A 56,227-nucleotide genomic window follows, 5' to 3' on the forward strand; every position below is an offset into this window, starting at 1 on the left:
GACCGACTTCTCCAGGGCCGGGAAATACTCATCCAGGACCCGGTTCACCTCTCGTCGGAGTCCGCGCTGCTTGAGATGTCCTGAAGCAGCGCGAATGCTTTTCCCGCGATGTCCAACGCGGTTTTGGTCTTGCCCAGCTCGCCGGAGAGTTTCTCATTGCGGGACTCCAGCCTTGCGGTGTCGGCCTTGAGCTTCTTGTTCTCGGCCCGCAGCCGCGCCAGTTCCTCCGATTCGGCGTCCTTTTTCGGCTTGCCGGTGGAGGTGGCCAGGGTTCCGTTCTCGGCCTGCTTTCTCCAGTGCTCGATGTGGGAGTGATACAGCCGTTCCTTGCGCAGCAGGGCACCTCGCTCGGGGCTCCCTTCAGGCAGCGCGTCGAAGGCCGCGAGGATCCGCGCCTTGTATGCCTTGGTGAACGTCCGCCGCTTGGGTCGGGCCGGCTGCTCATCGGTCATCCGACCATCTTGCCCCGTCATGGCGGCCTGGTCGGCGAGGGTCATCGTCACTGTCTCAATCGTCCCGTCTCGCCCTGCTTCGCATCAAAAGGACTCATATATCCCATGTATCACAGCAGTCTGACAGAGAGGGGGAAGTCTGGTCGGCGAGGTCTACAGCCGCGCGACTGAACGGAGGCTCCGCGATGGATGACGGTGGTTCCAGCTTGCCCGGCGAGCTGCGTTGCCAGGGAACCCAGTGAAACGGCGTCAGCCGGCAGTGCCGGGGCGCGGCCGGCATCCGGCCGTGGTCATCGCGGTCGGGTTCGGCTCGGCAGTGCTGATCGGGACACTGCTGCTCGGCACCCCGCTCGCTACGACGGAGGGAGACACCTCCCACTGGCTCACCGCGCTGTTCACCGCCACCTCCGCCGTCTGCGTGACCGGCCTGGTCGTGGTCGACGCCGAGACGCACTGGTCGGTGTTCGGTGAGGTGGTGATCCTCATGCTCATCCAGGCAGGTGGGCTGGGCATCATGACGCTCGCCACGCTGATCATGGTCATCATCGCCGGCCGGATCGGCCTGCGGGCCAGGTTGTCCGCCCAGTTGGAGACCAAGTCGGTGGTGGCGGCCGACCTGCGTCACGTGCTGCGCAAGGTGGTGACGTTCAGCCTGATCTGCGAGGCGGCCATCGCCGCCGTCCTCGCCGTACGCTTCGTCACCGGGTACGGTGAGCCGCTGAGCCGGGCCCTCTACCTCGGCGTCTTCCACGGGGTATCAGCGTTCAACAACGCCGGCTTCGCGCTCTGGCCAGACAATCTGATGCGTTTCGTCACCGATCCGTGGATCTGCCTCACCATCGCCCTGGCAGTCATCGTCGGCGGCCTTGGTTATCCCGTCGTCTTCGAGCTGCTGCGCACCTGGCGCCACCCGCGCCGCTGGTCGATACTGACCCGCATCACCGTCGGCGTGAGCGCCTTACTCCTCGGCGCCGGCACCCTCGCGTTCCTGATGACCGAGTGGCGCAATCCGGCCACGATGGGGCCCCTGGACGACTCCCACAAGCTGCTGGCCGCCTTCTTCGCAGCCGTCATGCCGCGCTCCGGCGGCTTCAACACCGTCGACATCAGCCAGATGTACCCCTCCTCCTGGCTGGTCACCGACGTGCTGATGTTCATCGGCGGCGGTAGCGCGGGAACCGCGGGCGGCATCAAGGTCACCACGTTCGGCTTCCTGCTCTTCATCATCTGGTCCGAGATGCGGGGCGAGCACCAGGTCAACATCGGCCATCGGCGGCTGCCCTCGGCCAGCCAGCGTCAGGCGCTGTCCATCAGCCTGCTCGGAGTCATCCTGGTGGCGATCTCCACCTGGCTGCTGCTCATCATCACCTCACACAGCCTCGACCAGGTGCTGTTCGAGGTGATCTCAGCCTTCGCCACCAACGGCCTGTCCACCGGCATCACCGCCGACACCTCACTGGCCGGGCACGTGCTCTTGAGCGTGCTGATGTTCATCGGCCGCATCGGCCCGCTCACCCTGGGCTCGGCGCTCGCCCTGAAACAACGCACCCGCCGTTACGAACTGCCCGAGGAGAAGGTGATCCTCGGCTGACGAGGCCGCAGCCCTGGTGGGCTGAGCTGAACCGCTCCGGGGTCGGTGGAGACTCTGGTGTGCCCGGGGTTTGGTGGGTTCGCCGGTTGGGGCTGGTGCTGAGCGTCATAGAGGGCCGTGGTCAAGGCCGGCCCGTCTGGCGGAGCGTCAGTAACGCTGTTACTGTCGCTCGTGGAGCGCCGGGAAGTCTGGTCGGCAATGTCATATCGGACCAGCCTCATGGAGGCGCCTCATGGCGGACCTTCCTGCCGTCCTCATCAGCGGCTTGACCAAACACTTCGGCAAGGTCCGTGCCCTGGACGGGTTCGATCTCACCGTGCAGGCCGGCGAGGTGCACGGCTTTCTCGGCCCGAACGGCTCGGGCAAGACCACCACGCTACGGATCCTGCTCGGCCTGCTGCGGGCCGACTCCGGTCGCGCCGAACTGCTCGGCGGCGACCCGTGGCGGGACGCGGTCGAGCTGCACCGGCGGCTGGCGTACGTGCCCGGCGACGTCGTGCTGTGGCCTGCCCTGTCCGGCGGCGAGGCCATCGACCTGCTCGGCCGGTTACGCGGCGGGCTCGATCGGCGGCGCAAGGCGGCGCTGCTGGAGCGCTTCGACCTCGACCCCAGCAGGAAGGGCCGCGCCTACTCCAAGGGCAACCGCCAGAAGGTGGCGTTGATCGCCGCGCTGGCCTCGGACGTCGAGCTGCTGCTGCTCGACGAACCCACTTCAGGCCTGGACCCGCTGATGGAGGCCGCGTTCCGTGAGGTCATCGGCGAAGAACGCGCCCGCGGGCGGACCGTGCTGCTGTCCAGCCATGTCCTGTCCGAGGTCGAGGCGCTCTGCGACCAGGTCACGATCATCCGAGACGGGCGGACGGCGGAGACCGGCACCCTGGCCGAGCTACGCCATCTCACCCGTACCACGATCAGCGCCGAACTGGAACGCGGCCCTGACGGCCTGACCGGCCTGGCGGGTGTGCACGATCTGGTCGTCGACGGCCCGTGCGTGCGCTTCCAGGTCGACGGCGAGCACCTCCAGACAGTGCTGCGCGTGCTCACCGACTCGGGCGTGCGCACGCTGACCTGCCAACCGGCCACCTTGGAGGAGCTGTTCCTGCGGCACTACCAGGTCGCGGCATGACCGGCACGCTGACGTTGCTGCGGCTGGCGCTGCGCCGCGACCGCATCCTGCTGCCCGCCTGGATCACCGTGATCGTCGGCGTCATCGCCGCCAGCGCCGCGGCCATCGCCGAGCTGTACCCGCACGCGGGCCAGCGCATCGCGCTGGGCGTCACGATCGGCGCGGCGCCCGCGCTGCAAGCGCTCACCGGGCCGGTCTTCGACGCGGCCTCGGTCGGGGGGCTGACCGCGTGGCGAGCCACCACGATGACCTCGGTGCTGGCCGCCTTGATGAGCATGTTGACGGTGACCCGGCACACGCGGGCCGAAGAGGAGACCGGCCGGGCCGAGCTGATCGGCGCATGCGCGGTCGGCCGCCAGGCGGTGCCTGCCGCGGCGGTGCTCCTGGCCGCGGGCGCGAACATGCTCATGGCGTTGCTGATCACGGTGAGCCTGGCCGGGCAGGGGCTCCCCCTGCCCGGTGCGCTCGCCTTCGGCCTGGCGGTGGGCGGCACGGGCTGGGTGTTCACCGGGGTCGCGGTCCTCACCGCCCAGCTCACGGCGCATGCCAGGACCGCCAACGCCATCGCCGCCGCCGTCCTTGGCGTGGCCTTCCTCCTGCGCGCCCTCGGCGACGCTGCGAAGGTGGAAACGCTCGCGTGGATGTCTCCCCTGGGCTGGGCGCAGCGGGTGCGGGCGTTCGCCGACGAGCGATGGTGGCTGATCACTCTGTTCGCCGTCGCCGGCGCGGCGCTGGTAGCCGGGGCGGCGCTGCTGGCCAGGCGGCGAGACCTCGGCTCGGGACTCGTGCCCGCGCGCCCGGGCGTTCCGGATGCCGCACCGTATCTGAGAAGCCCGATGGCCCTGGCGTGGCGGCTGCAGCGCGGCAGCCTGCTCGGCTGGAGCGTCGGCTTCGCCGTCGTGGGCCTGCTGTTCGGCGCGCTGGCCCACAGCGTCGGCGACATCGCCGGTGACAATCCGCAGCTGGCCGCCATCTTGGCGGCGATGGGCGGCGCGGGAGCGCTGACCGACACGTTCCTGTCCGCCGAAATGGGCCTGCTCGGCTTGGTCGCGGGAGCTTATGCCGTTCAGGCCACGCTGCGGTTGCGGGACGAGGAGTCGGCGCTCCGGGCCGAACCCGTCCTGGCCACGGCCGTGGCCCGCCGGCGTTGGAGTCTCAGCCATCTGGGCGCGGCGCTCGGTGGCAGCGCCGTGGTCCTCGCGGCGGGCGGGTTGACCGCCGGGATCGCACACGGTTTCAGGATCGACGAGCCGGTCGGGCAGGGCGTCCGCATGCTCGGCGCGGCGCTGGTCCAGGTGCCGGCCACGTGGACGCTGGCGGGGATCGCGATGCTGCTGTTCGGGCTGCTGCCCCGGCTGACCGTGCTCGCGTGGGCGGCGCTGGTGGCCTTCGCCCTGCTCGGCCAGCTCGGCGAGCTGCTCCAGCTGGACGACTGGGTGCGAAACCTGTCCCCCTTCGCCCACGTGCCGCGGGCGCTGGGCCAGCCGGTGGATGCCGGACCGCTGCTTTGGCTCGGCTTCGTCACAGCCGTGCTCCTGCTGGCGGGGACGGCGACCTTTCAGCGGCGTGACGTGCAGGGCGGCTGATGGGCTTGAGTTCTCTCCTTGGGATGCCTGGCGAAGGTGCGGCGGAGCGAAGCGGCGGGGATCGAGCACGTGGGCCCGCGAGCGTAGTCGACCTGGACGAGCGTGAGATCCGCGTTCGCTTCGTGTTCATGGACGCCCGGGTCTGAGGCCTCCGAGATCCACGCGGCCGGGGTCGCGCAAGTCAGCGTCGTCATGGCTGGAGCGCGAGGCGGCGCGAGTCACCGGCAGCCTGGGGCGTAGCAGGGGGGCGCGGGCCTGCTGGAGATGAGCGCCTTCGGAATCGGCACGAAGACGGGCGCTTCGGCGGACCTGGTCGGATTCACTGCGGTGGCGTTCGGTCTCAGGCTTCCCGCGTTGGTCCTCACGCTGTGCGCTCGCCGCCCTGATCACCCATCGAGCACGGCCGTGGCCCCGGCCGCCGTGGCGAGCATGGCCGCCATCAGCTACCGCCGGGATTACCCTCGGCGGCCGGCACGCGCCTCGGCCGCAGCCAGTCAGCCCTGTTGGTCCTGCCTGCTCCTGCCTGTTCGAGTGCCACAGGGGCGGTACATCCGCCATGGGCAAGGGCGAGCAGCCCGGTGCAGGCGGTTGCTGATACGTTGTCGGCAGGTGTGCCGGGAAGTCTGGTCGGCGAGTTGCTGTCGTCGTTCCCGAGCGAGGCTTCCTGATGCGTGCGCGCGACCTGGTCACCGATTTTCCGACCGTTACCCTGGACACATCCATTGCGGCGGCGGCACGTCTACTGGCCCAGCAGCGGTTGCCCGGGCTGATCGTGGTCGACGAGCAGGGGATGCCTTTGAGCGTCCTGCCCGGCACGCAGGTGCTGCGCCTGGCGGTGCCGGACTACTGCCAGGAAGATCCTGCGCTGGCGCGGGTGGTGGACGAGGAGCACGCCGACCGGTTCCTGCGGTCGTTGGCCGACCGGACGGTGCGCGAGGCGCTGCCGCCACGGCCCCGGGAGCTTCCCATCACCGATCCCGATGCCACGCTGCTCGAGATGGCTGCGTTGATGGCCCGAACGCGCAGCCCGCTGGTGGACGGCGGGCGGCTCATCGGCGCCGTGACGCTGCAGGCGCTGCTGGACCGGGCGGTGTCCGCGTGACGGTCACTGCCTGGGTGGCGGTGGCGGTCTTCCTCGGCGCCTACGCGCTGATCGCCAGCGAGAAGATCCACCGCGTCGCGGCGGCGCTCGGCGGGGCCGGGATCATGCTGCTCATCCACGCCACCGACGCCGAAGCCGCGTTCTTCTCCGAAGAGACCGGCATCGACTGGAACGTCATCTTCCTGCTGCTGGGCATGATGGTCATCGTCGGGGTGCTGAAACAGACCGGCGTCTTCGAATATCTGGCGATCTGGGCGGCCAAGCGTGCCAGGGGCCGGCCGTATCGGCTGATGGTGCTGCTGGTGGTGATCACCGCGCTGGCCTCGGCGCTGCTGGACAATGTCACCACGGTGCTGCTGATCGCGCCGGTGACGTTCCTGGTGTGCGAGCGGCTGGCGCTGCCGGCGGCGCCGTTCCTCATCGCCGAAGCGATGGCCTCGAACATCGGCGGCGCCGCCACCCTGGTCGGTGACCCGCCGAACATCATCATCGCCAGCCGGGGCGGGCTGAGCTTCAACGACTTCCTCGCCCACATGGCGCCGATGGTCGTCGTGCTGATGATCGTATTTGTCGGCATGTGCCGTTTCCTGTTCCGCAAGTCCTTCGTCTACGACCCGGAACGGGCGGCGGAGGTCATGGCACTGAACGAACGGGAAGCCATCGCCGACCGGCGGCTGCTGTGGCAGTCGATGGTCGTGCTGGCGTTGGTCATGGCGGCGTTCGTGCTGCATCCGGTGCTGCACTACGAGCCGTCGGTGGTCGCCGTGCTGGGCGCCGGGGTGCTGGTGGCCGCGACCAGGGTCACCGCGGAGGAGTCGATCCGCGAGGTCGAGTGGCCGACGCTGGTGTTCTTCGCCGGGCTGTTCGTCATGGTCGGCTCCCTGGTGGAGACGGGGGTGATCCCGCAGATCTCCAAGGCGGCGGCCGAGGCCACCCAGGGGCAGCTGGGGTTCGCCACGATGCTGCTGCTGTGGGCGTCGGGCGGGCTGTCGGCGATCGTGGACAACATCCCGTACGTGGCCACCATGAGCCCCATCGTCGCCGACCTCGTCCAGGCCAACGGCGGCAACGAGCACGCCCAGGTGCTCTGGTGGGCCCTGGCCTTCGGCGCCGACCTCGGCGGCAACGCCACCGCCGTCGGAGCCGCGGCCAACGTGGTCGTCCTGGGCATCGCCGCCCGCAACGGCACCCCGATCAGCTTCTGGCAGTTCACCCGGTACGGCCTCGTCGTGACCGTGGTGACGATCGCGTTGTGCACGCCGTACCTGTGGCTGCGCTACCTGTGAGGCCGTGTTCCCCTGGACTCCGGCACTCGGTCCCGGTCGATGCCGGCGCTGGTTCTACCGCCCAGCTCGCCACCGAAGGAGCGTGAGATCGTTGACTGACATCGAGCAGCACGACGCGGTCGTGGTCATCGGACTGGGCCGCTTCGGCAGCGCGCTCGCCCTGGAGTTGACCCGGCGCGGCACCGAGGTACTCGCCATCGATCATCGGCCCAAGCTCGTGCAGAGCTATACCGGGCAGATCACCCAGGTCGCCGTCGCCGACTCCACCGACCTGGACGCGTTACGACAGCTCGGGGTTCCCGACTTCCGCCGCGCGGTGTGCGCCATCGGCAGCGACATCCAGGCCAGCATCCTCACCGCCTCGCTCCTGGTGGAGCTTGAGATCGACGACATCTGGGCGAAGGCCGTCAGCAAGCAGCACGGTGAGATCCTGCGCCGTATCGGCGTCCGGCATGTCGTATTCCCCGAACATGACATGGGCGAGCGTGTTGCTCGGCTGGTCAGCGGCCGGTTGCTCGATTACATGGAGGTCGACGAGAACTTCGCGATGGCCAAGATCCGTCCTCCCCGGGACTTCGTCGGCATCGCGCTCGGCGACTCCCGTCTGCGCAGCAAATACGGCCTCACGGTCGTGGCGGTCAAACGTACGGACGAGGGTTTCACCTATGCCACCGCGGACACCGAGCTGACCTACGACGACATGATCATCATCTCCGGCCAGCCCGACCGCATCGAACGCTTCGCCGAACTACCCTGACCTCTCGATTCTGCTGCTTGCCGATCAGACCGGCCGAGCGGTGATGCCGGTGGACAGGCCGACCGTGCCGAACGCCGAGACGACCTCGAACAGCGCCCGGTCCAGGATGTGCGGGGTCAGGACCATCAGCAGGTCGGTGGCCAGCCAGCTGGTGGGGTACATGCCGGCGATGTCGATGCTGTTGAAGCCCGCCGTCCGCGGCATGACGGCGGTGAAAAACGCGGCCAGCAGCTTGCCCGCTTCGTTCTTGCCTCCTCTTACGACTTCTTGATGGCGAGGCATTGAGGTTCTGCTGCAGTCGCTGGACGCCTCAGCAGTCTGCAGCTAAATTGTTTACGAGACCGTACCGTAAACAATGTGGGGTGCACCGTGGAACCCGACGTTCTCATCGCTGGGGCTGGGCCGGTGGGACTGTCCTTGGCGTGCGCGCTGCTCCAGCATGGCGTCTCCGTACGGGTGATCGACCGGGCTCCAGGCCCGGCCACCACGTCCCGGGCCAACTTCGTGCACGCGCGCGGCTCGGAGGTGCTCGACCGGCTGGACGCGCTCACCGGCCTGCCCGAGGAATCGGTTCGGGCGATGACCATCACCACCTACGCCGGCGACCGCCCGATGATGCGCATCCGGTTCGGCGACCCCGGCCTGCACACTGCCGCTCCCCCGATGGTCATCTCCCAGGCCCGCGTCGAGACGCGGCTGCGCGACCGGCTGGCCGAGCTGGGTGGGCGGCCGGAATGGGGCTCCGCCCTGGTGAGCGTCGACCAGAACGCCGACGGTGTCACCGCGGTGCTGGGCGACGGCCGCACCGTGCGGACGCGCTGGCTGGTCGGCTGTGACGGGACCGGCAGCACCGTACGCAAGCTCGCCGGCATCGGCTTTCCCGGCGTCAAGGTCAGCGAACGCTTTCTGCTGGTTGACGCCACCCTGGACACCACGCTCGACCGCTCCGGCACCAGCGGCTGGGTGCACCCGGAAGGCATGCTGGGCGCCATGCCCATGCCTGGCGACCAGTGGCGGCTGCTCGCCTACGACCCCGCCTTCCGCCACGACAAGCCCACCGAGGAACAGATCGTCGAGCGGATGCGCCGTATCCTGCCCGAACGTACCAGCGGGATCGGCGGCCGGCTGCTGGAGGCGTCCTGGGCGTCGTTGTTCAGCGTGCACCGCCGGCTGGCCGACACCTACCGTCAGGGCCGGATCCTGCTGGCCGGGGACGCCGCGCACGCGCACGCCCCGTTCGGCGGGCAGGGCATGCTCACCGGCATCGGCGACGCGGAGAACCTCGCCTGGAAGCTGGCCCTCGTCATCGGCGGGCTGGCGGGCGAGCGGCTCCTGGACACCTACGAGGCCGAGCGCCGCCCGCTGGCCACGCAGGTCCTGCGCGGCAGCACCGCCGCCACCAGGATGAACATCGCCTCCGGGCCCGTCGGCCGGTTCCTGCGCGACCGCGTCATGGTGCCGGTGTTCAACCTGCCCGTGCTGCAGCGCTGGGCCACCTACACCACCTCCCAGCTGTGGGTCAGCTACCGGCGGGGCCCGCTCGGCGGGCGCGGTGGCCGGCCGCGGCCCGGCGACCGCATCCCCGACCTTGCCTGCGAGCGCCCCGACGGCACTCGCACCCGGCTGCATGCCGAGCTGCGCGGCCGCTGGGTAGCCGTAGGCGACCGTGACCTGTTCGAGGCCGCCCGCCGGCGGCTCGGCGAGCACGTCGTCCACCTCCGCCCGGTGGAGGTGCTGCCCGCTGTGCTCGTACGCCCGGACGCCCACCTGGCCTGCAAGGGCGACCCCATCGGCTGGCTGGACGGAGCACTCGCTTGACCGACCGCCGAGGACGCGGACGCCCCCGCGACCCCGAGACCGACGCCTCGATCCTGCGCGCCGCGCTGGAGCTGTTCATCGAGCGCGGAGTCGAGGGCACCAGCATGGAGCAGATCGCCAAGCGGGCCGGCGTGGGCAAGCTCACCGTCTACCGCCGCTGGAGCACCAAGGAGGACCTGATCGCCCAGGCGGTCGAGCAGACGGTCAGCGCCGACCTCGTCCCCTCCCCCGGCGACATCAAGGAACTCGACCCCCAGCAGCTCGTCGAAGGCGTCATCGAGGCGGCGGCGGAGATGACCGCGAGCTCGGCTTTCCGCGCTCTGGTCGCCCGGATGATGGGTTCGGCAGTCAGCCATCCCGAGCTGATGGCCGTCTACTGGAAGCATCACGTCCTGCCGCGCCGGGAGCTGGCCGCTGCCCTCCTGCGGCGCGCCCAGCAGGAGGGCACCGTGGCCGCCGACGCCGACCTCGACGTGCTGATCGACATGATGGCCGGCGCGGTGACCTGGCGCGTCCTGCAGCCGAACCCGCCGGACGCCACCGGGATGCTGGACTTCCTCAAGGCCGTCTACCGGCAGGTGGGGCTGTACCGGCCGGCACCGTGATCGTGGTCGCGGCCCGGTTCGTCAGCCGGTCCTGCCGGCCGCAGCAGTGTTCGCCACGTGGCGGCGCATCAGATGCACGCCGACGGCGACGATCCAGCCGAAGCCGGTCAGCAGGGAGAGATGTTCGAGCAGGCCCGCGGGAGCCGGCTGCCAGATTCCGAGCGTGTCGAGGCGGTAGGCGATGCCGGCGGCGAAGGCGAGGACGATGACGAGGGCACCGGCCAGCCGGGAGCGGACCATCCATCGGCGACTGGTCTCGCCCAGCCGCCCGGCCAGGGTGAACGCGGCGCCGCTGAGCCCGGCGAAGAGCAGGAAGCCGGCCACCTGGTGGATGCGGCCGCTCGCGGTGACGGTGTTCGCCTGCCCGGGCGGGTAGCCCAGAGCCGGGTCGGTGGGTACCAGCCCGGCCACGACGAGCCCCGCAGCCGCGGTGGCGAGCAGGATCGGCCCCCACGTGGCGCCGCGCCCCCGCCGCAGAACGTGCCGCGCCCCGAGGGCGAAGGCGGCCAGCAGCAGTCCGCCGAGCACGAAGTTGATCGCCTGCAGCCAGGCGCGCTCGCCGGTGCCGAGCTGGCTGGCGCCGTGGTGCCACAGGCTGTAGCCGGGCCGGGTGGCGCCGTCGGCCCAGAGCAGCACCGGCACCAGCACCCCGGCAACGATGCCACTGCCGAGCAGCGCCGCGAGAGCACGAGAGGTCATCGGGAAGTCCTCCACTTCTCCGCGCCGACCGGCGACGCGGGCCGACCAGGCTTCCCGGCTCACCTCTGATGTGGTACAGCTATTTTAGCTTATACTGAAACAACTGCAAGAGGGGGCTTCGGCGGCATGACGGAACAGGATCCACTGCTGGAATGGGTGGAGCGGGTCGCCATGTACCTGGCCCGTGACGGGGTGCCGCCGATCGCCGGGCGGGTGCTCGGCTGGCTGATGGTGTGCGATCCGCCGGAGCAGTCCGCGGGGCAGATCAGCCAGGCCATCGGCGCCAGCCGCGCCTCGCTGACCTCCAACCTGCGGCTGCTGTCCAGCATGGGGTTCCTCACCTCGCGTACGCGGCCGGGCGAGCGCACCGTCTACTACCGGATGGCCGAGGACGCCTGGGCGGTCGTGGTGCGCAAGCAGATCGCCGGTCTCACCTCGTTCCTCGACATCACCCGCGAGGGCCTGGACCTGGTCGGCCCCGGCGACGACCGGGCCGCCCGCATCCGCCAGGCGCACACCACCTTCGAATGGATGGCCAAGGTGTTCCAGAACGCGCCACTGCCCGGAGAGGACGCATGAGCGGGCACGCGATCGTGGTCGGCGGCGGCATCGGCGGCCTGGCCACGGCCGTCGCCCTGCGGCGGATCGGCTGGCAGGCCACCGTGCTGGAACGGGCCCCCGCGCTGGGCGAGATCGGCGCCGGCATGTCGCAGGCCCCGAACGCGCTGCGGGCCCTGGACGAGCTCGGCGTCGGCGAGCAGGCACGCGCCAGAGGCGTGCCCTCCTACTCGGCCGGCAACCTGCGCCTGCCCGATGGCCGCCACCTGCAGCGTGCCCGCCGGGGCGACGCGACGCCGCTGCTCGCCTTCCACCGCGCCGACCTGCACGGGCTGCTGCTGGAGGCGGTGCCCGCCGGTTGGGTCCGCACCGGTACGGAGGTCACCGGCCTGCGCCAGGACGACCGCGGCGTGACGGTCACCTGGGACGGCGGCCAGGCGAGCGCGGACCTGGTGATCGGCGCGGACGGCATCCGCAGCGCCGTACGCCGCGCATTGTGGCCGGACGCGCCGCCGCCCCGCTTCCTGGGCCGCACCGCCTGGCTCGGCGTCACGGACCCCAGCGGAATCCCCGGCGGTTCCGCGGCCTCGCCCGGCAACGACACGACGCCGCCCGACGGGCTGGACGGCAGCGTCACCATGGGCCCAGGAGGCTACTTCCTCATCCACCCGATCAGCCGCGGCCGCGCCTACTGGGCCTTCGTCACGACCGCCGACCGGCCGGACCGGCGCTACGCGCAGGAGAAGGCGGAGGTGGCCGGCCGCCTGGCGGCCTGGCACCACCCCATCCCGGACCTGATCGCGGCCACCCCGGACGAGGCCGTGATCCACATCGACATCCGTGACCTGGACCCGCTGCCCACGTATGTCCGCGGCCGGGTGGCGCTGCTGGGCGACGCCGCCCACGCGATGAGCCCCGACCGCGGCCAGGGCGCCGGGCAGTCCATCGAGGACGCGGTCGTGCTCGCCGCCGCCCTCCACGCCGAGGCCGGTATAGACGCCGCACTGGCCCGCTACGACACCGAGCGACGGCCCCGTACCCAGGCCACCGCCCGGGGCGCCCGCGCGGACGGGCGCCGCACCACGTCCGCGGCGGCGCACCGTGCCCTGGTCACCATGATCCGGCTCATGCCCGCACCACTGTGGCGCAAGGGGATCGCGGCCGACGGCAACGCCACCTGGCGGTGGCGGCCACCGCGCCTGCCGGAGCCGACAACACACGCCTGATGCGGCCAGCCTTGCCATGGGAGCAGATGCTGCCGAGCCCGTGCTCAGCGCATCGAAGGCGCTACCTTCGCTGTGGTTGCCTCCTTCACGCCAGCCCTCACCCTGCCGCGAGGAAATCGACGATCCGCGCGGCAACGCGGGGATAGTCGGGGCCGAACCAGATCATGTGGCTGTCGGCCTGGCTGACCACCAGTTCGGCTCTCGGCATCGCCGCGACCAGGGACTCGGCATGAGCGAAGGACACCGACCGGTCGTGGCGGGTCGCGATGACCAGTGCGGGCTGGCTGACCTGCGCGGCGCAGTCCGGCACGGGGAGCATGTCGGCGACGAAGCCGCGACCCGAGCGCATCGAGCTGAACAGGCCGACGAGCAGGCTGCGTTCAGCGGTGGACAAATTTCGCAGCACGTGGCGTGCGGGCAGGACCGACAGATCATGGAGGAGCAGGCGTAACCCGGACGAGGGTGCCGCGCGGAGCAGGAGCCGCAGGATCGCCCAGGTACCGGCCTCCACCCGGCCGTTGAACACCGCCCGGCCGCCCAGCCGGGTCAGCCGTTCGGGCCAGGGCAGGAACCCGACCACGCTTTGCAGGATGACCCGCTCGACCAGGTGCGGGTGGCGGGCGGCCATGCTCAGCGCGGTACGTCCGCCGGCCGAGATCCCCACGACCGCGGCGAGGCGGGCGATACCCAGAACCTGGCACAGCTGGGCGGTGGCATCGGCGAAGCCGGCCGCCGTGGTGCCGGTGGTCAGTGGCGTTCGCCCATATCCGGGACGCGAGGGGACCAGCACCGTGCAGCCGGCGTCGGCGAAGACCTCCTCGCCCAACGACAGCCCCGCCCGCATGTGGCCGCCGTGGAACACCACGACCGTCGTGGGCCCGTCGCCCTCCAGGCGATACTCCACCGGCCCCGGCGGCAGGCTCACGACGGCGGCGGCCCGCTCGGGATGAGCGTGGGCAGTGGACGCCACGGCGCCTCCTCGCGTCACGGGGATGGTCGTTCCTGCCGGCGGATCTTGCGGGTGACGCTGCCGTACCAGGCCGGGACCTCCCGCTCGTCGTCGAACCAGCGGGCCACCACGATGTCGGTGGAGGAGTGCAGCAGGATCGACAGCACGATGGTCACGGCGACGAGCTGGAACACCGGCACGGCGGCGGCGATGCCGGAGCCCAGCACCAGCAGCCCGTAGACCACGGAGGCGAACCCCTTGGGCCCGAACCACGCCACGGCCGCCTGCTCGCGCACGCTCAGCCCCGAGCGCAGGAACGACAGCCAGATCGCCACAGGCCGGGCCACGATCAGCGCGAGTACCGCGAACAGCCACCCTTGCCAGCCGACCGAGCCGAGCAGGGCCGGGGTGATGAGCGCGCCGAACACCAGCAGCGCGGCGAGCTTGAACACCTCGGCGATCAGCTCGCCGAAGTGCTCGAACGACTCGCGCTGGCGCGGCCCGAAGGTGGCCACGGTGATCCCGGCGGAGAACGCGGCCAGGAACAGGTTGCCGTGCGTGGCCTTGCCGACGGCCAGCACGAGCAGGCCGATGGCCAGGGCGTTGAGCGGCTCGTACGGGGTGGAGGCGGCGAACCAGCGGGTCTGCTCCAGCTTGATCGCCACCCAGGGGATGGCGACCCCGATGACGATGCCGAGCCCCAGCTCCAGGCCCAGCTCGCCCAGGTGCAGGTCGTCGGAGCCGGCCGCGACCGCGAGGAAGAGGATGACGAACGGCAGCGCCAGGCCGTCGTTGACGCCGGATTCGACGTTGAGCAGTTGCCGCAGCCGGGGCGGCACCTTCTCGTTGCCGACCAGCGCGGCGGCGAACACCGGGTCGGTGGGCGCGAGAATGGCGCCGATCAGCAGCGCCTCGATCCAGCCCAGCCCGAGCAGGTAGTGCGCCCCGACGGCGGTGATGGCCAGCGTCAGCGGCAGGCCCCAGCCGAGCGCCCGGCCGGGCAGCCGCCAGGCGCTGCGCAGCTCGGCCCAGCCGACCCGCATGCCGTCGGTGAACAACACGGTGAACAGCGCCAGCTCGGCCAGCGCGGCCACCAGATCGTCGCCGGGCCGCAGCGAGACGACGCCGAGCACGCCGTCGCCCAGCACGAACCCGGCGACGAGGAACAGCGCGGCGGTGGACAGGATGGTGCGGTGGGCCAGGCTGGACAGCAGCACGGCCAGCAGGAGCACGCACGCGAACGCGGTCAGCAGCACGCCCATCAGGGGCGCCGTGTGGGGGTCGTCATGGAACGGCCTTCCGGTCGGATCAGCTTGCACGATCTTGCCGACCAGACTTCCCGGCGCACCGCGCCCACCCTAACAGGGGCGCTGCCAAGGCGACAGACGCATTCGTGACGGGCGCCCCGCTACCAGACCACGGCGGCGGTCCCGGGAAGGCAGGCCATCCCGCCTACCCGATGTCCCGGCGGCCGAGGGCGGTCAGCCCCAAGGCGGTGAAAGCCCCTGCCACGACGGTGAGCACGGCGGCGGTGGCAGGCCCAGGGTCCGCCAGGGCCGAGTAGTGGACGTGGGCGAAGGGCGAGAGCCGGAAGGCCGCGTCCGTGACCAGGCCGATCTCCCAGCCGAACTCCAGCGCCACCACCAGGCCGAACCCCGTCCAGACGGCGACCGCTCCGGCCCGGCCGAGCAACCCGTAGGCGCAGACCGTGACGCCGGTGACGACCCAGACGGCCGGCAGCAGCGGCAGAGTGAGCGCGAGCAGGCCGCCAACGTCGCCGGAGCCGAGCCCGCACAGCAGGCCGACGACGGTCAGCAGGGCGGCGGGCACGGCGAGGGCGATCAGCAGGTGCCCGGCGGCCCAGCGCAGCCGTCCGGTCGGGCCGGATCGGCCTCGGCGCCCATGCGGGCCGCCCATGCCGCCAGCCCCGCGCTGCCCCCGAACTCCGCCACCGCCTCCCGCCCGCCGAAGCCGAGCGCCAACCCGAACAGCACGGCCGCGACCAGCCACGCGACCGCCGCGCCCCACTGCGTCCGCCAGGCGAGCGCCAGTGGCGTGCCCAACCACCCGGCCGCGGCGACCGGCCCTGCCCGTTCGGGCAGCAGCCCGGCGCCCACGTCCCGCCGCCCGGCCAGCCGGTACGCCAGCGCGATCAGCACCACAGCCGAAGCCGCAGCCAGGACGAACACCCACCACCGCTCGCCGGCGAACGGCCGGGAGCGCAGCAGCCAGCCGGTCGGCACCGCCCACCGGAGCCAGGGCGCGGCCACGTCGGACACGCCCCGCAGCAGGTACAGGGCGAAGAACAGGCCGATCGCGCCGAGCCCGGCCGGACGTGCGCCCGGCGTCACCCGCACGGCCACTGCCGCCATCCCGGCGGCCGTCCATCCCCCGCAGGCCGCGATCAGGCCCCACGCCAGCGAGCCGGCGACCGGCATGCCCGCGCCCGCCAGCACGGCGGTGATCAGCACGGCCACAAGCGCATCGGCCGTGAGGACCACCGCCAGCGCGGCGGTCAGCGGCGCGTGCCTGCCGACCGGCGCGGCGCCGATCAGGTCGCGCCGACCGGCCTCCTCATCCGAACGGGTGTGGCGGACCAGGAACAGCACGCTGCCGATGGCGGCGAAGATCATGGTGGCGGCTGCGCGCTGCTGGGCGGCGATGGCTCCCACGCTGAGGCCGTACGCCGGGCCCTGGATGAGGAGCACCGCGGGGTTGGCGGCGATCTGCCGGGCGTACTCGCGGCGTGCTCCCTCGGTGGGCATCAGGGTGCCGATCGTGCTGACGGTGCCGTACACGAAGGCTGCGATGAGCACCACCCACAGGGCCAGCCAGATCCGATCGCGTCGCAGGATCAGCCGGATCAGCGCGCCCGTCCCCGCCATCTCAGGCCGCCGCGCTTGTCTCGTAGTGACGCAGGAACAGTTCCTCCAGCGTGGGTGGCTGCGCGGTCAGGTCGCGGACGCCAAGGACGGCCAACCGGGCCAGCACCCCGGCCAGCCCGGCGCTGTCGACCTGGCAGCGCACCCGGCCGTCCGCCGTCGTGGTCAGCTCGTGCACCCGGGCAGGGCGGCCAGCCCGTCGGGCGGCCCTGGCAGGGTGGCAGTGATGGAGGTACGGGTGAGATGCCGCAGCTCGGTCAGGGTGCCGGTCTCGACGGTACGTCCGGCGCGGATGATGGACACCCGGTCGCACAGCGCCTCCACCTCCGACAGGATGTGGCTGGACAGCAGCACCGTCCGGCCGCCGGCCTTGGCCTGCGCCACGCAGTCGCGGAAGACGGCCTCCATCAGCGGGTCGAGTCCGGAGGTCGGCTCGTCCAGGAGCAGCAGCTCGGCGTCGCAGGCGAAGGCCGCGATCAGGGCGACCTTCTGCCGGTTGCCCTTGGAATAGGTGCGTGTCTTCTTGCCGGGGTCGACCGCGAACCGCTCGATCAGCTCCGCCCGCCGCGTGGGGGCGACGCCGCCGCGCAGCCTGGCCAGCACGTCGATCACCTCTCCCCCGGTCAGGTTCGGCCACAGCGTGACGTCGCCCGGCACGTAGGCGAGCCTGCGGTGCAGCTCGACGGCCTGCCGCCACGGGTCGCCGCCGAGCAGCCGGACGCGCCCGGCGTCGGCGCGCAACAGCCCGAGCAGGACGCGTAACGTGGTGGTCTTCCCGGCGCCGTTCGGGCCGAGGAAGCCGTGCACCTCGCCTGGAGTCACGGTGAGGTCCAGGCCGTCCAGCGCGCGGGTCCTTCCGTAGGTCTTGACCAGGCCGGTGATCTCGATCGGGTCAGTCATCGCCGTGCTCCTCGGTCAGGTGGCGCCCTGCCTCGGACCGGGCGAAGTCGCCCATGGCGGCGTACACCTCGGCCATGGCGGTGCCGATGGCGGTCGCGTGCTCGCGGGCCAGCACGTCCACGCCCATGCGGCGGCTCAGGTAGGGGTGCAGGACGATCGTGCCGGCGTGCATCGCGCTCATCACGGCGGCGGCGTCGCGCGCCTTGGCCGAGCCTTCGGGGAAGCGGTCGGGCCAGGTGGCGGTGAGGAACTTCTCGGTGACCCGCATCGCGCCCGCGAAGAACGCCTCCGCCGCCGGTGAGCCGTCCGCCAGGGCGCGTGCCAGGTAGCGCACCATCAGTTCGCCGCCCTCGTACAGGGCGGCCAGGCCGCCCGGGTCGGGATTGGCCTCCTCGTCCTTGGCGCGCTGGACGAGCTGTTCCAGCACGTAGGAGTCGCAGGCGTCGCGCAGCCCGTCCTTGGTGCCGTAGTGGTGCTGCACCAGGCCGACCGAGACGCCGGCGGCGCGGGCGATGTCCTGGAGCCTGGCGGCCTTGACCCCGTGCTCGGCGAACTGGGCCAGTGCCGCGTCCCTGATGCGGGCGCGGGCGGTGAGGTCGTCCAGCGGTCTCTCCCGATTCACGACCCGAACAATATCTCAATATTGCTTCCCATATCTAGATATTGCTGCTGGCCGAACCGTTCGGACCTATCCGAACAAACCGATAGACTCGGCGTGTGAGCGTTGATGAGTTCGTGGAGGACGCGGGGCTCTTCTACGAGCGGCTCGGGCTGAGCCGCACGTCGGGTCGCGTCATGGGGTGGTTGCTGACCGCCGACACCTCTGGCGCGGACGCGCCCGAGCTGGCCGAGGCGCTGGCCGTGGCCAAGAGCAGCATGAGCGTCGCGCTGCGGCAACTGGAGCAGGCGGGCCTGATCGAGAGGTTCCGGGTGCGCGGGGAACGGCGCGACCGCTACCGGCTGGCCGAGGATGTCTTCGCCCGCGCCTTCCGCGCGAAGATGACCGAGTTCGAGAGCTTCCGCGCCCTGGCCGAGCAGGGGCTGCGCGCGGTGGGCGACGATCCGGAGCGCCGGCGGCGGCTGGAGCTCATGCGCGACATGTACGCGTTCATGATGGATCGCTTCCCCCGCCTGCTGGACGAGTGGGACGAGCTCAAGGACCGGCGATGAGACCCTTACTGATCACCGTGGGGAGCCGCGGCGACGTCCAGCCGTACCTGGCCCTGGCCTGCGGGCTGCTGGCCGCCGGGCACCGGCCGCTCCTGGCGGCGCCCCGGCGCTTCGAGCCGCTCGCCACCGCCTGCGGGGTGAACTTCGCGCCGCTGAACGACGAGATGCTCGCGCTGCAGGACAAGGTTCAGGGGCAGGGCGTACGCGCCGCCATCACCGCCGCCCGCGCGGTCAAGCCGATGCTCCGCCGCCTGCTCGACGACCAGGCCGCACTCACCGCACACGAGGCCGACGTGGTCGTCTACCACCCCAAGTCCCTCGGCGGCCCCCACGTCGCCGAGAAGCTCGGCGTCCCGGCCCTGGCCGGGCTGCTGCTGCCGCTTTACCTGCCCACCGCCGCCTTCGCCTCCCCCATCCTTCCGGTACGGGGGCCACGCGCGCTCAACCGGGCGAGTTGGCGCGTCTCCTCGGCCGTCGAGGCGCCCTACCGCGGCACGGTGCGGGATTGGCGGGTAGGGGCGCTGGGCCTGCGCGACGGGTTCCGGCCGGTGGCCGACCTGGTCGAGGCGGGCGGCGTCCTGCACGCCTGGAGCCCGCACCTGCTCCCGGCCCCTCCCGACTGGCCCGCCTCCGCTCACCCCATCGGCTTCTGGACCATGCCCGCCGCCGGCTGGACGCCGCGGGAGCGGCTGGCCCGTTTCCTGGACGACGGCGACCCGCCCATCTACGTCGGCTTCGGCAGCTCCTCCAGCGGAGACCCGCAGACGCTGACCGCCACGGTGCTGGAGGCCGTCCGGCTGACCGGGCGCCGCGCCGTCCTGGCCACCGGCTGGGGTGCCCTGCGGGCGGGCACGGAGCCGGACGGCGTCCTGGTGATCGAGGAGGCCTCGCACGACTGGCTGCTCCCGCGTGTCTCCGTCGCCGTGCACCACGGCGGCATCGGCACGGTGGCCGCCGCGCTGCGCGCCGGCGTCCCCCAGGTGGTCCGCCCGTTCCTGGGAGACCAGCCGTTCTGGGCCGGACGCCTGCACCATCTCGGCGTCGCGCCGCCACCCGTCACTGGCCGTCTCGCTTCCGGCCGGCTGGCCGCCGCGATCGAGGCGGCGACCGCCTGCGCCCCTGCGGCCCGCGCGCTCACCGCGCCGGTCCGTGCCGAGGACGGCGTCGCAGCCGCCGTGAACCGCATCAGCGGCGCGATCTGAGACCGAGTCACGACCAAGCGTGGCTCCTGGGGCCATTCAAGCCACGACCCACGGGCTCGGCCTGGTCAAAGGTCAAGCCGGCGGAGCCGTACCATCACAAAGGCGAGCAGCCCGAGGGCGGCCAGCGCGAAGACGGCGTTGCCAATGAGGTCCACATGCGCGGGCGCTGGGAAACTCGGCGGCTGCGGGAAGCCGTGCCAGGCGTAGGTGACCAGGCCGGCAGCTCCCAGGGCGAACCTGTGCCAGGGTCCCCAGCCCGTGCGCCGGGACCAGCGCAGGATTGCCACGAACACTTGCGTGACCATCACTCTCCATGGTCGACATCGCCCCTCCGCAGGACCGGTCCAGAAGATCGGGAACCGTGTGTCGCCGCCCGTCACCCGGTGAAGGGCTCGAGGAAGAAGCGGCCCCACGCGATGAACGCCGCGATCGCGAGGTAGATCACGGTCATCAGCACGAACACGGATTCGCCGCGTCGAGCGTGGGTGATCACGGCGCCGACCATCAGCAGGAGCCAGCAGACCGCGGTCACCGGCACCAGAACCGGTGCGATGCCGAGCGCGGCGGGCAGGATCAAGCCCGCCGCGGCCAGGAGCTCAAGGACGCCCAGGGTCTTGAGGAAGCCGACACCGGCGTCTGCGGTCCAGCCATAGGCGAGCGCCCTCTGATGGAACGCAGCCAGTTTGTCCTTGGGCACGAACGTCTTCTGGATGCCGCTGCTCAGCGCCAGCACGGCCAGGAACCCAGCAGCGATCCACAGCGTGAGGTTCATCATCTACTCCTTGATCGGGGATTGCGTGCACCCTCAAGACGAGACAACGACCCCGCCGGTGACAGATCCCCGAATCCTCGCGCGTCCTGGCTTCAGCGGGATCCCCCAGAGGGGGCCGCAGGTCGTGCCGAACGCAGCGACCCTGACCTGGTGACTGGCGGACCGAGGGATACAGCTTTCCCGCGCGTGTGAGGACGCTCACACCGCGTCACAGCCCCTGGGGGGATCTCGTCTCAGAGGGCATGACCAACTCGGAACAAACCTCGGTGCTGATCACCGGAGGCAACAAGGGGCTTGGCTTCGAGGCGGCCCGGAGGCTCGGCGAACAGGGCTGGGCCATCTTCCTCGGCTCGCGCGACGAAGGGCGAGGACGGGCAGCCGCCCGCAAGCTGACCGACGGCGGCGCGAACGTGGTCGTGGTCCCGCTGGACGTGACCTCGGAGGAGTCGGTGACCGACGCCGTACGGCTCGTCCGGGAGCACACCGATCGGCTTGGCCCCGTTGCCTGGTGACCACCGCGCATCCCTCGGCTTGTGCCGGCGAGCCCGCGAAGGCCGAGATGACACCTCTCGCAGCCATCGCTGTCCCTCCCGAGGGCGGCGGTCGGCGCGGCGCTCGCATGAACGCCGGCCTTGAAGGACCGCAACAACTCAGCCAGATCCGTTACTGGGAGCTCAATTCATGACGAAGAGCGTTGACAGCGAACTCTCCGACCTGGAACTACCGGTCGAGCGAGGCTGCCCGTTCACCCCGCCCGCCGCCTACGAGCGACTGCGCGAGAGGGCGCCGATCAACAGGATCCGCCTGGTCAACGGTGGCGAGGTGTGGTGGGTGTCCGGGCATGAGGAAGGCCGTGCCGTTCTCGCCGACCGCCGCTTCTCCTCCGACAAGCGCAAGGACGGCTTCCCGCTGTTCAACGTCGATGCCGCCACCCTGCGGCAGCTCCGCAGCCAGCCGCCGCACATGCTCAGCATGGACGGCAACGAACACGCCGCTGCCCGCCGTCCGGTGATCGGCGAGTTCACCGTGAAGCGGCTGGCCGCGCTGCGCCCGCGGATCCAGGACATCGTCGACCACTTCATCGACGACATGCTCGCCACCGACCAGCGGCCGGTCGACCTGGTGCAGGCGCTGTCCCTGCCGGTGCCGTCCCTGGTGATCTGCGAACTGCTCGGCGCGCCGTACACCGATCATGACTTCTTCCAGGGCCGCACCGCCGTGGCGGTGCGCCGGACCTCCTCGCCGGAGGAACGCCAGCGGGCCTTCGCCGAACTGCGCGCCTACCTCGACGACCTGGTCACCCGCAAGGAGTCCGAATCCGGCGACGACCTGTTCAGCCGGCAGATCGCCCGGCAACGCCAGGAGGGCACCCTTGATCACGCGGGCCTGGTGAGCCTGGCCTTCCTGCTGTTGACCGCCGGGCACGAGACCACGGCGAACATGATCTCGCTCGGTGTGGTCGGGCTGCTCTCCCATCCGGAGCAACTGGCCCTGATCAAGGCCGACCCGGGCAGGACGCCCATGGCCGTGGAGGAACTGCTGCGCTACTTCTCCATCACCGACACGGTCTCCTCCCGGCTGGCCACTGACGACGTGGAGATCGCCGGGGTGAGGATCAAGGCCGGCCAGGGCGTCATCGTCTCGGGCCTGTCGGCCAACTGGGACCCGGCGGTGTTTGAGAATCCGGCCGACCTGGATGTCGAGCGCGGAGTCCGCCACCACCTCGCCTTCGGGTTCGGCCCGCACCAGTGCCTGGGCCAGAACCTGGCCAGGATGGAACTGCAGATCGTCTTCGACACGCTGTTCCGCCGCATCCCCACCCTGCAGCTCGCCGCACCAGTCCAGGACCTGCCGTTCAAGACCGACGCCGTCATCTACGGCGTTCACGAACTCCCGGTCACCTGGTGAGGACATGATGCGGATCAAGCCGACATGACACCGGGGTCTGCGCCGGCTTCGGCCAGTGCCTTCCGAGCCGGCCGTGCTCGCCCAGGACGACGACGGCATCGTGGTCCTGCTGACCGACCACCCCACGGCGAGACCACGGCGCAGGGGGCGCGGCGCCGTCAGCACCGACTTGGTTGGTGATCTTGGGGTTCTGCCGCCCGTGTTGGAGATCTCCGACGTCCCTGACGTCGTGTTCGACCAGATGACTCGATCCCGAATCAGGAAAGGAAGCAATTGATGACCATGACGGAGCAAGCAATGGGGTCGTTGGCCGGGATGGTCGCGGTCGTGACCGGAGCGGGGTCCGGCATCGGCGCGGCGACCGCGGCGAGGCTGGCGGCTCTGGGAGCCCGGGTGTGCTGTGCCGGCCGTACGCTCGAGAACGTCGAGCGGACGGCCGGGGAGATCGTGACCGCTGGTGGCGAGGCGTTCGCGATGCGGGTTGACGTGGCATCGCCTGAGGACAACGACGCGATGGTGCGCGAGACGGTCGCCCGTTACGGCGCCGTGCACATCGCACACCTCAACGCCGCGACGGGGCACTGGGCCGGTGTGCTGGACTACCCGCTGGAGGAGTGGGACCGCACCATGGCGGTGAACCTGCGTGGTGTGCTGCTCGGTCTGCAGGCGGCGGGCCGGGCGATGCGCGACGCGAGTGGCGGCTCGGTCGTGGTCACCTCGTCGGCCGCCGGGCTCACCGGTGTTCGGATGTCAGCGGCGTACGCGGCGTCGAAGCACGGGGTGCTCGGATTGGTCAAGTCGGCTGCCCTGGAACTGGGGCCGGTCGGTATCCGGGTCAACGCCATCTGCCCGGGATACATCGCCAGCAACGATCTCACCCGGAAGATGGGCGAAGAGCTCGACGTCGCCGGCCGATTTCCGCTGGGCCGGCCGGGGCGCAGCGAGGAGGTCGCCAACCTGGTCGCGTTCCTGGCCGGTGAGAGCGCGTCGTTCATCACGGGCAGCGTGTTCACCATCGATGGTGGCTGGCTGGCCGGCGGCATCGACCTCGGTGGCGATGCCGAGCAATAGACGATCAGCGGCGACTGAACGGCTGCCATTGCCAACACGTCCTCCCTGAACACATGGAATCGGCCGGACCGGGCACCCCCATCGCCGACGCCGCCGCTGATGAGGTCGAACCCGGTTCTCCCTGCCGGTCTCGGTCCCGGCGGCGGGACCTACTACACCGGCCGTTTCACCAAGGTGCCACGGCTGGCCAAGCGACCGCGGGTCCAGGCCCCCGCCGACCGCGGACCCGGCCGGCCGTCCGTGCGCGACGCCGCGACCACCTTGCCGATTCTCCCCCACCAGGCCATCGTGGTGAACCCCAGCTGGAGCTCCTCGGTGCTTCCGCCAGTGACCCACTGCTCGACCACCTCGGGCAGCCCGTTGAGCAGTGCCAAGACGATGCTCGCCAGTCCCACGCCTGAGTACAGCAGCCGACGCCGCCACTTACGCGCGGGAGCCCTCAGCCGCCGTCCCCACACGGACCAGAGCCAGAAGGCGAGCACCACAGCAGCCGCTGCTACCACGGTCCAAGCCAAGCGGCGGCTCTCCAAGGTCGTCAGCGTCAAGAAGCCGATGGCGACCACGAGAGCGATGGTTACTCGCACGATCACAGAGAAGCGCGCCGGGAGCGCGCCGTCCACTGATTCGCCGGCCCCGCGAGTGCACCCTGGACGGCCTGGCCGCCGCCCGCGTCCGGCACACTCGCGGCGAGTCCATCACGGCAAGGGGATACGAAGACCCGCCTCGGCGCCGAACAAGCACTCACAGCGGCCTGCTCCACAGCCAAACGGCTCCCACCGCGTCAGCCTGAACCCCGACGCCGCTTCGGTCTTGACCACCGTCCCACCGCGCAGGCCGACACCCACGCCTCGCAGGACGGCTCACAGGTCAAGTACGTCTGCGTGAGAAGGGGATCCAACCTGGGGTGCTGGAAGTGATCAGCTACCCCAGGGGCTGCGGCGGGGCTGGACAGCGCCCGCCGTTCAGGAACAACCTGGACGGGTGGATGAGGCCGAGCGGGATCGGCTGATGGCCCGGGTCACCAACGACATCGCCGGGCTGATGGCCGACACGCGTCTCGAACGTGATCACCGCGTGGCGGCAGGTGGCAACGTCGCCTGGCTGGATCGTTTCCTCGACGCCGTTCCGAAGGCGGCGGTGTGGTCGGCGACCCATTGTGCGTAGGTGAAGGGCGGTCGGCCGGTCACTTGTTCGACCGTCGGCAGGACCTCCGCGGTCTTGCCGACTCTCGCGGTGAGCGCATCGACGTAATCGTCGATCCCCTGGGCGGGCATGCCGAGGCGGGCCATCTCGTCCCGCAACCAGTCCTCGGATTGCTCCTGCCACCGCAACGGCCGCCCGATGCTCTCCGCGATGATGCGCAGGCGGTCGATCTGGGTCAGCGACTGCGGTCCGGTCACCGGGTACCCCTCGCCGGCGCGCCCGTCGAGGAGGCTGCGGACGGCGACCGCGGCGATGTCGCGCGGGTCGACCGGGGCCGTCGCGGCGTCGCCGTACCGTCCGCGCACGACATCGCCGTCGATGATCTGGGATGCCCAGACCAGATCGTTGGTCGTGAACCCGTCAGGCCGCACGAAGGTCCACGGCAACCCGGACGCTTGGACGGATCGTTCGAGCCGCAGGTGCGCCTCGCCGACCCAGCCGGGCACAGACCACGTGACGGATATCGAGGACAGCATCACGACATGCCGCAGGCCGGCGCGCTTCGCCACGTCGAGGAATCCGTCGACCCCCTGGAGCACGGGGAACAAGGCCCGCTCGATGCCGGACAGGGCCTCTCTCAGGGTCTGCGGCTGGGTCAGGTCGCCGGTCGCGACTTCGACCTGGTCGGGGAACGCCTGGCCGCTGGGGTGGCGGGTGATGACGCGGACCTTCTCACCCTCCTCCAGGAGTTGGCGGACGACGTGGGAACCGACGTTTCCGCTGGCACCGGTTACCAGGATCATGGTGGAGATCTCCTTGAGTTTTCGTTTCTTGCGAGCACCGACCACGTCCCCGGACGACGAACCTCACACGCGGGGACGGAGTGCGGGGTCGGCGACTGCCGCCTCGACCCCGCACGCGAGGGCGTCAGCCGATGAAGGACTCCGGGCCGAAGAAGCGGCCCCACGCCACGAAAGCGGCCAGGGCGAGATAGACCGCGTCGCCCGCGGCCGTTGCTCTCTCGCCACGACGGAGGCGCGTGATGATCGCGCCGGCAAACAGCAGCACCGCGCCTGTGGCGGCCAGCGGAACGAGAACCGGCGCGATGCCGAGTACGGCAGGCAGGATCAGTCCCACCGCGGCCAGGAGCTCGAGGCCTCCGATGGTCTTGAGAGCGCCGGGGCTGAAGTCTTCGACCCACCGGGTTGCGGCGCCCAAGCCGGCTATCTTCTCCTTGGGCACGAACAGCTTGGCGCTGCTGACCAGCAAGGCGGCGGCCAGTAATCCGGCGACGATCCATAGTGCGATGTTCATGAGTTTTGTCCTTGGCCCAATGTCGGGGGTGACGAACGGACCCGGGGTCGTCCCGGGTCCGCCCTCGATCCTGAGGGGGGAATGTCCGCGTCAGCCGAACTGACCGGGCTGCTACTCGCCGCCGGGCGTCCGCGTGATCACGTTCAGCCGGTTGAAGGCGTTGATCGTGCAGATCAGGGCCACCAGGGCCATCAGCTGATCCTCGTCGAAGTGCTTCGCCGCGTTCGCCCACGCCTCATCGGTGACGCCGCTGGAGTCGGCGAGGCGGGTGCCCTGGTCGGTGAGTTCCAGCGCCGCCCGCTCCGCCTCGGTGTAGACGGTCGTCTCCCGCCATGCCCCGACCAGGTTGATCCGCACCATGCTCTCGCCGGCGGCCGCGGCGTCCTTGGTGTGCATGTCGAGGCAGCCGCCGCAGCCGTTGATCTGGCTGGCGCGGATCTTCACCAACTCCTGCACCGCCTTCGGCAGTGCCGAGTCGGTGATGACCTTGTTCGACGAGATGATGTACTTGGCCCACTTCGACCCGACCTCGTTGACCATGGGGTTGATCCGGGTTTCCATCTCGATCTCCTTCGTCTTCGGATACTTGCACCACTACGACGAAGCACCCCACCAAGACGTAACAACCCCATGCGACAGGCGTGCGCTACTCGGGTCGCGCGGGCAGCCCCATGGTGTCGAGGAGCTTGCGGTCGCTCACGGTCAGGAGCTCGACGATCCGGCCGTCGACCACGGTGCATCCCACCACGCCGAGCACCTTGCCTTTCGCACCCCAGACCACGAACCCGGGCTCGCCGTTGACCAGGACCGCCAGCGCCGAGGTCATCGACCGGATGCCGCGCAGGATCGGACCGGCCACCTCGGCCGCCCCGACCGTGGTCAGCACGCCCTGCGGGTGGTACGTGCGCCAGGTCACCTGCGGATCGAGCAGCCGTACGAGCCCTTCGAAGTCCCCGTTGCGCGCCGCGGCGAGAAATGCGTCGACCACGGCGCGCTGCCGCCGCGGCTCCTGCTCCGGCGGCGGTGTGCCCTGCACCTTGCGGCGGGCCCGGCTGGCGAGCATCTTGGTCGCGTCGGCGGACCGGCCGATGATCTCGCCGATCTCGGCGAAGGGCACCGCGAACATGTCATGCAGGACGAACGCCAGCCGTTCGGTGGGCGTGAGGGTGTCGAGCACCACCAGCAGTGCCAGCCCGACCGATTCGGCGAGCATCGCGTCCTCCTCGGGTGCCGGCCCGCCGTCCACGGTCACCACCAGCTCGGGCAGCCGGTCTTCGTACGACAGCCTGGCCCGGGTCGTGCGCGAGCGCAGCACGTCGATGCAGACCCGGCCGACCACGGTGGTCAGCCAGCCGGCCAGGTTGTCGATCGCGGCCGCGTCCTGCCGCGCCAGCCGGATCCACGCCTCCTGCACCGCGTCCTCGGCGTCCGCCCGCGACCCGAGCATCCGGTGGGCGACCGCCACCAGGCGCTCGCGCTGCTGTTCGAAGGCTCCCGCCAGTGCTTCGTGCGGACCCGATCCGGTCATGGTGTTACCTTCCTCGCGCACATTCCGTCATGGTCATGACGGGCCCGAAGGCGCCGAGGTAACCGTTGGGCGTGCGACGGCCCGGCCGATCAGCACCAGGCTCAGCACGGCGATCAGCCCGCAGATCGCGGCGATCGCGAAGACGATGAAAGTGATCACTGCGACGACTCCATGCGCCGCTTACCAGTCGTCATCGAGGGGTTCAATGATCTAAGTCTAGATTCGCCCCAGCGTCGGCCTGACCATCCACCTTTGAACAGGGTGGATGGTCAGGAACGCCCTGGCAGAGTGCTCGATCGATCGGGGCCTGAGCCTGGTCCAAGAGTGCCACGACAAGTGCGAACGGTCTCACCAGTCGCCCCGGTACAGCTGGCCGCGTACCGCGCCTCCCGGGAACTTGGCGTTGTGCAGGTTGGCGTACCAGTTCCCGGGGTTGTTCCGGATGCGGCGGGAGACGGCGGCCGATGTCGGAGCGCTGCCCGCCAGCCCGTTGACACTGGCCGGCAGGCCGCCCTTGGCCTCGAAGAACGGCACCACGACGGGTCCGTTCCTGCCCTTCGGCGCGCGGTGGATGTGCGCGGCCGTCGGGGCACTGATCCTCTTCCAGGCGGCGGCGAACCACACCAGCCGGCCCTCCGGCTGCACCAGCCAGGCGGCGCGCCCGTTGCCGTCGCCGGCCTTCGTGCCGGGGGCCGGGATCTCCTGCCGCCCGTCGGCCCGCGCGGTGAGCGTGCGGCCGAAGCCGTGGGCCAGCACCGACTCCATGGACACCGGCCGGACGCGGTGCAGCTGAGCGCGTACGGCGCCGCCGCCGAACTCGGCGTTGTGCAGGTTGGCGTACCAGTTCTGCGGAGCGTTGAGTATGCGGCCGAGCAGGGCGCGGTCCTTGACGACGACCGTGCCCTTGACGGCGTGCAGCTGGGCGGGCAACGCCGTGGCGAAGAACGGGATCTTGACCTCGCCGTTCTCACCCGCCGTGCCCCGGTGGATGTGGAACCCGCTGGGCGCCTTCACGTTCTGCCATCGCACCGCGTAGTCCACCCGCTGCCCGTGGACGCGGAACACGGCCAGCGCGCTCCCGTCCTGGTCGCCGACCTTCGTGCCGGGGGCGGTAACCTCGTTCGCGCCCGTGAGGGAGGCGGCCAGGTAGACGGGGGTGCTCGACGACGCGGCGACGGGGGTGACAGAGGTGGCGATCATGGCCGTGGCGACCGCCAGACCGGGAACAGCGAGGGTGCGCTTCTTCATGGCCGGCCCTTTCGTCTGCCTCATCGGTGAGGCCGAATTGCTTGCTCCTGGGAGGTACGGGCGGCGTCACGAGTCAGGTTCACCATCAGCCGCACCGGCCTTCACGGAGGCTCAGCGGGAGGCGACCGCGACGTCCCCGGCCTGCGAAGCGGGTTGAGCGAGGACGGCGAAGGGCCTGCAGGGCCTTGACGGCGTGATCAGTGTGGACGGGCTTGGTTTCTTCGGCACGATCCTGCCCGCAACGTGCGCGGCGCCCAGGGCGGCTGCGGCCGCCGTGCAGGACCTGCCCGGCCACCAGGTGACCGGCTGGGACCAGGACGAGCCGCAAGCCGCAAGCGCCATCATCAACCACAGCCCCACGCCGGCGCCGTCAGCACGCTCGCTTTCCGCCTGGCCGCGACCAGCCTTGCCTCCAGACGTGATCATCGCTGCGACGAGCTCAGCTCATCGTGATCGTGCTGATGGAGGAGCCAGGCGGCAGGTCGCGGACTTGTTCGTGGATCTGACCGGCGATGTTCAGCCCAACCACGAAGTCGATCACTCCCAGGTTGTCCGCGCTAACCTCGCCCCCGAGGACCGGTGGGCGCGTGAAGTCATACACCTGTCCGGCCCCCGGACTCAGTCCTCGCTGCGCGGCCGCCAGCGCGAGGCTCGCCAGCAGATATCGCTCCTGGCCATCAACGGTGTTCAGTTCCGCCTGCACCGCATCGGCATCCTCCCAGGACCGAGTGAGGCTGCCCTCCATCGCATCAAGCCACCAGAAGCCGTCCGCCGCCCGGAAGATCACGTCCCCGAACAGGGAGGCGAGCACCGGTACCTTGCCCTCCAGCCCGACCCAATGCCACGACTCCAGAGCCTGCTCGAACTGTTCCGGAGTGAAAACCTTCGTCAATTCCATCCCGGTATCCAACCGCATGATCGGTCGGGGCGAGACCGCTGGTGACGCGCCGGCATCCACGGCGCCAGGCTGGCAGTCCTGAGCAGCTCACCCATCCAGTGCGATCTTGACAAGTGCAGAGAAGGAACCGGAACCAGCGCAGCAGGTCCATCCCGTACGAGCGCTGCGGTCGTCGCCGGCCGTCCCATTGCCTGCAGATCGCTCAGGTACACCGCGAGCGGCCCAACTACCTCCCCAGCCGGATCAACCGGTCGGTAGGGCTTCCGCACATCGCCCGCCTCGGCCAACGCACCCACCCGCGGCACGAGCAACGCTGCGAGATCCCGTTCGGAATCGTCCCTTTCGATCAGGAGCCGGGGGCCATGGACGTCCCCAGCAGTGCCTGTCTTCTGAACTGGACAAACGCCCTCGTTAGTTCAGTCAACAGGTACACGATCGCCGCCTGCAGGATCCGTAAGCGCAACACGCTCATCTCCAGTTCCTCACGCCGGTTGGTGGCGATGTCGCCTGGGAAGCGCGTCGAACTCGGAGCGTGTCAGAGCACTTGCCGCCGCTTGTCGTCTGCTGAGCGCCGTTTGATCGTTCCGGCGAAGCGATCCCACTCAGCAAACCTGGTCATGACGGACATTGTGCGATCCAAGGCCCTGGGCCACCAGAGAAGTCCCGCGGGGCTCGGAGGAGTACGTCCGGGAGCGGTGCGGGGCGCCGAAGCAAGCGTCATGATCACCGGAACCGGGCCAAGGTGTCTGGACGCCGGAGACGGCCTTCAACCAACGATCTCCGACCGACGATCTCCGCTCAAGACCGGATTCAGATTCCTCCCCGGGTTCGAGATGCGCCCGCTGCGCGGCCGCACTGCTCATAGGCGGCACGCCCCACCCGGTGACGAGAGCCCGCTCTCGTCACCGGGTCCGAACCATCCGGCCTGGACCTACCCGCTGGTCTTGGGCCAGTACTCGTCGCCCATCGGCGCGACCCCACTGCCCCTGGGCCAGTACTCGTCGCCCATCGGCGCGACGCCGCTGCCCTTGGGCCAGATCTCGTTGCCCATCGGCGCGACGCCGGTGCCCCTGGGCCAGAGCTCGTTGCCCATCGGGGCCACCCCACTGCCCTTGGGCCAGAACTGGTCGCCGGCGGCGGCCGGGCCGGCGGTGACGGCGAGTCCGGCCGCGGCCAGTAACCCGACCGCCGCCAACCTGACGATCATCTTGGTCATCTGATCACTCCTGTAGATGCAGGGCCGGCTCCGGGTCCGCGAGAGCGCGGCCCCCCGGGCACGACCTGTCCATCCCACGACCGCCTCCACCCCCGAAAAGGGCGCGAACGGCGTGGCCGAAGCTCAGTGTTCAGGCCGAAAGGATTGTCTGAAACCCCCATCCACCACTCCAGACAAACCGCTCTGGCCGGGGCCGTGCAGGCCAGAGTTCAAGTCGGAAGGAAAGGACCGGCGAGGGCAGCGGAACGTCAGGACTCGACGTCGAAGTCGAGCTCGTCGTAGCGGCGCTCCGCGATCTGTCCCCGCGTGCCCGAGATGAGGGTGATGCAACCGTCCCCGAAGGTCTCGCTCTCCGGGATGGAGGCGAACAGCACCTTCCCGCGCTGCTCCACTGGGTTGTGCCAGGCGCGGGAGTAGCCGCCGAGCTGGATGTCATACCTCCATCGGATGCCGGGTATCTCGCCCATCTCATCGACCAGCTTGGCCACGAGACGGGCCCGCTCGGTGTCCTCCTCGGCGTAGTCGGCTGCCTCCGCGACATGGGACCAGCGGAGAAAGGCGGGCCTCGTCATGCCGGGCACCGCGTAGAGCGGGAACGCCTCGTGGTGCTTCGACTGCGAGCGGCGCTCGATGGTCTCGGTGCCCGCCGGCAGATGGATGATGAAGCCTTCATCCTGGTCCGTGATCTCGGCGAGGATGACCAGATGTCCGTCGGTGGGAAAGTCGATGTCGAGGACGCCGGCGGGCAGGGCGGCGCAGTCGATGGTCACCACATGCGGCACGTACGCGGGCACCTCCACGTCCTCGGGCAGATGAGGGTAGCCCACGGCCCGGGCGGCCGGACGAGCGTCCTTCCGCAGTTCTTCCGGCAGCTCGTCGTACGGGCAGAGGTAGAGGCAGGGGCGCAGGAGACGGACGAACGTCTCGGTCACCGGCTCGGGCACGCCAAGAGCCCGCCCGGCGTCGAGCACGGCTGCACGCACATTCACATTCATGATCGTCCACCTTGCCATGCGCCGGCACACGAGGTGCGGGCCCGGTGCCCCCGGCAGGGAGCGGCCCCGCCATCGCGGCCGGTCACCGCGCCCTCGGCCAAAACCTCACGCTCGCCGAGCTTCGGATCGGCGAGCGCCCAAAGGATCGGCATCCCCGACGGAGTGCACACCAGGTACAGCTTCAGCCTCCAGTGGAGGGCCCAGAACTCCCGGAGCCACGGCAGGCCGCCACTCTGGGGCACACGGGGGCCGGTTGGGGGAAGTAAACGCCGCACAAGTGACGGCCCCCGCAGCGCGGCGCCGCTTCCTGGCCTCGGTGGGCCGCCGCTCGACCAACCAGGCTTTGGAGCGCCGCTAGCCGCAGCGCCGCTACCCGATCTTGCTGGCGGTGGTCGCACCGTCCGCCGTGGAACAGGTCGACGAGGTGGCTCGACGTGGGCACGACCTTCTACGCCGGCACGCCGTTCACGCCGCGTTTCGGCGGCGAGTCGAGGGCCAGGCATCTGGCGGGCGGCGCCAAGGAGCTGTGCCTCGACGACATCGACTCGGTCAGGCGCAACGTCGACACCCCGACGACCTACGCGCGGCTGTCCTCCTTGGCGTCGGCGTCCACACCGCCGCCGTCGTCCGTGATCTTGAGCTTTCGTACGGCGGGAGCCAGCACGAAGGGTAGGTTGGCCGCCGCGGTGCCGAGGCAGGTGATCCACAGGAGCTGGTGAACGGTAACGGCCTCGCCCAGCAACCCGCCGACGACACCGCCGAGCGGCAGCGAACCCCACATGAGGAAGCGGAGGCTGGCGTTCATCCTGCCGCGCAGGGCTTCTGGGCAGATCGCCTGGCGGTAACTGCCCTGGGCGACGTTGTGCATGACCGCGACCAGGGAGATGAGCGCCATGCCGATCGGGTACAGGGCGAGCCGCCAGCCGGGTCCCGTGAAGGCGACGAGCACGAAGAGCGGCAGCATGAGGACGGCTGCGCCGAACATCGTGGGGCCGTGACCGAAGCGGGCGATCACGCGTGACGCGAGAAGCGCGCCGAGCAGGCCGCCGGCCCCCGCGCCCGAGATCATCAGGCCGTAGCCCGCCGCGCTCACGCCCAGCTCGTCGACCAGGTACAACGGCCGGACAATGGCCCAGATGCCGCTGATGAACATGTTCATGGCGCCGACGAGGCCGATCAGGCGCAGGATGGGGTGGCCGAGCACGTAGCGCAGGCCCTCCATCAGGCTCACGCGCGCCCCGGAGGGGGTCTCCTCGGCCTTGACGGTCGCCAGCAGGGTGGCGGAGATCATGTAGCTGACCGCGTCGACCACGATGGCGATGGGCGCCGTGAGCGCCTGCACGAGCCAGCCGCCGAGCCCCGGGCCGAAGAGCCCGGCAAGGCTGCGCACGGACTCCAGGGTCCCGATGCCCTTGGGCAGCTGCTCCTTGGTCACGATGGAGGGCAGGAAGCTCAGGTGGGCGACGTCGAAGAAGGCCGTGCCGATGCTGACGATCACGGCGACCGCGTAGAGCTGCGCCAGCGTGAGCGCGTCGAACAGCGCGGCGATCGGGATGGCCGCCAGGGACACCGCGCGCAGCACGTCGGCCGTCACCAGGATGGGCTTCCTGCGCAACCGGTCCACCCACACGCCGGCGGGCAGCCCGAAAAGGAGGAAACCGATCATCTCGGCGGCGCCGAGCAGGCCGAGCTCGAGCGGGCCCGCGTCGAGCACCAGCAGCGCGACCAGAGGGAGGGCCACGCGCGTGACCTGGGTGCCGAACTGGCTGAAGCCGTCGGCGGCGACGTAACGACGAAAAGCGGGGGGCATCTGATCTACCCTAGGCAAACAGCGAATCGTACACCGTACGGTTCCTGCTTGCGGGAAGGCACCCCTGCACAACTAACGCCCAGCTGCAGGAGTGCTCTCGGCCCTTCACGCGGGCAGCGCATGGCGACTGGAACGTACCTCCGCACCGGCCGGGAGAGCCAGTGTCCCCCGTGATCGGCAACGTGGAGAGACGCTTCGCGTGGCGCTGGAGATCAGATTCCTCGGCCCGTGGCAGGTCCTGGCCGCTGGCGAACCGGTCCGGCTCGCCGCGCAACGACGGATCGACGTGCTGGCCAGACTCGCCCTGAACGCCGGGCAGGCCGTACACGCCGAGCGGATCCTCGCCGTACTGTCCCCCGGGCCGCTGTCCTGCGCGCCCCGGCCGAGCACCTGGCCGCCGTGCTCACCACCGGCGACGCGGCCGAGCGGGCGGAGACAGCTCGATGGGTCATCGCCACCGCGGCCGGTGCCGGCCATGCCTGGAGCCTGGCCCTCGGCGAGGTCCTGGATGCGCTGACGGCGGCCGTGTTCGGCGTGGAGTCTGCCCACCAGGTCCTGCGCGACCCCGCACTGCATCGCGGTGAGCTCGGCGAGGGCCTTACCCGACGAAACCCTGCCCACCGCGGCGCCGGCCGTGACCGGCGATGCGGCACGACAGGCGGCAGGACAGGCCATAACGCGCGGCGACTGGAACGACACTGACGTGTGCCTGTGGCGCATCCGGTGGCCGCTGGTGCCCGCACGCGCCCGGTCACACGCCCCTCCTAGATCATTGTGTGAAGCTGATGCACTTGTAGTAGCTGCCGCCCGGCATGCCGGTGTCCTTCTTCAGGCAGCCCTTGTAGGTCTTGCCGGAGATCAGCTTGTAGCCCTTGGTGTAGCTGGTGCCGTTGATGTCGACGCTCACAGGGCTGCTGCCCACGATGAAGAAGAGCTTGTAGCTCTTGTTGGCGGTGCTGGTGGGCTTGCTGATCCGGGCCCAGATGTACCAGTTGGAGCCCAGCTTGCCCTTACGCAGTTGCAGCGTTCCGAGGTCGGTGTTGGCCTGCAGCCGCGTCGTCACGTTGACGGCGTCCGTCGGTGCCGAGGAGTCCCAGTTGTCGGCCGAGGCGGGAACCGAGCCGAGCAGCGACAGGGCCAGCCCGGCACCCGCGATGAAGGCTGTCTTGCGCAGATATCTCACTACCGTCTTCTCCCGAATCAGGGTGTCTGGACGAGAGGCGACGGTAGTGACACGTGGTATGTCCTCGGTATGTTCGCGCGGCTCGCCGCTGCCGGCCTCCGCTCAGCGCTTCCGCCAGTGCTTCCGCTCAGCTCTTCCGCTCAGCTCTTCCGCTCAGCTCTTCCGCTCGCCCAGGACGCAGAACTCGTTGCCCTCCGGGTCGAGGAGGGTCACCCAGTGCTGCTCGTCCTGCACGGTGTCGACGCGCCGGGCACCGAGGGAGAGCAGCCGGGCGACCTCGGCCTCCTGGTCGTCGGGGCGGAAGTCGGGGTGGAGCCGGTTCTTCGACGTCTTGCCCTCGGCGACAGGCACGAACAGCAGCCCCGGCATCCGGTCCGGCTCAGGCCGGATCTCGATGATCTCCTCCGATTCGTCGACCACAACCCAGCCGAGAGCCTCGGCCCACCAGCGCCCGAGAGCGACAGGGTCGGCGGAGTCGACGATGATCTGTTCCCATTCCAAAGCCATGGGCTTGAGCATAGACAAGACCGGCGGCCCGGCCCCGGAGGGGTCGAGCCGAGATACGAGCAGGAGCGGCCAACGGTCGATCATGTTCGTGCCCCTCGCCGAACTGATCGACCAGTGCGCGCAGGGAAACCGCCCCCGAGCGGCATCTGACGGCCTGGGAAGCGCCTGAAACCCTGGGTCTCCCGGCCCGAGGGCACCACTGCTCAAGGCGTCCAGCCAGGGCTTGGGATGGCCCTCAGCGACCTGCGGTGACCCGCTCCAAGACCTGCTCCAGTTCGTGGGCCGGGGCAAGCGGGGAACTCCACGTCAGACGCAGGTCGTCCCCGCGCCAGCGCGGGACCACATGCACGTGGTAGTGGAAGACGTCTTGGCCGGCGGCCTCGCCTGTATTGTGCTTCACGTTCACGCCCTCAGGGGCAAGGGTTGTCTTCAGCACAGCGGCGACCCGATGCACCATGTCGGCGACCTCGCCGTGAGAGGTCTTGGAGATCTCCCACACGTCGCGCGCATGCATGCGCGGAATCACCAACGTGTGTCCCGGAGACGCGGGTCTGATGTTCAAGAACGCAAGCGTGTGCTCATCCTCGAGGACCCGATGGGACGGCAAGAGACCGGCCACGATCTTGCAGAAGGTGCAGTCGCTCATCCACGCAATGATCGCATCCGGCGGGCCCTACTTGCCTTACGTGGCTGACAAGATCATCTCTCTTTGACCTGGAGGAAGAGGCCAGGGACTGCGCCCGGTCACCTCGATGGCTCAGGCGGTGAGCTTGGCCCAGAAGTGCACGCCGATCGGCCCGAACAGCGACAGCGCGCTGGCTGTGTTGTTGCATGCGGCCACGACCACATCCACGGTGCTCGTGGGGGTCAGGCACAGCGGAGAGCCTGTCTCCACGCTGGCCCGCAGCTTGTAGATGAAGGCGGGCTGCCCGCCGCCCGAGGAGACGGTCGCAGTCTGCTCCCACTGGCCGAGCGTGCTGTTGGTGTCGGCCTTCAGGAGGACGAAGGAGCCGTTGAAGTTCGCGTCCGCGGTCAGGACCAGCTTGGAGGCGTTGCCCCGGTATTCGAGCTCCTTGTACACGGGGGCGGCCTGCGCCGGCAAGGCGAGCGCGGCACCGATTCCGGCCACGCACAGGGCGGCGGCGAACGCAGCGGCACGTCTCAATCTTCGCGACCCGAACATATATTCCAGTGAAACGACCCGCCGGATTGCGGGCCTCGGGAAGTACACCCGCCGCAGGGCCGGTCGGGTCGGCGCACGAATACGCACTGCGCCAGTGATCTCGGCACAGGAGCCAGGTGCGCCATGGGGTTGGTTCTGCCGGTGACAAGTGCCCCCGGGAGGCGGATGTTGAGGGCCACACCGGCAGCAGAAGCGTGCGATGGGCGACGCTCACCCTCGGCCCCGAGACCGACCCGCTCTCGTCAGGCGGCGCGAGCGGTGCCCGGTCCGCCAGGACGACGGATGGGCGGGTGTTGCTTCTCTATTGATCCGTCGAGGGCTGTCATCGTTGACCTGTGGTTTGCCAGTCGTGTCCGGGATGGCCACTGGTCTTGCTTTCTCATGTGAAGTGATGGATTTCGGGAGAACGAAACGACCAGCGTCTCCGCCTGACTTGCGGCATACAATCGATCGCCCCCACTGCCGCACCTCGCGCCGCCGGCGCCACGGCTTTCAATATCCGTATCCGGTGTGAGTCGTCGACCATCGCATCCCGCCGGCCATGTGCTCCAAGTAGCCTGCATCGCTCACTGCCACCGTGATGTCCACGTACGGATACTCGCTGAATGGGCGAGTACGCACCAGCAGCCGCACCCGGTACTCGGACAGATCGGCCGGGCCTTCCAGCCCCACGAACTCCTCGCGCTCTCCCGGTTCCCATGACGCATCCGTATCGTTGAATGCCAAGACCTCACTCCAGTCCGGCACATTGTGGATGGGACTGACGTGATAGGAGGTCACGACGGCGGCGGCTCGTCGGTAGAACTCCGCAGGGTTGGACTCGGTCATGACGAAGCGAGGGGAGATCCCCCTGGGTCCCGGGTCTCTGCCGAGGTTGTACACGTCTTTTGCCATGCGCCTTGGCCTGAGTTCGGTTTTGCCGTCATCCGCCAGGAGGTAGCCGGACTCAGTGACCCACACCTTCCCCCCATGTATGAGCCTGTAAAGCACTTGGAACTCATCCTTCAGCCGCATGCGAGTGACGATTTCCTTGCCCCGCTCAACAGAGAAGGGGCACCGGTCTCCCCGTCCTCCGGGGCCGCTTTCGTTGCGCAGGTACCCGTTCGCCAGATGGAACCAGGCGTCCACCAGCAAGGCCAGAGGAAAGCCGACCTCCTGCGAGACGAACGGGACGTCGGGATTGATGAGGTGAACTCTTCCGCGGAGGGTCAAGTCTTGAACCTCGTCGATAGACACAGTGAAGATGTCGGTCATGGCCGGGGACTCCTTCGGCTGGGGCGGCGTTCGTCGGCGATCATCATGGCCGCTTCGCGCACCCGCTGGTAGCGGCCCTTGCATCACGCCAGGTATCGCAGTGCGAAACCGTTCTCGCCTGATCATCTTCGCCACATCGGATGAGAACTCGCCACCTGCTTCGCCAGATCGCCTGCGCGCTCGCCGCTTCGAATGAGGACCCACAGTGGGCTGCGGCTCGCCCGGAGTGGCGCTGATCTCGGTCACGCCGCCACCGCCTTCCCCGTCTCCGCCGGACCGGGGCCGGCCGCCGCCGCGGCGCGCACCAAGCTCTACCACGATCATGAAGCTAAGCCGGGTTGCCCGCCTGCGGAGCTTGTGCAGCGCCGCCGAGCGGCAGGCGCCTGGCCACATTCAGCCGTACCTCGCCGTAGGGTTGGACGTGCTGCCAGAACAGCGGGGTCAGGCCGCGCCGGTCGGCGGGCCCCAGCAGCGTGGCCCATTGCGGGTCGGCCAGGACGTCCTGCAGCACCAACGTGTTGATATATCTCTGGGCTAGTCGATGATCTTGTTCGGGTTGGCGCTGACGGTGCGACCAGCGACGTCGCGGAATGTCGGGATGCCGAGGTTCACGGTGACGGCGCGGCGGGCGCGCTGGTCGAACTGGGCGAGTTTCTGTTCCGCTCTGGCGAGGCCGACCTTGAGTCCTTCGACTTCGCCAAGCCAGTTCTCCCGTTCGGCCTCGGCGATGCGGGCGAGCAGGTTGTTGCGGATGTCCACGATGCGGTGACGCCGGCCTGGATCCTGCCGGAGGAGGCTGCAGCATAAGCCTGCCATCCGTTGCCCGCAACTGCGACCAGACCAGCTGAAATGCCCCGCCTGCAGAGCATCCGGACCAACCTCCAGGACCGCCTGGCAGAAGCCAAGGAGCACGGCTGGCTCGGCGAGGTCGTCGCGATCGAAGCGAGCCGCACCGCCGCCGACCAGAGGCTTGCCACTATGCGCCAGCAGGCACACCGCCATCCACCTCGTCATGCTCGACTTCCGCCGACGTCGGCCGCGCCAGCCGCCCCTCCTGACACCCAACGGAGCGACACGCCGACGACAAACACGACCCGAATCTTCGCATCACGCTCCGTGATCCTGCGCGCCGATCACCTGCCTGAAACCGGGCTCTCGATCAGCTCAGGCCGAGGGCTATCCGCTGGCAGGTGCCCCAGTATGTTCCAGGTAGGGGTCGTGGTGCGGGACGAGCCTGGCCTACGAGATCAGCTCGGGCCGACGGCGTAGGCTCGGATGATCGTCTGGGTCAGGGTGGTGCCGGACGCGCCGTTGACAGTAGCTCTCAGCGAGGCGAATCCGGGCGTGCGCGGGTTCGGTATCGTGGCGATCCATCCCGTGGCGGTGCGCTGGGCGGGGATGGTACGCCAGCTCGTGCCGTCGTCGGAGGAGAGCTCCAGCTTGAGCATGGAGGGAGCGCCCTCGACCTTGATGGGCAGTTCGGTCAGTGAGCCAAGCCTGGCGCGGTTGAGGTCGTCGAGTCCGCTGGGCGCGTAGCGCACCGCCATCAGCGGCAGCGGCCGCTCCGTCTCTGTACGCGCCGACCGGAAGGTCCACACGCTTTCCACCGCCGTGGACAGCGCGGAGTGGGGCACTTGCCTGCGCATGGACGCCCGCAACGTGTAGACGCTCGACTCCGCTGGCAGCGCGGCTCGGAGACGGCAGCTTTCCCACTGGTCGAGCTCGCAGCCGGCGAGGGGTGCCTCGGCGAGCACGTGCCCGTTCCGGCTGAGGGTGGCGGTGCCGGTGCCCGCTCTGTCCGCTCCGACCCTGCCAGGGACGGGGTCAGTGAACAGCCCCACGGTGGAGAAGGTGAGCGTGTCCCCGGTGCGGCTGCCGCGGATCCCGGCGGTTGCCGGACCGGTCACCGCGGCGTTCCATGTCTGCCGGGTGTGCTGTCCGGGCTTCATGGTCTGGCCTCTGTCAGCGAGTGTGGAGGTGCCGAGTTCGAGCACGCTCTCCCAGATCAGGCCGGGCGTGCGGTAGTAGGTGAGCTTGCCAGGCAGGTCCATGTTCTGGGGCGGCGCGGCCAGGAACACCGGCCAGTCGGCGCGGAAGCGCGGTCCGCTGAGAGGCACGCCGGAGGCCGGCGTGGCGGACGCGCGGAAGGTCGCGCTCACCTCGGCGAGGTCCTTCCGCCTGGCGGTGTAAGTGGGATCTCCGGGCAGGCCGCCGGTGCGGTGGTCGGCGAGGTCGTACATGTACGGGCTCGGCACGGCGTCCTTGCTGGACCAGATGGTCCTGAGGAGGTATTGCAGGCCCTCCTGGCGTGCGGGGACGATGAAAAGCCTGGTGTTGGGGTCCTCCCCTGAGGATTGCGCGATGCCCCATGCGCCGTGTGCCAGGTTCAGCGAGTGGCCGCGTTCGGGGGCCGCGCTCGGATCGTCCAGCGTGACCCGTACCGGCTTTCCCTTGCGTGCGTCCACGACCACCTGCTGGTCGCGATCGGCGATGCGTACCGCAGTGTGCGCGACAGTCTTGCCGTACGCCCGCTCGCTGAAGTCGGCGTACAGATTCCACTCGCCCACGGGCAGGCGGGCCTTGCCCATGCCGTTCTGGAAGGCGAGTTCGTGGACGGCGCCAGTCTTCGGGTCGTACAGCTCGACGTACGGATGGGCGGGGTTGCCGTCCCTGCCGACGACGGTCACGGTGAGGTTGTACGACTCCGGCTCGACGTACGCGCCGGCCGGCGTGCGGATCACGCTCTGACCGGACCTGGCGGTGACCACGCCGGGGTAGTCGCCCGGCGTTTTCTGGCGGGCATCGATGGTGAGGGTGAGCGACGCCTCGCCGTTCGCGGGCACCTCCAGCCGCTGGGTGGACAGCTTCAGTGTCTCCCCCTCGGCGGTCAAGTCGACAGTGGCCGGGGTGTCTGCGGTGTTGGCGTAGGTGAGGGTCCTGGTGGCCACCCGCTCGCCCTGGTCGTTCCAGGAGAAGGCGGCCCACAGATCGCCCGGCAGGGCCACGATCTGCTGGTCGACGGCGCGGGCCACGTCCACCCGGCCACTGCCCTGCTGGTACGGCGTCGCACCGGCCGAGGGCGCGGCACTGCCGACGAGCGCCGCCTTGAGCTGCCGGCCGCTCCATCCGGGGTGCTTCTGGGCCAGGATCGCGGCGGCTCCGGCTACATGCGGCGCGGCCATCGAAGTGCCGCGGAGCGTCTGGTAGGCGCCGCCGGGTGCCGCGGCGACGATGTCCACGCCCGGCGCGGTGATGTCCGGCTTGATCGCGTGATCGCCCTGCCGCGGTCCCCCGCTGGAGAAGTCGGCGATCCGGTCCGACCTGTCGACCGCGCCGACGGTGAGAGCGGCGTCGGCGCTGCCGGGGCTCGATATTGTGCCGGGCCGGCCGTTGTTGCCGGCGGAGATGACGAACAGCGTGCCCGTCCGCGCCGACAGGGAATTGACGGCCTCTTCCAAAGGGTCGAGCTCCAGCGTGTCAGGCCCGCCGATACTCATGTTGACGATCTTGGCCTTGACCTCGAGGGCGGCCCATTCCATGCCCGCCAGGACGGCGGAGTCAGCGATGCCGTCGGCGCCGCCGACCTTGCCGATGGCCAGCTTGGCGTCGGGCGCCACGCCCCGGTATTTTTCCCCTGCTCCGGCGACGGTCGAGGCAACGTGGGTGCCATGGCCGAGGGTGTCGCGGATGTCAGAGTCTTGGCTGAAGTTGCGTTCGTAGGCCACCGCTCCCTTCAGATCTGGGTGGTCGGGGTCGTAGCCGGAATCGAGTACGGCCACGGTGACGCCCTTGCCGGTGAGGCCGAGCTCCCAGGCCATGGTCGCTCCGATCTGCTTGACGCTCTGATCGAGGTCGAAGGAGCGGCGGCCGTCCAACCAGAGTTTCGTGCTCGCCGCGCCCAGGGCGTGGGCACCGCCGCTGGTCAGGTCCTTCCATGTCCGGCCCGCGCTCTCCTTCGGCACGCGCAGCGTGGTCATGCCGGCGCCGGCGAGCCGCCGGGCCTGGCGGGCGGCCGCGGGCACCCGCGCCGACTGGGCGATCAGAGGGATGTCGGATCTGCCGGCATCGTCATAGCGCCAGGCCAGCAGCTGGGTGACGTCGAACAACCGCCGGTCGAGCACGCCTCCGGCCACCAACGTCCGGGCGTCGGACGGAATCACGTACAGATGCCCTTGACGCATCTGGCTGGTGAAGTCGACCTGCCGGCCAGGCCCCGGAACGACGCGGAAGCCGTTGCCGGTGACCATCACCCGGTCACCGGTGATCAATGTGACACTGCTCGACGTGCCGGTGCCGACGGGCGCGGCCGATGAGGGCGTGGAGGTGGCAGCGGGGGTGGTAGTGGCCGCTCCCGCCAGCAGGGCGGCCATGAGCACATTGCGTAAGGTCATCGTGAGCCTCTCGGGCGCGGGAAGGTCGTCTGGCCTGTTGTTGCCCGCAGGTCCCGGACGGGTTCACGCACCGCGCTCATGGCCGTCGAGAACTCGATTCGGCCCATCGGGAAACAGCAGGCATGACACGAACCCCACCGGAGGAGATGGTCGAGGCGGACGACGCCGAGCTCATCCGCCGGTCAATCGACGACCCGGAGCAGTTCGCCGGCGTGTTCGACCGCTATGTCGAGCAGATCCACCGCTATGTCGCGCGGCGGCTGGGCGTGCAGGCCGCCGACGACATCGCAGCGGAGACGTTCCTGACCGCCTTCCGCTCCCGCGCCTCCTACGATCTCGCGCAGCCGCTGGCCAGACCGTGGCTGTACGGCATCGCGACCAACCTCATCGCCAGGCAGCGACGCGACGAGGAGCGGTTCCTGCGGGCGCTGGCGCGTACCGGTGCGGAGCCGCCGCCTGAGTCGATGGCCGACGCGGTGATCGGGCGTGTGGCCGCGCAGGCCGAGGACCGCCGGCTAGCGGGGGCGCTGACGGGTCTGGCCAGCGGTGATCGCGACGTGCTGCTGCTGGTGGCGTTGGGAGAACTGGCCTACGACGAGGTGGCGCAGGCGCTCGACATCCCGATCGGGACCGTGCGCTCGCGCCTGCACCGGGCCCGTAAACAGGCGCGGGCCGCCCTCGGCACCGGCCATCACACGAGAGAGGATGCATGATGGATGAGTTCGGACGGTTCCTCGATGCCACCCCGGCGATCACCGGCGAGGCGAAGGAGGCGGCGCGCACCCGATTGCTGCAGGCCATCCGTGAGCCGGTCCCCACGCCACCGATGCCCCTGCCGAGGCGGCGCAGGCCGCACCTGGCCTGGCGTCTGGCGCTGGCCGCGTCGGTCGCGCTGGCCGTCAGCGCGGGCGTCCTCGCGGTACGCGGCGATGAACAACCTGCCACCACCCCGGTCGCCAGCGTTCAGGAGCTTGGCGACAAGGCGGCCAGGAGTGCCGAGACCGACCCCTACGAGACCACGCCGTCGCCGGGCCGCTGGCTGTACGTGAAGCAGACGATCGCTCCGCTCCGCAAGGAGCCGGAGCCCGAGGTGGATCGCGACAAGCGCATAACTCTTGAGACGTGGCACAGCTTGGACGGCAAGCAGATCGCGTTGGACGACGGACGGGGCAAGCTCGTCATCGAGGAGTACGGCCCCGGCATCACGGCCGCCGACCTGGACAAGGCGCCGGTCACCCCCGAGGAAATGATCGCCAGGATCGGGGCGAGCGTCGATGCGACCCCCGTGACGGAGTTCGACGACGCCGACGCGACCAGGCAGGAGCGGATCTTCCGGACGATCTCCCGGTTGCTGGGTGAGCAGCCGCTGGTCGCCGACGTGCGGGCCGCGTTGTTCCGGGCGCTGCCCATGATCGAGGGGGTTTCGGTCAAGCAGGACGCGATCGACGCGGCAGGCCGCCACGGGGTCGCGTTCCACTATGCGGGAGCCTGGGAGCGCTTGGAGATCATTGTGAGTGCGCAGGACTACCGGTTCTTGGGGACATATGGCGAGAGCGTCGCCGATCGCACCTTCAACCCGCCTGGCGGCGCGACACGCACGGTCAAGGCGGGCACTCCTCTGGTGTGGAGCGCACGGATGACAGCCAAGGTCGTCGACAAGCCCGGAGACCAGCCGTAGGGGAACGGCCACGACGTAGAACGATGCGATCCATCGCTCGACGCGACGAGGCGAATCAGGGGCTTCCCCCATGAACGCGAACACCGATTTCAGGCGGCAGGCCTCAGGCATCTGGGTCACGTCCCGCGGAGTGACGTCCCGTCGAGTGGTGCAGAACCGGCCCTCATCGGCGCGTCGCCTTCAACGGGTCGGCGCGATGAGCCCCAAAAAGGGGGCCGCGTCTTGGCGGTTCCAGGCTCGAACATGGCGGGACGGGCCTCCGGGGAGGAGCTTCCTTTCGATGTCGGCGGCGTCGATCACGATGGGCTTGCCCCCTGACAATCCGGTAATTCGTGCTGCCTGGCTGTTTGTTGGTCTGCGCACGCATGAGCGCCATCGCGTCGGGGTCCGGGGGCTGCCGTCGTTGACAAGTACGGCACGGCCATCACGTACCACGTGCCGGCATCGCCGTCCTCCAGGTGAAACAGCGCGGACGGCGACGACCTCACCTGACGAGGACCTCGCCGTGGAGTTGACGCGCGCCGCCGAACGTGCTCGCGGCCGGACCGCCTTCGCCGCCGCCGGGCTGTGGGAACAGGCCGCGCTCTTCACCCCACGACCGCGCGACCGGGCTGCCCGGCTGGGCCGGGCGGCGGCCCTGGCGCTCTCGTCCGGCCATGCCGACCACGCCGCCGGCCACGTCGGCCAGGCCCAGGGCCTGCTGGACGATCCGGTGTCCCTCGCCACGCTGACCGAGATACGAGCGGCGGTGGAGTTCGAGCGGGGAGAGGGCCGGTCGGCCGCCCGTCTCCTGTTGGAACGGTGTGCAGCTGCGGATCCGGTGCGTGCCGTGTCCATGCTGCGCACTGCGGCCGGGTACGCCTGGCTCTTCGGCGAGGCGGAGGTGATCCGGCGCGCGGCGGCACGGCTGGCCGACATGGGCACACAGGATCTGATGGTCCAGGGACTGGTGCGCCTGATCGACGACGACTACGCGCGGCCTGTCGCTGCTGGCACAGTTCGTCGCGCACACGCTGCCCGACGTCACCGGCCAGGCACCGCGCACGCTGCCGGTGGCCGCCACCATGCCGTGGGGCGCCTTCTGCGCGATGGTCATGGCCGGGGACAGCCGCTCGTCGCTGGAGACGCTCGCGTAGCGGGCCAGCAGGTCGATGGCGTCCATCACTGGCCGGCAGGCGGTGTTGTCGCACTTGAGGACGAGCGCGCCCAGCAGCGGAGCCAGCATCCTCCGTAACAGTGCGAAGAGGAGCCGCGCAGCTGGGAGCGCACCCCGCTCGGCGATGATCTTCTCGGTGGCATCAACTCCTTGGCCGGCTGGCGCAGAGCCTTCTCCCCGCCCGGCACCGCAGGGAAGACCGCCTGCCGGACAGTGTCGTCGGGACCCTCGAGCGGCCGCACTGGATGGGTGGCCAGCCATCGGCCACCCGGCCCGCCCGTGGCGAGCTATCCGCTGGTGACCTACGTGATCGACGGGATCGAGAGCGCGATGGCACAGGCCAAGGCCGCCACCGGGGACCGGCACGTGCATGTAAGGCATCCCCCCTTGGCGGACAAGTATTGATATGAAGTTAACAACGGTGCTCATCGCCGCCCTCCTGACGGGAGCGGTCGTCGCCACGCCGGCCACGGCGACAGCCGAACGGTCCGCCCAGGAGAACGGCGTCACCCTGATCACCGGTGACCGCGTGCTGGTCACCGGTGGGCATCACCGCATCGAGCCGGGACCCGGCAGGCAGGTGAGCTTCGCCAGCCAGGTACGCGACGGCCACCTGTACGTGATCCCGTCCGACGCCGCGCCTCTGATCGCCGGGGGCGCACTCGACCGGCGCCTGTTCGACGTCACCCAGCTCCTCGAATGGGGCTACGGCGACGCCGACAGGTCCGACATCCCCGTCATCTCCCAGGGTTCCACCGGCCTGCGGGCGACCCGGAACCTGTCTGCCCTCGGCATGAGCGCCACCCGCCTGCCGAAGGCGGAGGCCGCCGCGACCTGGCGGAACCTGACGTCCGTACGAACTCTCGCGGGCGGAACCAAGCTCTGGCTGGACGGCCGCAGGTCGTACTCGCTGAACGAGAGCGTGAAGCAGATCGGCGCGCCGCAAGCCTGGCAGCAGGGTTTCACCGGCAAGGGCGTCACCGTCGCGGTGCTGGACTCCGGTTACGACGTCGACCACCCGGACCTGAAGGACGCGGTGCTCCACGCGCGGAACTTCAGCGACGAGCCCGACATCAGCGACCCCATCGGTCACGGCACCCATGTCGCCTCGACCGTCGCGGGCCGGGGCGAGACCTACCGGGGCGTGGCGCCGGAGGCCAACCTCGCGATCGGCAAGGTGGGCGGCGCGGCGGGCCCGACGGACTCTGCCATCCTCGCCGGCATGGAGTGGGCCGCCACGGAGGTCAGGGCCAAGGTCGTCAACATGAGCTTCGGCGACGTCGACGGACCGGAGCTCGACCCGCTGGAGCAGGCGGTGAACACGCTGTCGGAGCGTACCGGAACGCTGTTCGTCGTGGCGGCGGGCAACAGCGGCCCCAGCGGCGCGGTGAGCACTCCCGGCAGCGCCGAGGCGGCGCTCACCGTGGGCGCGGTGGACAAGCAGGGCGTCCTCGCCCGCTTCTCCAGCGTCGGGCCGCGCATCGGCGACCACGCGATCAAGCCGGACGTGACCGCTCCGGGCGTCGCCATCGTGGCCGCCGCACCGGGCGGAGGCCACCAGAGCATGAACGGCACCTCGATGGCCACGCCGCACGTCGTGGGCGCGGCGGCCATCGTGGCGCAGCGCCACCCGGACTGGACGGGCGCGCGGCTCAAGGCCGCCCTCGTCGGCAGCGCCGAGCCCGCCGACGGCGCGACCCCCTACCAGCAGGGCACCGGCCTCATCGACCTCGTACGCGGGCTGAAGCAGCAGGTCACCGCCACGGGCGAGCTGTGGGCGGCCTTCCCGTGGGATGATGACGCCCGGACGGCCACCAGAACCATCACCTACGCCAACGCGTCCGACACGCCGATCACCCTGGACCTGACCACGCAGAGCGAGGTTCTCAAGCCGTCGGCCGCCCAGGTCACGGTGCCGGCCAAGGGCGAGGCCACGGTCACGCTCGCCATCGATGCCACCGGCAAGGCCCCCGGCGACTACCCGGGTGTGATCATCGCCACGTCGGGTGACACGGTCGTCCGCACGCCGGCCGGCGCGTACGTCGAGCCGGAGTCGTACGACGTCACCATCGACCTGCTCGGCAAGCAGGGGGAGCCGACCGCCCCGATGTTCGCGGAAGTCTACGACGCCGAGACCAGCGAGGTCCGCACGCCGGCCTTCCGCCACGGCGTGGCCACGATCAAGCTGCCGAAGGGCGAGTGGAACCTGTATGCCTTCCTGTCGGAGGTCGTCGACGGCGCCTACGTGCAAACGCTGGCCGACTTGCCGATCAAGGTGGACGGTGACCGCCGGCTTACGGTGGACGCCCGCCAGGGCCGGGCGGCCAAGGTCACGCTCGACGACCCGGACGCCCAGCTCAAGCCCGGTTACTCCCTGGGGCTGGAGCATGGCGCCTGGAGTTCGTGGGTGTTCGGCGGCGACGACGTCAGCGCTGTTCACGCCATCCCGAGCCGCAACCCCGGCCTGACGTACACGCTGGGCACGACGTGGGTCAGCAAGGACCTCTCGCCCAGCCCCTTCGTCTATGACGTTCACGACCGGCATACCGACGGCATCCCCGACGACCTCACCTACGAGATCAGGCAGCGCGACCTCGCGAAGGTCACCGTGACCTACCGGGCCTCGGGAGTGGCGGCCACGGGCGTGCCGCTCACCGGGCTCAAGTTCTCCGATCGTCCCGGCCGGTCGCTGATGTCACCGATCGGCGAGATCGCGCTGCCCGGCACGGTGGTCTACTACCGGACCCCCGGCCTGACGTACGAGAGCGGGATCGAGGTCGGCACCTCGCGCTCCTTCGACGGCGGCAAGGTCGCACAACCGGGCGAGAGCAGTGAGGTGTGGAACGCGGCGGTGACCGGACCGTCGTTCCTGCTGTCCGGCGGCAGCCGCACCGGGGATCGGCTGACCTTCTCCGGGGTGGGGATGCTCGCCGCTGGAGGCCCGGATCGTACGGGTATGGACAGCGCCGCCACCGGCACCGTCACGCTCGCCAGGAACGGCAGTCTCCTCGCCACGGGCGCGTTCGCGAACTGCCGGCTCAACGACCAGAAGGGGTGCGGGCTCCAGTCCGACCTGCCCGCCGGGGCCGCCGACTACACGCTGACGGCGTCCGTGCGGCGCGAGGTCCCGTACTCGACGCTCACCACCGGCACGGAGTCGGTGTGGCGGTTCCGGTCGAAGACCACGGCGAAGGAGCAGCCGCTGCCGCTCATGGCGGTCCGGTACGCGCCCGAAGGGCTGGACGACCACAACCGCGCCAAACCCGGCAGCAGCACTCGCGTGCCGCTGTGGGTGGAGCGCAATCCCGGCGCCGCGAAGGCGTCGGTCACGTCGATGCGGCTGGAGATGTCCACCGGCACCGGCTGGCGGCAGGTGCCGGTCGTACGCGATGGCACGCGGTGGACGGCCGTGCTGCCGAACCCGGGCCAGGCCGGGTTCGTGTCGCTGCGGGCGACGGTGTCCGACTCGTCGGGCGCGGGGGTGACCCAGACGATCACTCGTGCGTACGCCGTCGGCTGACGTGGATCGGCGGGTGACGCAGACGTACGCGGCCGGCTGACGGAGTTCGGCCGGGTGGACCCGACACCCACCCGGCCGGCTCTTCTGCCGGGCGCCGAGCGTGGCCGCAGCCGGGGCCGAACCGGCCGGGCACGTGCGGATCGGGTACGCCCGCGCCACCACCGTCCGTCAGCCCCTGGCCACCCAGCTCGACGCGCTCCGGGCCGCTGGCGTCACCCGCGTCTTCGCAGAGAAGATCTCCACCCGCGCCACCACCCGGCCCGAGCTCGACAAGGCCGTCGCCTTGGCCCGCGAGCTCCGCTCGGCGGGTGTCGCGGTCACGCTCGTGGTACACGAGCACAAGCGGCTCGGCCGCGGCCTCGACCTGGCCGCCCTGGCCGAGCAGCTGCGCGCCGCCGGCATCGGTCTGCAGTTCCTCACCGGCGAGCTGCGGGGCGGCCACGACCCCGCCGGCGTCGTGTTCACCGTGCTGTCGGGGACGGAACGGGAGTACATCCGTGACCGCACCCTGGAAGGTCACGAATCGGCCCGCAGCCGCGGCAAGACCATCGGCGGCGCCGCCGTCACCGACGACGCCATGCTGTCCATGGCCCTGCACCTGCGCGAGCAGAACCTCAGCCTGCGCGACATCGCCGCCCGCCTCGTCATCGCCAAAGGCAAGAAGAAGGGCCGCCGCCCCTCGGCGGCCACCGTCCTGCGCATGCTGCGTCAACGCGATGGTGACGCGGCGCCGGCGTCCACCACCGGCTGACCAAGCTCGCGAGCCGTCGTACCCGTCGCCGTACCGACGGCTTCGACCTGCTGCACGTGCGGCCTGTACCGATTCCCGCGGGACGAGGACCGCGAGGGCTCCTGCTGCGAGCGCTTCGACTGCGTCGGCCACGAGTGCCGCAGCAACCGTGGCATTCGCGAGAACGGCTGTGGCTACGACTGTGGGTGACGACCGCGTGAGAGGGCGGTGAACACTCTCCGCCCGCTCTGTCCGGTTTGACGATCACACCAGCACAATGTCGCCGTGATCCGATTTCTCCTGATGCATCTGCGTGTCCTGCTCGTCGGCTGCCTGGCAGCGGCCGGGCTGCTGTCGTTCTCCGGCGGCGCCGCCGTGGCCGCCACGCGGCCCCCGGCAGGACGGCCGCCGTACTCGCTGCTCCAGATGAACCTCTGCCTCAGCGGCTACGCCGGTTGCTACGGCAAGACGCAGTACCCGAAGATCCTGGACGAGACGGTGGAGCGCATCCAGGCCAACGACGTCAACGCGGTCACCCTCAACGAGGCGTGCAGCGGCGACGTGGCACAGATCGCCGAGCGCACCGGCTACCACTACCGCTTCGCCACCGTCATCTACAACGGCGCGCCGCTGGCCTGCAAGACGCCGAGCGGGCGCGGCGAGTTCGGCAACGCCGTGCTCACCAAGGAGGCGATCCGCGCCGCCGAGGACGCGCCCTACTCCGTGTTCAGCGGCGTCGAGCAGCGGCGCTGGCTCTGCGTAACGACCGCCCGCGGCGTGGACGTGTGCACCAGCCACCTGTCCACCGACGGCGAGGCCCCCGGCTCCGCCAACTCCACCCAGTGTGCCGAGCTCGTCCAGGTGCTCGCCTCCCGCGCGGGCCGGCCGGTCGTCTTCGCCGGGGACGTCAACCGCCGCACGTCGTGCGCGTCCGAGGGCCTGTGGACGCTGACCGACGCGACCGCGAGCCAGGCTCCCGGCATCCAGCACGCGTACGGGAACCTCACGGGGCCGGAGCTGGAGATCGAGCGGACCACGTACACCGATCACGACGCACTCGTGATCCGCGGCGGCCTGCCGAAGTAGCGCCTGACCTGCGAGACCTGGCCAGGACCGACGACGGCGCCGTGCCGGTCACGATGGCCTCGTCGCCCGGGCGGGGGCAGGCGTGCAGGTGCTGATGCAGCAGGTGCTGGTAGGCCCGGTAGAGCGGGGTGGCCGAGGTCTGGCGGGCCAGCGCCTGGGCGGCGCCTTCTCGGGGACGGCGGCGTGCAGCAGCAGCGCTGCAGTTCGCTGACGCCGTCGAAGCACGCGGTGGCCGTTGCCATGTGACCCCAACGCCTCAAGACCGCGAAATGTCGCGATCGCGGGCGTGATCTACGGGGTAGCCTGATCAGTCTCAACGGCGGGGCGAGCTTGGGGAGGGCGTGTATTCATGGCGCGATGGCTGTCAGTGTCGCTTGGGTTGCTCGGCTTCGGGCTCGTTGGATTGACGCTGGGGATCTTCGTGATCCGGGGCTATGGCTTCATTCGCGGACCAGCCCCCGTCCCTCGTCTGGTGGGCGGCTACATCTTCGGTGTGGCTCTCATCGCAGGAGTTCTCATCGTCCGGATCAGGCCTGGTGTGGTGAAGTCGATCGTCCTCCTGGGCGGTATCGGAACAGTTGCCGTGCTCCTGGCTTTTGGTGGCCTCGTAGCCTCCGCCGCCATTCATTTCGAGTGACGCCAACCTCTTGTCGGGCGCGCTACGGCTTCGGGTGCCAGCACTAAAGATCGCAGAGTGTCACTGGAGTATCAGGGCCCGGCCGCAAGGGCCGGCGGTTCGCACACAAAGCAAGCAGTCCTCGTCAGCTTGGTTGACGAGGACTGCTTGCAGATCTAACTGAAGATTCCTCTATTGCAATCCGAATGACCTTATGGATGCGGGTCACTGTTTGGGGCCGAACGTTGATCCCCGGCAATCATGGCCTTCTTCATCTACTTCCTTCTTTCTCCGCGATTCTTGGCTCATCGACGATTTCCCGCGCGAGACACGGAAATTGCGGCTACATTCCCCCATGGCTTTTGCCTGGGGAGTGGATGAAGTGCGACTGATCTCCACCTTCGTCGCATCGCCCGCGAACAGACAGTCCCCATCGTTCCTCGGCCCTGAGCCGATCGGCCGTCCGGCGTCGAGACTTGTGAACGTCGCGGTGCCGACGCTGGTGAGCCTCGCCCTTCATGCGGGCAGTCTTCATCACGCCGATGACCGACTGACAGTCCAGAAGGCGGCCATTTCCTGACCACACATGGCGGCACGCGGGTAATTCGCAGATGCCTGTTCACCTGTCGTGCAGGAGGGAAACCAACCCCGAACGGCAGCTGACAGCATGGAAACGCGAACCCGGCGGGCCGGTCGAGGCCACCGTCGGCCAACACTCGGAAGAACCGGTCGCCTTGGCGTGGCCGCACGGGCAGCAGGAGGCTGATCACGGCCGCCGACACGGCGGTGCCCGCCACCCTGCTGGGCCCGCATCGAGGACGCGCTGGCCGTCATCCCGTCCGCCCGGCCGGCCAGCTCACCACCCGGCCGGCCCGCGCCACCCGGCTCTTCGACCGAGGCGAGCTGGCTCGGCTGGTGGCCGCCCTGCCGGACCTGCTGGCCGTCGCGCACAAGAGCGTCGAGCAGCGGCCCACGCCCGATGCCTTCATCTGGGCCGCCGCCTGCTACGGCCTGGCCACCGAGGCCCTGTCCAGGGCGGGACGGCAAGCCAGCAGCCGGCTCGCCGCCGACCGCGCCATCATGCTCGCCCGCCTGTCCGGCTCGCCCCAGCATCGTCCTGGCATCACGCTGCCTGGCGTGATGCTGCGCCATGAGGGCAAGCACCCGCTCGCCGACCAGGTGGCCCTGGAGACCGCCGACCGCCTGGAAGCGACCGGTCTCACCCGCGCGCCGAAGCTCGCGGTGTACGGGCAGGTGCTCCGTTCGGCCGTGAGACTCACCTCTCCCGCTACCTCGCTTCTCCGCCCCCGCGCTGAATCAAGGCCAGGGTGGCAGCGCCGATCCGACGGGCGGCCATCGCCCCGAGACCTGCCGCCGACTGTGAGAGGTGTCCGGACGCCTGACCAGCGTCCGGTTCGCCCTTCCGCCGCTCACGGCTTCACCTTGAGCCTCTTCTTCGACGCGCCCGGGAACACGACGACCAGGTGCTCCTCCCCTGTCTCGCCGAGCCGCACGTAGACCCGGAGCCGGTAGCGGCCCTTGCCCGCGATCGCCAGGTTCGGCATCGGGGCGCCCGCGCCCACCTCGCCATCGCCCATCTCCGGCACGCTGAGCCGGCCGCTGCGGCTGACGATCGGCACCTCGTTGACCAGCTCCCACCCGGCCGTCCGCAGCGGCGGTGCCGTACGGAAGGCCTTCACGGTGAGGCACAGATCGGACACGTCCTCGACGTGCCCGACGAGCACCGTGCTGCCGGCCACCCCGATGGGGGAGCCGTCGTCGTCGTAGAGCTCGTCCACCGCCCGGTCCATCGCGCCTTCGGCCGTTTCGTCCTCGGGGTCCTGGACCACATAGCCGTGATCGCCGTCGACGAACAGGAAGTAGTTGGCCGTGGCCTGCACGACACCCTTCCGCCGGGGCCACGGGTCGCGGCACTTCGCGTTCGCCTCGGCGATGTAGGAGTCGTTCGCCGCCTCCTTCTCCGCGGTCGACCGCAACAGCTCGGGACGGGTCGCTGCGATGATCTCCGGGCAGACGTAGACGAGTTCCCGCGGGTCCGCGCCCCAGGCGGGCCGCTCGCTTCCGGCCCGCTTCAGAATCGCCTCCTGCTCCTCGCGGTCCTTCGCCCGGCACAGCGACCGTCCGTACGCGAGAACCCCCTGGTCCGACAGGCTGTCCGGGAACATGGGGGGCACCCCGCCAGCCGTGTTCCGAGCCAGGCACAGGAACATGGCGTCGCGTTCCTCGGGCTTCAGGTCGCCGAAACCGGGCCGGTCGTAACACTCCGTCGACCAGCCGGAGTAGGAGAGGTGCGCGGACTGCTCCGGGTGGATCTGTGTGATGACCGGCAGCACGGCCACGGTCGCCACCGCGATCCGGAGCGCGCGCTGCCGCCCGGGCCGGAGGTCGGTCAAGCGCTCCTCGGTGGGCAGTTCACGGGCGGTCGCCGCCATCCACACGAGGCTGACGAGTTGTACCGCGTCCATCACGACCCACACCACCGTGTGGCCGCCGGAGATGCTCTCAAGGAGAATGTTGAGCGGGAGCGCCAGCGCGAGCACGCCCACCGACAACCATCCGGCGGTCAGCGTGCCGCGGCTCCACCGGCCGTCACGCCACTGCCCCACGACCGTGCTGACGATCGCCGCCGGCCCGCTCAGCATCAGGAACAGCCCGACGCCGCCGCTCAGTGGAAGCTCCAGAAGGTCCAGCTGGTCGAGCAGATCGTTGGCCATCCCGGCCAGCTCGATCGCGAACAGCACGCCGGCCGCCGCGCGCAACAACCCGGACCGCCATCGGATGACGAACAGGTAGAGGACGTCGATCGCGGCGAACAGCACGAGCTCGAACGCCAGATCAACCCCATCGGGGAACAGCGCGATCGGATACCAGAGGACGAGGGTGTACGCCACCGCCAGATAAAGCAGCCAACGCAACGCCGTCGCCTGGCGGTTCATCGGTCCCGGCACGGGTGCGCGCAGGATCAGCCACAGGAGCGCGGCCTTCACCAGAGCGGACACGAACATCGCGACAGTCGTCACAGTGTCGAACCTGTCGTGTTCGGCGAACCCCGCATAATTCGGCGGTGTCCACGTGGCGGCCACCCAGAGCCAGGCGTCACCAAGCACCAGGCCCGTGACCGCCGCCACGACAATCAGACCGACTATTACGGCCCTGACAATCCGCCATAACCCACCCGGAAGCATGGGACGCGATCTTAGCGCCGCCCACCGACAGGGCGCGATTTCCCGATCGCCTCTGCCGGTTGGCTTCTCGACACCGGGAATGCGGTTATCACATCAACAGGGGCGTCGCACCCGCCAGAGCGTTTGTGAATCTCACCGAGCGTACGCGGAAGTGGCCACCGTACGGAGACGGAGTGCGCGAGTTGATCGGGGTGATTGAGGAGTTGCAGCGCCGGGCGACACTGCCGGACCCACCATCAGCCATGCCCTCTCGATGGCGGCCGCTCACCCTGCCGGAAAATGGCCGCTAAATGACACAGCTACCTCGCAGTCCGTGACAGGTGAACTGGCCAACGCGAGGTCACGCCATGATCAATGGCTAGATCGGATGTCACCTGACACCCACCCTTCCCGGGCCGCGACGGACCACCACGCGTAGTACCTGTGTCAGATCCCGGCATGCCTCCGTGCGTTCCCTGGAGCGCTATGCCCGGCCCGGCATCGACGCCGTCGCCGCCCCACCGCGCCCTCTTCACGCACTGACACGCGGACCACCGGCCGACGCGGGCACCAGTCATCGACCGGATTCGCGAGGGGCTGCCGCGGCGTAGCGTGCTCGTCTCGTGAAGATTCAGATGACCGTTTGCCGCGCGGACCGGTTAGGGATGGTACGCCCAGCCGCGTGATCGTTGGCCAGGATTTCATCGTGACTTGAGTGGAGACCTATACGGGTCTGGGCATGACCGCGGTGCAAACGAAGTATGGGCACCGCGCGGCATCGAGTTCATTGCAGGACTCGCCGCACGCCTCAGGCGATGTAAGGTCCGCACCCACTGCCGCCGAACGTCATTGCGCGGCAGGGTCGGGCCTTGTGCTGTGCCGGGATGACGGATCCTGTCACGTCCTACCTGGACAGCAGGCAACTGGGGGAGAGATCTAGATGGGTAAGAAATACAGCATCCTGCGCGACCTGGGCGGCGTACGCATGTCGAGTCCGTTCGAGTTGACGCGGCCGACCATCACGACGCCGGTCGGCTCCGTCAGCGAGCCGCATGTGGAGGTCGTCGAGCTGACCAAACGGGAGATACGCGAGCTGGCTCGCGACCCCGAGGTGCGGGGAATCGCACCGGTGATGCCGACGAAGCTGATCCGGCCGCTGGAGATCGACGGGAACAACAGAAGGGCGGCCGAGAACCCCTCCTCGAACGGCTCCACCGGGGTTACTTGGGGCGTGAAGGCGGTGGGCGCCGATGTGTCGCGGTGTTCAGGAGCCAACGTGATCGTGTCCGTGCTGGACACCGGCATCGATTCATCACACCCTGCTTTCGGCGGGATGAACCTGGTCCAGGAGGACTTCTCCGGCTCGGGCATCGGCGACAAGTTCGGCCACGGCACCCACTGCGCGGGCACGATCTTCGGCCGGCCGGTGGACGGCACGCGTATCGGCGTGGCGCCCGGCGTGACGAAGGCCCTGATCGGCAAGGTCCTGGATGACAACGGCTTCGGCGACACCGAGATGCTGCTGCGCGGGCTGGAGTGGGCGCTCCACGAGGGCGCCCAGGTCATCTCGATGTCCATCGGCTGGGACTTCCCTGGTTACGTGCAGTTCCTGGTCGAGCAGATGGGGCTGCGGCCGGATGTCGCGACCTCCATGGCCCTTGAGGCGTACCGGGCGAACGTGCGCCTGTTCGACGTGCTGATGCAGCTCATCGCCCGCCGCGAGGCCATCGGGCCCGGCACGATCGTCACCGCCGCCGCGGGCAACGAGAGCTCCCGCCCTGAGTTCGAGATCGCCGTCACCATACCTGCCGCCGCGGAGGGCGTGGTTTCCGTCGGTGCCCTGGAGCAGAGCCACAACGGCCTGTTCCCGGCGTGGTTCTCCAACACCTTCCCGCAGATCAGCGCGCCCGGTGTGAACATCGAATC

General features: G+C 69.7%; 56 protein-coding genes and 2 pseudogenes (1 of these 58 cut by a window edge). 26 read left to right on the plus strand and 32 right to left on the minus strand.

Features of this window, described 5'->3' with window-relative positions:
* Positions 1-44 precede the first annotated feature (44 nt).
* Positions 45-503 (minus strand): transposase, encoded by a 459-nt coding sequence (locus ACBJ32_RS47535; RefSeq protein WP_375132498.1) that lies wholly within the window; start codon positions 501-503, stop codon positions 45-47.
* Between the two features lie 187 nt (positions 504-690).
* Between ACBJ32_RS47535 and ACBJ32_RS47540 the strand changes: the two genes are divergently transcribed.
* From ACBJ32_RS47540 to ACBJ32_RS47565, 6 genes are all read left to right on the plus strand, one after another.
* Complete coding sequence (locus ACBJ32_RS47540; RefSeq protein ID WP_375132499.1) at positions 691-2,043, plus strand: TrkH family potassium uptake protein; 1,353 nt, start codon at positions 691-693, stop codon at positions 2,041-2,043.
* Positions 2,044-2,275: 232 nt separating this feature from the next.
* A complete protein-coding gene (locus ACBJ32_RS47545; RefSeq protein WP_375132500.1) occupies positions 2,276-3,169 on the plus strand; it encodes an ATP-binding cassette domain-containing protein in 894 nt (297 codons plus the stop codon).
* The gene (locus tag ACBJ32_RS47550; RefSeq protein ID WP_375132501.1) at positions 3,166-4,755 is read left to right on the plus strand and encodes an ABC transporter permease; all 1,590 of its coding nucleotides are present in this window, start codon (positions 3,166-3,168) and stop codon (positions 4,753-4,755) included. Before ACBJ32_RS47545 ends, ACBJ32_RS47550 begins: the two co-directional genes overlap by 4 nt.
* Before the next feature lie 667 nt (positions 4,756-5,422).
* Complete coding sequence (locus tag ACBJ32_RS47555; RefSeq protein ID WP_375132502.1) at positions 5,423-5,857, plus strand: CBS domain-containing protein; 435 nt, start codon at positions 5,423-5,425, stop codon at positions 5,855-5,857.
* Positions 5,854-7,143 carry an ArsB/NhaD family transporter gene (locus ACBJ32_RS47560; protein ID WP_375132503.1) on the plus strand — a complete coding sequence of 430 codons (1,290 nt, stop codon included), beginning with the start codon at positions 5,854-5,856 and terminating at the stop codon, positions 7,141-7,143. The genes ACBJ32_RS47555 and ACBJ32_RS47560 overlap by 4 nt, the downstream gene beginning before the upstream one ends.
* Positions 7,144-7,234: 91 nt before the next feature.
* Positions 7,235-7,900, plus strand: a complete 666-nt coding sequence (locus ACBJ32_RS47565; RefSeq protein ID WP_375132504.1) for a potassium channel family protein — start codon at positions 7,235-7,237, stop codon at positions 7,898-7,900.
* A 36-nt stretch (positions 7,901-7,936) separates the two neighbouring features.
* Here the strand turns inward: ACBJ32_RS47565 and ACBJ32_RS47570 are convergent.
* Positions 7,937-8,155: pseudogene (locus ACBJ32_RS47570) on the minus strand (TrkH family potassium uptake protein); the annotation flags it as partial.
* Between the two features lie 114 nt (positions 8,156-8,269).
* Here ACBJ32_RS47570 and ACBJ32_RS47575 point away from each other — a divergent pair.
* Together ACBJ32_RS47575 and ACBJ32_RS47580 are read left to right on the plus strand one after the other, a co-directional pair.
* Complete coding sequence (locus tag ACBJ32_RS47575) at positions 8,270-9,718, plus strand: FAD-dependent oxidoreductase (protein WP_375132505.1); 1,449 nt, start codon at positions 8,270-8,272, stop codon at positions 9,716-9,718.
* The gene (locus ACBJ32_RS47580) at positions 9,715-10,323 is read left to right on the plus strand and encodes a TetR/AcrR family transcriptional regulator (protein ID WP_375132506.1); all 609 of its coding nucleotides are present in this window, start codon (positions 9,715-9,717) and stop codon (positions 10,321-10,323) included. Before ACBJ32_RS47575 ends, ACBJ32_RS47580 begins: the two co-directional genes overlap by 4 nt.
* 21 nt (positions 10,324-10,344) lie before the next feature.
* Here ACBJ32_RS47580 and ACBJ32_RS47585 read toward each other — a convergent pair whose 3' ends face one another.
* A complete protein-coding gene (locus ACBJ32_RS47585) occupies positions 10,345-11,022 on the minus strand; it encodes a DUF998 domain-containing protein (RefSeq protein WP_375132507.1) in 678 nt (225 codons plus the stop codon).
* A gap of 126 nt (positions 11,023-11,148) precedes the next feature.
* On the opposite strand from ACBJ32_RS47585, the gene ACBJ32_RS47590 reads away from it, so the two are divergent.
* On the plus strand, positions 11,149-11,601 hold the full coding sequence (locus tag ACBJ32_RS47590; protein WP_375132508.1) for a GbsR/MarR family transcriptional regulator: 453 nt from the start codon (positions 11,149-11,151) through the stop codon (positions 11,599-11,601).
* The gene (locus ACBJ32_RS47595) at positions 11,598-12,806 is read left to right on the plus strand and encodes an FAD-dependent monooxygenase (RefSeq protein ID WP_375132509.1); all 1,209 of its coding nucleotides are present in this window, start codon (positions 11,598-11,600) and stop codon (positions 12,804-12,806) included. The genes ACBJ32_RS47590 and ACBJ32_RS47595 overlap by 4 nt, the downstream gene beginning before the upstream one ends.
* Positions 12,807-12,903: 97 nt before the next feature.
* On the opposite strand, the gene ACBJ32_RS47600 is transcribed toward ACBJ32_RS47595, so the two are convergent.
* From ACBJ32_RS47600 to ACBJ32_RS47625, 6 genes and pseudogenes are all read right to left on the minus strand, one after another.
* Complete coding sequence (locus ACBJ32_RS47600; RefSeq protein WP_375132510.1) at positions 12,904-13,776, minus strand: alpha/beta fold hydrolase; 873 nt, start codon at positions 13,774-13,776, stop codon at positions 12,904-12,906.
* A gap of 14 nt (positions 13,777-13,790) precedes the next feature.
* Entirely contained in the window at positions 13,791-15,017 is a 1,227-nt protein-coding gene (locus ACBJ32_RS47605) for a cation:proton antiporter (RefSeq protein ID WP_375132511.1), read from the minus strand.
* Between the two features lie 190 nt (positions 15,018-15,207).
* Positions 15,208-15,672 carry a hypothetical protein gene (locus ACBJ32_RS47610; protein ID WP_375132512.1) on the minus strand — a complete coding sequence of 155 codons (465 nt, stop codon included), beginning with the start codon at positions 15,670-15,672 and terminating at the stop codon, positions 15,208-15,210.
* A complete protein-coding gene (locus tag ACBJ32_RS47615) occupies positions 15,597-16,640 on the minus strand; it encodes a hypothetical protein (protein WP_375132513.1) in 1,044 nt (347 codons plus the stop codon). The genes ACBJ32_RS47610 and ACBJ32_RS47615 overlap by 76 nt, the downstream gene beginning before the upstream one ends.
* A 1-nt stretch (position 16,641) precedes the next feature.
* Positions 16,642-17,537: pseudogene (locus ACBJ32_RS47620) on the minus strand (ATP-binding cassette domain-containing protein).
* A complete protein-coding gene (locus tag ACBJ32_RS47625) occupies positions 17,530-18,159 on the minus strand; it encodes a TetR/AcrR family transcriptional regulator (RefSeq protein ID WP_375132514.1) in 630 nt (209 codons plus the stop codon). Before ACBJ32_RS47625 ends, ACBJ32_RS47620 begins: the two are co-directional and overlap by 8 nt.
* A gap of 95 nt (positions 18,160-18,254) precedes the next feature.
* Between ACBJ32_RS47625 and ACBJ32_RS47630 the strand changes: the two genes are divergently transcribed.
* Both ACBJ32_RS47630 and ACBJ32_RS47635 read left to right on the plus strand, forming a co-directional pair.
* Positions 18,255-18,707: a MarR family transcriptional regulator gene (locus ACBJ32_RS47630; RefSeq protein WP_357884853.1), complete on the plus strand. Its 453-nt coding sequence runs from the start codon at positions 18,255-18,257 to the stop codon at positions 18,705-18,707.
* Positions 18,704-19,909 carry a glycosyltransferase gene (locus ACBJ32_RS47635; protein ID WP_375132515.1) on the plus strand — a complete coding sequence of 402 codons (1,206 nt, stop codon included), beginning with the start codon at positions 18,704-18,706 and terminating at the stop codon, positions 19,907-19,909. The genes ACBJ32_RS47630 and ACBJ32_RS47635 overlap by 4 nt, the downstream gene beginning before the upstream one ends.
* A 65-nt stretch (positions 19,910-19,974) precedes the next feature.
* Here the strand turns inward: ACBJ32_RS47635 and ACBJ32_RS47640 are convergent, their stop codons facing one another.
* Entirely contained in the window at positions 19,975-20,214 is a 240-nt protein-coding gene (locus tag ACBJ32_RS47640; protein ID WP_375132516.1) for a hypothetical protein, read from the minus strand.
* Between the two features lie 71 nt (positions 20,215-20,285).
* Positions 20,286-20,681 (minus strand): DoxX family protein, encoded by a 396-nt coding sequence (locus tag ACBJ32_RS47645; protein WP_375132517.1) that lies wholly within the window; start codon positions 20,679-20,681, stop codon positions 20,286-20,288.
* A gap of 242 nt (positions 20,682-20,923) precedes the next feature.
* Here ACBJ32_RS47645 and ACBJ32_RS47650 point away from each other — a divergent pair, with 242 nt between their 5' ends.
* The 3 genes from ACBJ32_RS47650 (at position 20,924) to ACBJ32_RS47660 (ending at position 23,660) form a co-directional block, all read left to right on the plus strand.
* On the plus strand, positions 20,924-21,193 hold the full coding sequence (locus ACBJ32_RS47650; RefSeq protein ID WP_375132518.1) for an SDR family NAD(P)-dependent oxidoreductase: 270 nt from the start codon (positions 20,924-20,926) through the stop codon (positions 21,191-21,193).
* Between the two features lie 169 nt (positions 21,194-21,362).
* Complete coding sequence (locus tag ACBJ32_RS47655; protein WP_375132519.1) at positions 21,363-22,589, plus strand: cytochrome P450; 1,227 nt, start codon at positions 21,363-21,365, stop codon at positions 22,587-22,589.
* Positions 22,590-22,865: 276 nt separating this feature from the next.
* Complete coding sequence (locus tag ACBJ32_RS47660; protein WP_375132520.1) at positions 22,866-23,660, plus strand: SDR family NAD(P)-dependent oxidoreductase; 795 nt, start codon at positions 22,866-22,868, stop codon at positions 23,658-23,660.
* A 152-nt stretch (positions 23,661-23,812) separates the two neighbouring features.
* Here the strand turns inward: ACBJ32_RS47660 and ACBJ32_RS47665 are convergent, their stop codons facing one another.
* The 11 genes from ACBJ32_RS47665 to ACBJ32_RS47715 form a co-directional block, all read right to left on the minus strand.
* Positions 23,813-24,223, minus strand: coding sequence for a hypothetical protein (locus ACBJ32_RS47665; RefSeq protein WP_375132521.1), 411 nt, complete (start codon positions 24,221-24,223; stop codon positions 23,813-23,815).
* Positions 24,224-24,727: 504 nt separating this feature from the next.
* Complete coding sequence (locus ACBJ32_RS47670) at positions 24,728-25,651, minus strand: NAD(P)H-binding protein (RefSeq protein ID WP_375132522.1); 924 nt, start codon at positions 25,649-25,651, stop codon at positions 24,728-24,730.
* 79 nt (positions 25,652-25,730) lie between these two features.
* The gene (locus ACBJ32_RS47675) at positions 25,731-26,117 is read right to left on the minus strand and encodes a DoxX family protein (RefSeq protein WP_375132523.1); all 387 of its coding nucleotides are present in this window, start codon (positions 26,115-26,117) and stop codon (positions 25,731-25,733) included.
* Between the two features lie 111 nt (positions 26,118-26,228).
* Positions 26,229-26,678, minus strand: coding sequence for a carboxymuconolactone decarboxylase family protein (locus ACBJ32_RS47680; protein ID WP_375132524.1), 450 nt, complete (start codon positions 26,676-26,678; stop codon positions 26,229-26,231).
* 85 nt (positions 26,679-26,763) lie between these two features.
* On the minus strand, positions 26,764-27,645 hold the full coding sequence (locus ACBJ32_RS47685) for a sigma-70 family RNA polymerase sigma factor (protein WP_375132525.1): 882 nt from the start codon (positions 27,643-27,645) through the stop codon (positions 26,764-26,766).
* Positions 27,646-27,678: 33 nt separating this feature from the next.
* Positions 27,679-27,804 (minus strand): hypothetical protein, encoded by a 126-nt coding sequence (locus ACBJ32_RS47690; RefSeq protein WP_375132526.1) that lies wholly within the window; start codon positions 27,802-27,804, stop codon positions 27,679-27,681.
* Between the two features lie 189 nt (positions 27,805-27,993).
* Positions 27,994-28,893: a CHRD domain-containing protein gene (locus ACBJ32_RS47695; RefSeq protein WP_375132527.1), complete on the minus strand. Its 900-nt coding sequence runs from the start codon at positions 28,891-28,893 to the stop codon at positions 27,994-27,996.
* Positions 28,894-29,332: 439 nt separating this feature from the next.
* Entirely contained in the window at positions 29,333-29,791 is a 459-nt protein-coding gene (locus ACBJ32_RS47700; RefSeq protein WP_375132528.1) for a hypothetical protein, read from the minus strand.
* Between the two features lie 931 nt (positions 29,792-30,722).
* Positions 30,723-31,007 (minus strand): hypothetical protein, encoded by a 285-nt coding sequence (locus ACBJ32_RS47705; RefSeq protein ID WP_375132529.1) that lies wholly within the window; start codon positions 31,005-31,007, stop codon positions 30,723-30,725.
* Positions 31,008-31,255: 248 nt separating this feature from the next.
* The gene (locus tag ACBJ32_RS47710; RefSeq protein ID WP_375132530.1) at positions 31,256-32,002 is read right to left on the minus strand and encodes a hypothetical protein; all 747 of its coding nucleotides are present in this window, start codon (positions 32,000-32,002) and stop codon (positions 31,256-31,258) included.
* 577 nt (positions 32,003-32,579) lie between these two features.
* On the minus strand, positions 32,580-33,812 hold the full coding sequence (locus tag ACBJ32_RS47715) for an MFS transporter (protein ID WP_375132531.1): 1,233 nt from the start codon (positions 33,810-33,812) through the stop codon (positions 32,580-32,582).
* 399 nt (positions 33,813-34,211) lie between these two features.
* Between ACBJ32_RS47715 and ACBJ32_RS47720 the strand changes: the two genes are divergently transcribed.
* A complete protein-coding gene (locus tag ACBJ32_RS47720) occupies positions 34,212-34,514 on the plus strand; it encodes a hypothetical protein (protein WP_375132532.1) in 303 nt (100 codons plus the stop codon).
* 67 nt (positions 34,515-34,581) lie between these two features.
* On the opposite strand, the gene ACBJ32_RS47725 is transcribed toward ACBJ32_RS47720, so the two are convergent.
* The 8 genes from ACBJ32_RS47725 to ACBJ32_RS47760 form a co-directional block, all read right to left on the minus strand.
* On the minus strand, positions 34,582-34,995 hold the full coding sequence (locus ACBJ32_RS47725) for a hypothetical protein (RefSeq protein ID WP_357888005.1): 414 nt from the start codon (positions 34,993-34,995) through the stop codon (positions 34,582-34,584).
* Positions 34,996-35,148: 153 nt separating this feature from the next.
* Positions 35,149-35,502, minus strand: a complete 354-nt coding sequence (locus ACBJ32_RS47730) for a VOC family protein (RefSeq protein WP_206060996.1) — start codon at positions 35,500-35,502, stop codon at positions 35,149-35,151.
* A gap of 235 nt (positions 35,503-35,737) precedes the next feature.
* Positions 35,738-36,148 (minus strand): HIT family protein, encoded by a 411-nt coding sequence (locus ACBJ32_RS47735; RefSeq protein ID WP_375132533.1) that lies wholly within the window; start codon positions 36,146-36,148, stop codon positions 35,738-35,740.
* 111 nt (positions 36,149-36,259) lie between these two features.
* Positions 36,260-36,667, minus strand: coding sequence for a hypothetical protein (locus ACBJ32_RS47740; protein WP_375132534.1), 408 nt, complete (start codon positions 36,665-36,667; stop codon positions 36,260-36,262).
* Positions 36,668-37,177: 510 nt separating this feature from the next.
* Positions 37,178-37,939: a hypothetical protein gene (locus ACBJ32_RS47745; protein WP_375132535.1), complete on the minus strand. Its 762-nt coding sequence runs from the start codon at positions 37,937-37,939 to the stop codon at positions 37,178-37,180.
* A gap of 328 nt (positions 37,940-38,267) precedes the next feature.
* The gene (locus ACBJ32_RS47750; RefSeq protein WP_375132536.1) at positions 38,268-38,450 is read right to left on the minus strand and encodes a hypothetical protein; all 183 of its coding nucleotides are present in this window, start codon (positions 38,448-38,450) and stop codon (positions 38,268-38,270) included.
* A gap of 23 nt (positions 38,451-38,473) precedes the next feature.
* A complete protein-coding gene (locus ACBJ32_RS47755; protein ID WP_375132537.1) occupies positions 38,474-38,953 on the minus strand; it encodes a hypothetical protein in 480 nt (159 codons plus the stop codon).
* A 233-nt stretch (positions 38,954-39,186) separates the two neighbouring features.
* Positions 39,187-42,330: a S8 family serine peptidase gene (locus ACBJ32_RS47760; RefSeq protein ID WP_375132538.1), complete on the minus strand. Its 3,144-nt coding sequence runs from the start codon at positions 42,328-42,330 to the stop codon at positions 39,187-39,189.
* A 122-nt stretch (positions 42,331-42,452) separates the two neighbouring features.
* Between ACBJ32_RS47760 and ACBJ32_RS47765 the strand changes: the two genes are divergently transcribed.
* The gene (locus ACBJ32_RS47765; protein ID WP_375132539.1) at positions 42,453-43,043 is read left to right on the plus strand and encodes an RNA polymerase sigma factor; all 591 of its coding nucleotides are present in this window, start codon (positions 42,453-42,455) and stop codon (positions 43,041-43,043) included.
* A complete protein-coding gene (locus tag ACBJ32_RS47770; protein WP_375132540.1) occupies positions 43,040-44,008 on the plus strand; it encodes a CU044_5270 family protein in 969 nt (322 codons plus the stop codon). Before ACBJ32_RS47765 ends, ACBJ32_RS47770 begins: the two co-directional genes overlap by 4 nt.
* Positions 44,009-44,492: 484 nt before the next feature.
* Here ACBJ32_RS47770 and ACBJ32_RS47775 read toward each other — a convergent pair whose 3' ends face one another.
* The gene (locus ACBJ32_RS47775; RefSeq protein ID WP_375132541.1) at positions 44,493-45,233 is read right to left on the minus strand and encodes a hypothetical protein; all 741 of its coding nucleotides are present in this window, start codon (positions 45,231-45,233) and stop codon (positions 44,493-44,495) included.
* Positions 45,234-45,413: 180 nt separating this feature from the next.
* On the opposite strand from ACBJ32_RS47775, the gene ACBJ32_RS47780 reads away from it, so the two are divergent.
* The 7 genes from ACBJ32_RS47780 to ACBJ32_RS47810 all read left to right on the plus strand — a co-directional run bounded on the left by ACBJ32_RS47780 (position 45,414) and on the right by ACBJ32_RS47810 (position 52,634).
* On the plus strand, positions 45,414-45,569 hold the full coding sequence (locus ACBJ32_RS47780) for a hypothetical protein (protein ID WP_375132542.1): 156 nt from the start codon (positions 45,414-45,416) through the stop codon (positions 45,567-45,569).
* 1 nt (position 45,570) lies between these two features.
* Positions 45,571-48,684, plus strand: a complete 3,114-nt coding sequence (locus ACBJ32_RS47785) for a S8 family serine peptidase (protein WP_375132543.1) — start codon at positions 45,571-45,573, stop codon at positions 48,682-48,684.
* A gap of 100 nt (positions 48,685-48,784) precedes the next feature.
* Entirely contained in the window at positions 48,785-49,435 is a 651-nt protein-coding gene (locus tag ACBJ32_RS47790; RefSeq protein ID WP_375132544.1) for a recombinase family protein, read from the plus strand.
* A 264-nt stretch (positions 49,436-49,699) separates the two neighbouring features.
* Positions 49,700-50,500, plus strand: coding sequence for an endonuclease/exonuclease/phosphatase family protein (locus ACBJ32_RS47795; protein ID WP_375132545.1), 801 nt, complete (start codon positions 49,700-49,702; stop codon positions 50,498-50,500).
* A 349-nt stretch (positions 50,501-50,849) separates the two neighbouring features.
* Complete coding sequence (locus tag ACBJ32_RS47800) at positions 50,850-51,137, plus strand: hypothetical protein (protein ID WP_375132546.1); 288 nt, start codon at positions 50,850-50,852, stop codon at positions 51,135-51,137.
* Positions 51,138-51,471: 334 nt separating this feature from the next.
* A complete protein-coding gene (locus ACBJ32_RS47805) occupies positions 51,472-51,696 on the plus strand; it encodes a hypothetical protein (protein WP_375132547.1) in 225 nt (74 codons plus the stop codon).
* Positions 51,697-51,902: 206 nt separating this feature from the next.
* Entirely contained in the window at positions 51,903-52,634 is a 732-nt protein-coding gene (locus tag ACBJ32_RS47810) for a hypothetical protein (RefSeq protein WP_375132548.1), read from the plus strand.
* Here ACBJ32_RS47810 and ACBJ32_RS47815 read toward each other — a convergent pair.
* On the minus strand, positions 52,547-54,157 hold the full coding sequence (locus ACBJ32_RS47815; RefSeq protein ID WP_375132549.1) for a hypothetical protein: 1,611 nt from the start codon (positions 54,155-54,157) through the stop codon (positions 52,547-52,549). The genes ACBJ32_RS47810 and ACBJ32_RS47815 overlap by 88 nt on opposite strands.
* 1,084 nt (positions 54,158-55,241) lie before the next feature.
* Between ACBJ32_RS47815 and ACBJ32_RS47820 the strand changes: the two genes are divergently transcribed.
* Positions 55,242-56,227: the 5' portion of a S8 family serine peptidase gene (locus ACBJ32_RS47820; protein ID WP_375132550.1), read on the plus strand. The gene runs 223 nt beyond the window's last position; the window shows 986 of its 1,209 coding nt (coding positions 1-986); it begins with the start codon at positions 55,242-55,244; its stop codon lies off the right edge, out of view.

Source organism: Nonomuraea sp. GTA35 (genome assembly GCF_041950525.1).
In the GTDB taxonomy this organism is placed as follows: domain Bacteria; phylum Actinomycetota; class Actinomycetes; order Streptosporangiales; family Streptosporangiaceae; genus Nonomuraea.

Bases quoted from the DNA above. Each gene is read 5' to 3' on its own strand.
- ACBJ32_RS47680 (WP_375132524.1), bottom strand. From the start codon at position 26,678: ATGGAAACCCGGATCAACCCCATGGTCAACGAGGTCGGGTCGAAGTGG.
- ACBJ32_RS47585 (WP_375132507.1), bottom strand. From the start codon at position 11,022: ATGACCTCTCGTGCTCTCGCGGCGCTGCTCGGCAGTGGCATCGTTGCC.
- ACBJ32_RS47645 (WP_375132517.1), bottom strand. From the start codon at position 20,681: ATGAACCTCACGCTGTGGATCGCTGCTGGGTTCCTGGCCGTGCTGGCG.
- ACBJ32_RS47660 (WP_375132520.1), top strand. From the start codon at position 22,866: ATGACCATGACGGAGCAAGCAATGGGGTCGTTGGCCGGGATGGTCGCG.
- ACBJ32_RS47595 (WP_375132509.1), top strand. From the start codon at position 11,598: ATGAGCGGGCACGCGATCGTGGTCGGCGGCGGCATCGGCGGCCTGGCC.
- ACBJ32_RS47655 (WP_375132519.1), top strand. From the start codon at position 21,363: ATGACGAAGAGCGTTGACAGCGAACTCTCCGACCTGGAACTACCGGTC.
- ACBJ32_RS47555 (WP_375132502.1), top strand. From the start codon at position 5,423: ATGCGTGCGCGCGACCTGGTCACCGATTTTCCGACCGTTACCCTGGAC.
- ACBJ32_RS47715 (WP_375132531.1), bottom strand. From the start codon at position 33,812: ATGCCCCCCGCTTTTCGTCGTTACGTCGCCGCCGACGGCTTCAGCCAG.
- ACBJ32_RS47745 (WP_375132535.1), bottom strand. From the start codon at position 37,939: ATGACCGACATCTTCACTGTGTCTATCGACGAGGTTCAAGACTTGACC.
- ACBJ32_RS47695 (WP_375132527.1), bottom strand. From the start codon at position 28,893: ATGAAGAAGCGCACCCTCGCTGTTCCCGGTCTGGCGGTCGCCACGGCC.
- ACBJ32_RS47700 (WP_375132528.1), bottom strand. From the start codon at position 29,791: ATGGAATTGACGAAGGTTTTCACTCCGGAACAGTTCGAGCAGGCTCTG.
- ACBJ32_RS47610 (WP_375132512.1), bottom strand. From the start codon at position 15,672: ATGGGCGGCCCGCATGGGCGCCGAGGCCGATCCGGCCCGACCGGACGG.
- ACBJ32_RS47590 (WP_375132508.1), top strand. From the start codon at position 11,149: ATGACGGAACAGGATCCACTGCTGGAATGGGTGGAGCGGGTCGCCATG.
- ACBJ32_RS47785 (WP_375132543.1), top strand. From the start codon at position 45,571: ATGAAGTTAACAACGGTGCTCATCGCCGCCCTCCTGACGGGAGCGGTC.
- ACBJ32_RS47770 (WP_375132540.1), top strand. From the start codon at position 43,040: ATGATGGATGAGTTCGGACGGTTCCTCGATGCCACCCCGGCGATCACC.
- ACBJ32_RS47755 (WP_375132537.1), bottom strand. From the start codon at position 38,953: ATGACGAGGTGGATGGCGGTGTGCCTGCTGGCGCATAGTGGCAAGCCT.
- ACBJ32_RS47685 (WP_375132525.1), bottom strand. From the start codon at position 27,645: ATGACCGGATCGGGTCCGCACGAAGCACTGGCGGGAGCCTTCGAACAG.
- ACBJ32_RS47805 (WP_375132547.1), top strand. From the start codon at position 51,472: ATGGCTTTTGCCTGGGGAGTGGATGAAGTGCGACTGATCTCCACCTTC.
- ACBJ32_RS47615 (WP_375132513.1), bottom strand. From the start codon at position 16,640: ATGGCGGGGACGGGCGCGCTGATCCGGCTGATCCTGCGACGCGATCGG.
- ACBJ32_RS47760 (WP_375132538.1), bottom strand. From the start codon at position 42,330: ATGACCTTACGCAATGTGCTCATGGCCGCCCTGCTGGCGGGAGCGGCC.
- ACBJ32_RS47765 (WP_375132539.1), top strand. From the start codon at position 42,453: ATGACACGAACCCCACCGGAGGAGATGGTCGAGGCGGACGACGCCGAG.
- ACBJ32_RS47775 (WP_375132541.1), bottom strand. From the start codon at position 45,233: ATGCTGGCTCCGCTGCTGGGCGCGCTCGTCCTCAAGTGCGACAACACC.
- ACBJ32_RS47675 (WP_375132523.1), bottom strand. From the start codon at position 26,117: ATGAACATCGCACTATGGATCGTCGCCGGATTACTGGCCGCCGCCTTG.
- ACBJ32_RS47800 (WP_375132546.1), top strand. From the start codon at position 50,850: ATGGCGCGATGGCTGTCAGTGTCGCTTGGGTTGCTCGGCTTCGGGCTC.
- ACBJ32_RS47545 (WP_375132500.1), top strand. From the start codon at position 2,276: ATGGCGGACCTTCCTGCCGTCCTCATCAGCGGCTTGACCAAACACTTC.
- ACBJ32_RS47550 (WP_375132501.1), top strand. From the start codon at position 3,166: ATGACCGGCACGCTGACGTTGCTGCGGCTGGCGCTGCGCCGCGACCGC.
- ACBJ32_RS47635 (WP_375132515.1), top strand. From the start codon at position 18,704: ATGAGACCCTTACTGATCACCGTGGGGAGCCGCGGCGACGTCCAGCCG.
- ACBJ32_RS47640 (WP_375132516.1), bottom strand. From the start codon at position 20,214: ATGGTCACGCAAGTGTTCGTGGCAATCCTGCGCTGGTCCCGGCGCACG.
- ACBJ32_RS47705 (WP_375132529.1), bottom strand. From the start codon at position 31,007: ATGACCAAGATGATCGTCAGGTTGGCGGCGGTCGGGTTACTGGCCGCG.
- ACBJ32_RS47650 (WP_375132518.1), top strand. From the start codon at position 20,924: ATGACCAACTCGGAACAAACCTCGGTGCTGATCACCGGAGGCAACAAG.
- ACBJ32_RS47735 (WP_375132533.1), bottom strand. From the start codon at position 36,148: ATGAGCGACTGCACCTTCTGCAAGATCGTGGCCGGTCTCTTGCCGTCC.
- ACBJ32_RS47710 (WP_375132530.1), bottom strand. From the start codon at position 32,002: ATGAATGTGAATGTGCGTGCAGCCGTGCTCGACGCCGGGCGGGCTCTT.
- ACBJ32_RS47605 (WP_375132511.1), bottom strand. From the start codon at position 15,017: ATGGGCGTGCTGCTGACCGCGTTCGCGTGCGTGCTCCTGCTGGCCGTG.
- ACBJ32_RS47730 (WP_206060996.1), bottom strand. From the start codon at position 35,502: ATGGCTTTGGAATGGGAACAGATCATCGTCGACTCCGCCGACCCTGTC.